The sequence below is a fragment of the Pseudomonas sp. MWU13-2517 genome (genome assembly GCF_023242545.1).
Classification (GTDB): domain Bacteria; phylum Pseudomonadota; class Gammaproteobacteria; order Pseudomonadales; family Pseudomonadaceae; genus Aquipseudomonas.
This window is the reverse complement of sequence record NZ_JALMFA010000014.1, coordinates 57,672-115,342: the sequence shown is the minus strand read 5'-3', so window position 1 is coordinate 115,342 and position 57,671 is coordinate 57,672. Positions and strand designations below refer to the sequence as shown.

The 57,671-nt window shown below is 60.3% G+C and carries 35 protein-coding genes and 2 pseudogenes (2 of these 37 cut by a window edge); 24 read left to right on the top strand and 13 right to left on the bottom strand.

Going from position 1 to position 57,671, the window contains the following annotated elements:
• Positions 1-993 carry the 3' portion of a hypothetical protein gene (locus M5B97_RS20530; RefSeq protein WP_248732506.1) on the top strand. 345 nt of this gene lie to the left of the window's left edge, so only the last 993 of its 1,338 coding nucleotides appear in the window; its start codon lies beyond the left edge, outside the window; the stop codon is at positions 991-993.
• 39 nt (positions 994-1,032) lie between these two features.
• Positions 1,033-2,136 (top strand): polyamine ABC transporter substrate-binding protein, encoded by a 1,104-nt coding sequence (locus M5B97_RS20525; RefSeq protein ID WP_248732505.1) that lies wholly within the window; start codon positions 1,033-1,035, stop codon positions 2,134-2,136.
• Between the two features lie 838 nt (positions 2,137-2,974).
• On the opposite strand, the gene M5B97_RS20520 is transcribed toward M5B97_RS20525, so the two are convergent.
• Together M5B97_RS20520 and M5B97_RS20515 are read right to left on the bottom strand one after the other, a co-directional pair.
• Positions 2,975-3,586, bottom strand: a complete 612-nt coding sequence (locus M5B97_RS20520) for a TetR/AcrR family transcriptional regulator (protein ID WP_248732504.1) — start codon at positions 3,584-3,586, stop codon at positions 2,975-2,977.
• A 109-nt stretch (positions 3,587-3,695) separates the two neighbouring features.
• Complete coding sequence (locus M5B97_RS20515; RefSeq protein WP_248732503.1) at positions 3,696-5,480, bottom strand: sigma-54-dependent Fis family transcriptional regulator; 1,785 nt, start codon at positions 5,478-5,480, stop codon at positions 3,696-3,698.
• Positions 5,481-5,749: 269 nt separating this feature from the next.
• On the opposite strand from M5B97_RS20515, the gene M5B97_RS20510 reads away from it, so the two are divergent.
• The 3 genes from M5B97_RS20510 to M5B97_RS20500 all read left to right on the top strand — a co-directional run bounded on the left by M5B97_RS20510 (position 5,750) and on the right by M5B97_RS20500 (position 9,066).
• The gene (locus M5B97_RS20510; protein ID WP_248732502.1) at positions 5,750-7,225 is read left to right on the top strand and encodes a benzaldehyde dehydrogenase; all 1,476 of its coding nucleotides are present in this window, start codon (positions 5,750-5,752) and stop codon (positions 7,223-7,225) included.
• A gap of 44 nt (positions 7,226-7,269) precedes the next feature.
• Positions 7,270-8,037 (top strand): coniferyl-alcohol dehydrogenase, encoded by a 768-nt coding sequence (locus M5B97_RS20505; RefSeq protein WP_123718194.1) that lies wholly within the window; start codon positions 7,270-7,272, stop codon positions 8,035-8,037.
• An 81-nt stretch (positions 8,038-8,118) separates the two neighbouring features.
• Positions 8,119-9,066, top strand: coding sequence for a transporter (locus M5B97_RS20500; protein ID WP_248732501.1), 948 nt, complete (start codon positions 8,119-8,121; stop codon positions 9,064-9,066).
• Here the strand turns inward: M5B97_RS20500 and mhpT are convergent.
• Positions 9,044-10,276: a 3-(3-hydroxy-phenyl)propionate transporter MhpT gene (gene mhpT / locus M5B97_RS20495; RefSeq protein WP_123718196.1), complete on the bottom strand. Its 1,233-nt coding sequence runs from the start codon at positions 10,274-10,276 to the stop codon at positions 9,044-9,046. The genes M5B97_RS20500 and mhpT overlap by 23 nt on opposite strands.
• 306 nt (positions 10,277-10,582) lie before the next feature.
• Between mhpT and M5B97_RS20490 the strand changes: the two genes are divergently transcribed.
• Entirely contained in the window at positions 10,583-11,899 is a 1,317-nt protein-coding gene (locus tag M5B97_RS20490) for an OprD family porin (protein ID WP_248732500.1), read from the top strand.
• 1 nt (position 11,900) lies between these two features.
• Here the strand turns inward: M5B97_RS20490 and M5B97_RS20485 are convergent, their stop codons facing one another.
• Entirely contained in the window at positions 11,901-12,392 is a 492-nt protein-coding gene (locus tag M5B97_RS20485) for a MarR family transcriptional regulator (RefSeq protein WP_134657139.1), read from the bottom strand.
• 214 nt (positions 12,393-12,606) lie between these two features.
• Between M5B97_RS20485 and M5B97_RS20480 the strand changes: the two genes are divergently transcribed.
• The 6 genes from M5B97_RS20480 (at position 12,607) to M5B97_RS20455 (ending at position 20,692) form a co-directional block, all read left to right on the top strand.
• Positions 12,607-13,437 (top strand): p-hydroxycinnamoyl CoA hydratase/lyase, encoded by an 831-nt coding sequence (locus tag M5B97_RS20480; protein ID WP_248732499.1) that lies wholly within the window; start codon positions 12,607-12,609, stop codon positions 13,435-13,437.
• Positions 13,438-13,514: 77 nt separating this feature from the next.
• Positions 13,515-14,963, top strand: coding sequence for an aldehyde dehydrogenase (locus M5B97_RS20475; RefSeq protein ID WP_123718200.1), 1,449 nt, complete (start codon positions 13,515-13,517; stop codon positions 14,961-14,963).
• A gap of 62 nt (positions 14,964-15,025) precedes the next feature.
• On the top strand, positions 15,026-16,909 hold the full coding sequence (locus tag M5B97_RS20470; protein ID WP_248732498.1) for a feruloyl-CoA synthase: 1,884 nt from the start codon (positions 15,026-15,028) through the stop codon (positions 16,907-16,909).
• The gene (locus M5B97_RS20465) at positions 16,906-18,147 is read left to right on the top strand and encodes a thiolase family protein (protein ID WP_248732497.1); all 1,242 of its coding nucleotides are present in this window, start codon (positions 16,906-16,908) and stop codon (positions 18,145-18,147) included. The genes M5B97_RS20470 and M5B97_RS20465 overlap by 4 nt, the downstream gene beginning before the upstream one ends.
• Before the next feature lie 34 nt (positions 18,148-18,181).
• Positions 18,182-19,924, top strand: a complete 1,743-nt coding sequence (locus M5B97_RS20460) for an acyl-CoA dehydrogenase (protein ID WP_248732496.1) — start codon at positions 18,182-18,184, stop codon at positions 19,922-19,924.
• Positions 19,925-19,978: 54 nt separating this feature from the next.
• On the top strand, positions 19,979-20,692 hold the full coding sequence (locus tag M5B97_RS20455) for a GntR family transcriptional regulator (protein WP_123718204.1): 714 nt from the start codon (positions 19,979-19,981) through the stop codon (positions 20,690-20,692).
• 6 nt (positions 20,693-20,698) lie between these two features.
• Here M5B97_RS20455 and M5B97_RS20450 read toward each other — a convergent pair whose 3' ends face one another.
• Both M5B97_RS20450 and M5B97_RS20445 read right to left on the bottom strand, forming a co-directional pair.
• Entirely contained in the window at positions 20,699-21,649 is a 951-nt protein-coding gene (locus M5B97_RS20450; protein WP_248732495.1) for a PDR/VanB family oxidoreductase, read from the bottom strand.
• A gap of 27 nt (positions 21,650-21,676) precedes the next feature.
• Positions 21,677-22,738 (bottom strand): aromatic ring-hydroxylating dioxygenase subunit alpha, encoded by a 1,062-nt coding sequence (locus M5B97_RS20445; RefSeq protein ID WP_248732494.1) that lies wholly within the window; start codon positions 22,736-22,738, stop codon positions 21,677-21,679.
• Positions 22,739-23,042: 304 nt separating this feature from the next.
• Between M5B97_RS20445 and M5B97_RS20440 the strand changes: the two genes are divergently transcribed.
• The 5 genes and pseudogenes from M5B97_RS20440 to M5B97_RS20415 all read left to right on the top strand — a co-directional run bounded on the left by M5B97_RS20440 (position 23,043) and on the right by M5B97_RS20415 (position 44,699).
• Positions 23,043-24,764: a ShlB/FhaC/HecB family hemolysin secretion/activation protein gene (locus tag M5B97_RS20440; RefSeq protein ID WP_248732493.1), complete on the top strand. Its 1,722-nt coding sequence runs from the start codon at positions 23,043-23,045 to the stop codon at positions 24,762-24,764.
• Between the two features lie 33 nt (positions 24,765-24,797).
• Positions 24,798-43,607 carry a hemagglutinin repeat-containing protein gene (locus M5B97_RS27655; protein WP_283101070.1) on the top strand — a complete coding sequence of 6,270 codons (18,810 nt, stop codon included), beginning with the start codon at positions 24,798-24,800 and terminating at the stop codon, positions 43,605-43,607.
• Positions 43,607-44,119 (top strand): hypothetical protein, encoded by a 513-nt coding sequence (locus tag M5B97_RS20420; RefSeq protein WP_248732492.1) that lies wholly within the window; start codon positions 43,607-43,609, stop codon positions 44,117-44,119. Before M5B97_RS27655 ends, M5B97_RS20420 begins: the two co-directional genes overlap by 1 nt.
• A 320-nt stretch (positions 44,120-44,439) precedes the next feature.
• Positions 44,440-44,500 (top strand): annotated as a pseudogene (locus M5B97_RS27730) (hypothetical protein); the annotation flags it as partial.
• Positions 44,493-44,699 carry a hypothetical protein gene (locus M5B97_RS20415; RefSeq protein WP_248732491.1) on the top strand — a complete coding sequence of 69 codons (207 nt, stop codon included), beginning with the start codon at positions 44,493-44,495 and terminating at the stop codon, positions 44,697-44,699. The pseudogene M5B97_RS27730 and the gene M5B97_RS20415, both read left to right, overlap by 8 nt.
• Positions 44,700-45,083: 384 nt before the next feature.
• On the opposite strand, the gene M5B97_RS20410 is transcribed toward M5B97_RS20415, so the two are convergent.
• On the bottom strand, positions 45,084-45,416 hold the full coding sequence (locus M5B97_RS20410; RefSeq protein WP_244383549.1) for a DUF6124 family protein: 333 nt from the start codon (positions 45,414-45,416) through the stop codon (positions 45,084-45,086).
• A gap of 378 nt (positions 45,417-45,794) precedes the next feature.
• Positions 45,795-45,932 (bottom strand): hypothetical protein, encoded by a 138-nt coding sequence (locus M5B97_RS20405; RefSeq protein ID WP_248732490.1) that lies wholly within the window; start codon positions 45,930-45,932, stop codon positions 45,795-45,797.
• A gap of 34 nt (positions 45,933-45,966) precedes the next feature.
• Between M5B97_RS20405 and M5B97_RS20400 the strand changes: the two genes are divergently transcribed.
• Together M5B97_RS20400 and M5B97_RS20395 are read left to right on the top strand one after the other, a co-directional pair.
• A complete protein-coding gene (locus M5B97_RS20400; protein WP_248732489.1) occupies positions 45,967-46,320 on the top strand; it encodes a hypothetical protein in 354 nt (117 codons plus the stop codon).
• Positions 46,321-46,845: 525 nt separating this feature from the next.
• On the top strand, positions 46,846-47,253 hold the full coding sequence (locus M5B97_RS20395) for a HEAT repeat domain-containing protein (protein WP_248732488.1): 408 nt from the start codon (positions 46,846-46,848) through the stop codon (positions 47,251-47,253).
• A gap of 97 nt (positions 47,254-47,350) precedes the next feature.
• On the opposite strand, the gene M5B97_RS20390 is transcribed toward M5B97_RS20395, so the two are convergent.
• Positions 47,351-47,740 (bottom strand): RidA family protein, encoded by a 390-nt coding sequence (locus M5B97_RS20390; RefSeq protein WP_248732487.1) that lies wholly within the window; start codon positions 47,738-47,740, stop codon positions 47,351-47,353.
• Positions 47,730-48,866: a DSD1 family PLP-dependent enzyme gene (locus M5B97_RS20385; RefSeq protein WP_248732486.1), complete on the bottom strand. Its 1,137-nt coding sequence runs from the start codon at positions 48,864-48,866 to the stop codon at positions 47,730-47,732. Before M5B97_RS20385 ends, M5B97_RS20390 begins: the two co-directional genes overlap by 11 nt.
• Before the next feature lie 94 nt (positions 48,867-48,960).
• Between M5B97_RS20385 and M5B97_RS20380 the strand changes: the two genes are divergently transcribed.
• A complete protein-coding gene (locus tag M5B97_RS20380; RefSeq protein ID WP_248732485.1) occupies positions 48,961-49,845 on the top strand; it encodes a LysR family transcriptional regulator in 885 nt (294 codons plus the stop codon).
• Between the two features lie 121 nt (positions 49,846-49,966).
• Here M5B97_RS20380 and M5B97_RS20375 read toward each other — a convergent pair whose 3' ends face one another.
• Complete coding sequence (locus M5B97_RS20375; RefSeq protein WP_248732484.1) at positions 49,967-50,908, bottom strand: cupin; 942 nt, start codon at positions 50,906-50,908, stop codon at positions 49,967-49,969.
• Between the two features lie 512 nt (positions 50,909-51,420).
• Between M5B97_RS20375 and M5B97_RS20370 the strand changes: the two genes are divergently transcribed.
• A complete protein-coding gene (locus tag M5B97_RS20370) occupies positions 51,421-52,986 on the top strand; it encodes a PAS domain-containing methyl-accepting chemotaxis protein (protein ID WP_248732483.1) in 1,566 nt (521 codons plus the stop codon).
• A gap of 243 nt (positions 52,987-53,229) precedes the next feature.
• Here M5B97_RS20370 and M5B97_RS20365 read toward each other — a convergent pair whose 3' ends face one another.
• Positions 53,230-54,168, bottom strand: a complete 939-nt coding sequence (locus M5B97_RS20365; RefSeq protein ID WP_248732482.1) for a DMT family transporter — start codon at positions 54,166-54,168, stop codon at positions 53,230-53,232.
• A 261-nt stretch (positions 54,169-54,429) separates the two neighbouring features.
• Here M5B97_RS20365 and M5B97_RS20360 point away from each other — a divergent pair, with 261 nt between their 5' ends.
• The 3 genes and pseudogenes from M5B97_RS20360 to M5B97_RS20350 all read left to right on the top strand — a co-directional run bounded on the left by M5B97_RS20360 (position 54,430) and on the right by M5B97_RS20350 (position 57,136).
• Positions 54,430-56,373, top strand: coding sequence for a methyl-accepting chemotaxis protein (locus M5B97_RS20360; RefSeq protein WP_248732481.1), 1,944 nt, complete (start codon positions 54,430-54,432; stop codon positions 56,371-56,373).
• Positions 56,367-56,468 (top strand): annotated as a pseudogene (locus M5B97_RS20355) (manganese catalase family protein); the annotation flags it as partial. The gene M5B97_RS20360 and the pseudogene M5B97_RS20355, both read left to right, overlap by 7 nt.
• 104 nt (positions 56,469-56,572) lie before the next feature.
• The gene (locus M5B97_RS20350) at positions 56,573-57,136 is read left to right on the top strand and encodes a carboxymuconolactone decarboxylase family protein (RefSeq protein WP_248732480.1); all 564 of its coding nucleotides are present in this window, start codon (positions 56,573-56,575) and stop codon (positions 57,134-57,136) included.
• A 200-nt stretch (positions 57,137-57,336) separates the two neighbouring features.
• Here the strand turns inward: M5B97_RS20350 and M5B97_RS20345 are convergent, their stop codons facing one another.
• Positions 57,337-57,671: the end of a zinc-dependent alcohol dehydrogenase gene (locus M5B97_RS20345; protein WP_248732479.1), read on the bottom strand. Its footprint extends 889 nt past the window's final position; 335 of the gene's 1,224 nt are visible here — the last part of the coding sequence; its start codon lies beyond the right edge, outside the window — the gene reads right to left on this strand; its stop codon occupies positions 57,337-57,339.

Genomic DNA, 57,671 nt, shown 5'->3' with positions numbered 1-57,671 from the left:
CGCAGCTCTGACGGCAAGGCTGCCGTCGAAGAACTCTACGCAGGTTTCCGCGCCGGCGAGTGGACGCTTACTGCGGGTCGCCAGAACTACATGATCGGTACGGGCTTTATCGTGATGGACGGCAATCTCGATCAGCACAAGGACGGCGCCTACTGGCTCGGCCCGCGCACGGCCTTCAAGGACTCGGCGATCCTGGCCTGGGATCACGGCGCGCTGAAATCTCAGGCATTCACCTTGCGCACTGACGATGATCTGGGTGATTGGCGCATGACCGGGGTCAACCTCGATTACAACGTCGATAACCAGGTGACACTGGGGGCCATGGCCATGAAGGTCAATGCCCTCGGCCCCAGAGGGAGCACGCTGCCACGGCGTCGGGATGGGATGCTGGTGTACAACCTTAGGGCGCTCAAGGCCAGTGTGCCCGGCGTGCCGGCGCTCACCCTGAATGCCGAGTATGCGCTGGAGCGAGGCAGCGGCGAGGGTGTCGATTACGACGCCAGCGCCTGGTATGGCCAGGCCGACTATGCCTTCAATACCTTGCCGCTGACACCCGTGGTCGGCTACCGCTACGCAAGCTTTTCCGGTGATGACAACCTCGCCGATAACCGCCAGAAAGCCTGGGACCCGCTGAGCAAGGGGTTCGTTGACTGGAGCACCTGGCTTGTGGGGGATGTGGTCGGCAACTACCTGCTGTTCAACAGCAACGAAAATGTCCAGCAGTTCTCCCTCAAGACCCACCTCAACGAAACCCTGACCCTCGGCGCGATTCACTACCAGTTCTGGCTGGATCAGAAAAACTACATGGGCGCGACGGTCAGTGACCGGCGTTTTGCCGATGAGAGCGTGGTGTTCCTCGACTGGACGCCAACACCATCGTTCTATACGTCGCTGTCCTACAACTGGGTCAAGCCACTGGCAGCCGCCAAGCAGGTTTTCGGCAACGACCAGCGCTTCAGCGCGCTGGAATTGTATTTCACCTATCGCTATTAAGTGCTGCGAGCCATCGTGGCCGCGCTGGAGTGTTTTTATATGAACAGGTTTTTGCGTAATACCTTGCTGGGCACTGTCGCTTCGCTGTTGATCAGTGGTTTTTGCCTGGCGCAAGAGCGGACCGTGCGGATCTACAACTGGATCGAATACCTGCCGCCGCAAGTGCTCAAGAGTTTCCAGGACGAAACCGGTATTCGTCCGATCTACGATGTGTTCGACAGTGCCGAAACCATGGAGTCCAAGCTGCTGACCGGCAACTCCGGCTATGACGTGGTATTCCCCGGCACCGCCAACCTGGGGCATCTGATCACGGCCGGCGCCGTCCAGCCCCTGGATCGCAAGCAGTTACCCAACTGGCAGCACCTGGACGCGCAATTCATGCACTCCCTGGAGGCTGTGGGGGACACCGGCAATCGCTATGCCGCACCTTACCTGTGGGGCACCACGCTGATCGGCTACAACGTCGACAAGGTCCGCAAAGCCCTCGGCCCCGATGTGCAGATAAATAGCTGGGACATCATCTTCAAGGAAGAAAACCTCGCCAAGCTCGCCAGTTGTGGCGTGGGCTTTCTCGATGCCGGCAATGAAATCCTGCCGATTGCCCTGCACTACAAGGGCCTGGACCCCAACAGCCAGAAACGCGAGGACTACCCGCAGGCCCAGGCCTTGATGATGAAAATCCGCCCCTACGTCACGTACTTCAACTCGTCGCGCTACGGCATGGACCTGGCCAATGGTGATATTTGCATCGGTGTGGGCTGGTCCGGCGGTGTGGCGTTGGCCAAGCGATTGGCGGATGCCGCCGGCAAGGGCGTCAAGGTCGAGATGGCATTGCCCAAGGAGGGCGCGCCGATGTGGTCGGACGTGATGATGATCCCGGCCAATGCGCCTGATCCGGAGGAGGCTCATGTGTTCATCAATTACATTCTGCGTCCGGACGTGATTGCTCGTATCAGCAATCAGATCGGTTATCCCAACCCGAACAAGGACGCCACTGCGTTGGTGGATGCCGGTATCCGCAATAACCCGAACATGTACGTGCCGGACGAGGCACGCAAGACTTTGTTCGCCCTGGAGCCGGTGCCGGCCGCGGTGGAGCGGATCCGTAACCGTACCTGGACGGCCATCAAGACCAACCGTTGATCTGCTGGCACGCTCCAAAGCCTGGGTTCGGCCAGCATGTTTGACGGCGCTTGAGCTTAAAAGGAAAGCAAAGGCAGAACTGCTTTTGCTTGCCTGTGGAGCGGGCTCGCCTGCGCTACACAACTTTGAAGTGGCCGTGACCCTGTGGCGAGGGAGCTTGCTCCCGTGACGGCTCGAAAGCCGCCGACTATCCAACTGCCCCTCCGCGAGGGAGGTCGCCCCGGTTGGCGGCCTTTGGGCCGACCAGGATGTTGGAATGGAACGAGTACATATCCATTGCTGCGGTAACGACGGCTTAGGGTTCCGCCCTTACGGCGGGTCACTTTGGAAAAGCCCCAAAGTAACCAAAGGGCTCTTGCCCCACCACTCGGCACCTCGCCCAGGCTCGGTGTGCCCGCAATCCGACATTGATTTGGGGGGCCGCCGCCACGCGCCATCCATGGCGCGGGGCGGCTAAACCGGCATCCCTGCCGGTTTACCCCCCAAATCAATATCGAATTCCGGCCAGCGTGGTTTGACGGGGCGCCTGAGATCAAGATCAAAAGCGGCTCGCTTCGCATCGTGATGCGTGTAGATACCATGCTGCATTGCAGCTTTTGCTTGCCTGTGGAGCCGGCTCGCCTGCGCTACACAACTTTGATGTGGCCATGAACCTGTGGCGAGGGAGCTTGCTCCCGTGACGGCTCGGAAGCCGACGACTATCCAACGGGCCCTCCGCGAGGGGGTTCGCCCCCGTAATCCGATATTGATTTTTGGGGGCCTGAGATAAGGATCAAAAGCGGCTAGCTTCGCATCGCGATTTGTGTAGACAACCATGCTGCGCTGCAGGCACGTCCTATCAGGCCTGCATGCCATAAAACAGCAGCTCGGTGATACGCCTGACCTGCAAGGAGTGCGCCTCGATATCCGGCTGTTCCTGGTTCACCAGCCTGAACAGCTGCAGGTGCGAATAGTCGTTCAACAGGAACGCGGCCAATTCGACATCGAGCTGGGGGCGCAATTTGCCGGCCAGTTGCAGTTCCCGCAGCAGTTGGCTGATTTCGGCCCTGAGCGCGTCGTTCATGGCGCGGTAGCCGGCAGGCAGTTCGTTGTTGCCGCCGAACAGGATCAACGGCAACAGCTCGCGCCAAAGGCTCGGGTGCATGACTTCCAGGGCGTAGCCCGTCAGTAGCCGCTCCAGATGACACAGCGCTTCAACCGGGTCTTCGATTTCCTGGATCCGGCTGCGGGTGTCGGTAATGGCGCGTTGATCGGCCTGGTGCAGAATTTCCAGGATGATTTCCTGCTTGTTGCCGAAATACTTGAACACCGTGGGTGCCGAGACGCCTGCCTGGCCGGCGATCTGTTCGATGGTGGTGTTCTGGAAACCCTGGCGCTCAAACAGTTCGATGGCCGCCTTGCTGATGGCTTGCCGTCGTTCGGCTTTCTGGCGTTCACGCAGTCCGCTCACTGAAGGTCCTTGTCATGAAAATAAAAAACATGCGTAAGAAAGAGGGCGTTAGTCAGCCCGGTGTTCCTGCAAAATACTTAATTGGATAAAACTTTTAAAGCACTCATTCTCAGGTCAGGCCATTGCTCTCCCGTGCTTGAGGGGTTTGCCGCTGATATTTCTTCAAGCGGTACGCAAATTGCGCACGGCTGAGCCCAACGCGTCTGGCTGCGGCGGCCAGGTTGCCGGCGTGCTGTTGCAGCGCCTCCTGGATCAGGCGCGACTCAAGCCCTTCAATGGAAAAGCCCTGGTCGAGCTGGCCCAGAGTGTCCAGCAGGGCAGGGAGGCTTGCCGGCGCAGTGTTGGACAGGCTGCCGTGGTCGTCCAGGCCATAGGGATCCGCCGGCAGGGGCTCGTTGCGAAACAGATGCACCAGGTCAATGGCTTGGCCTTCGTCACTGGCGATCAGGCCGCGCTCGATCAGGTTTTGCAGCTCACGCACGTTGCCCGCGAAATCGTAGCGCAGCAGTACCTTGAGCGCGCGCATGGTCAAGCCGGCGGGTGTCCGGGCGTATTCCTGGCAGAAGCGCGTCAGGAACGCGTTGATCAATAGCGGGATGTCATCCCGGCGTTCCCGCAGCGGCGGCAGCGCGATGGGGTAGACATTCAGCCGGTAGAACAGGTCTTCGCGAAACGTGCCGTCAGCCACCGCTTTGCGCAGATCGATATTCGTCGCGGCCACCACCCGCACGTCCACCATGATGCCGCGCACGCCGCCGACCCGTTCGATCTCGCGTTCCTGCAAGGCCCGCAGCAGTTTGCTTTGCCCCGCCAGGCTGAGGCTGGTGATTTCATCCAGAAACAGCGTGCCGCCCTGGGCCCGTTCGAAACGCCCGGGACGCGAATGGGTGGCGCCGGTGTACGCGCCACGCTCGACACCGAAGAGTTCGGCCTCGATCAGGTTGTCTGGGATGGCTGCGCAATTGAGGGCCACAAACGGGCTCTCGCGGCGAGAGCTGAGTTGGTGCAGCTGGCGCGCAAACATCTCTTTGCCCACGCCGGACTCACCGCTGATCAGCACGGTGGCAGGGGTCAGCGCGACGCGTTGCAGGGCTTGCATCGCGGCGTTGAACGCCGCACTGGCGCCTACCAAGGCTTGTGCCTGGCTGACGCCGGCAGGGTTGCCTGCCGGGCTCTGGCGCGCAGGGGCGGTGGTAGGGCTGGCGACGGGTTGGGACACATTCAGGTAGCGCAGGTCCTGCTCGACATCACCCCATTGTTCGGCCGTCTTGCCCACCACCCGGCAACTGCTGTGGCCCATGCCTCGGCATTGCACCTCGCGGAAAATCACCATTTGCCCGAAGAGGCCGCTGACGAAACCGATGGCATAGCCCGTCTCAGTCCAGCACACCGGGTCCTGGCCAATCCCGTAGGCGCTCACATGTTCATCGGCCTCGCACGAGTGGTGCCAGAGAAACTCGCCTTCATAGAACCCCGAGTCGGCGTCGAACTTAAAGTGCAACGGTTCGACCTTGGTCATGCCTTCCAGGGTGTGCAGGTGGGTGCCGGCGCGAAATACCGCCGCGGCATCGGCCTGGGGCCAGCGTTCACGGATCAAGCGAGCGTCCCGCAAGCCCGAGGCATAACCGGTACGTGTGAACAGACCGCGCGCCTGTTCCAGCCCCAGGCGCTCGATGACCTCTGCGCGCAGGGCGCCGAAGGCGGAACTGTGCAGCAGCAACATGCGTTGGTCGTTGAGCCAGATGCGGCCGTCTTCCGGAGAAAAAAACAGGCAGTCGGTCAGTTCCGCAGGCGTGGGTGAGCTGCTGTCGCTGAGATGACGGCTGTCGCCTCGCGGATGATAGTGCGCGGTGGTTGCTCGGTTGTCGGGCTGCGCGCTATGGGGATTAGTCATTGTTATGCCCCTGCAAAGCGAGTGATCGATATGAGTCACTGCCGAGATAGTTATTAAACATAACCTTATCAATTGAACAAGTGGTGGTGGGGCGGTTTTTGCAATCGATCGGTGGGTGGACGCTGTACGGCACGTGGCAGGTCGCGATCCAGAGCCCTCGGCGGTTTATGTCAGCGTCGTCCCGCGCAAGCGGCACAGCCTTTGCTCAAGGCTTGATGCGGCGTCTGCATGCGTGCAGGCGATGACAATTACAAGAACCGGGAGTTGCCATGTCAGTGTCTGAAACCACCCACCTGCTACAGCGGGCCATCGAGTCCGAATGTGTGTTCGATGGCGATTGGGTTCCCGCCTCGGGAGCCGTGATCCCCGTGATCGAACCTGCCACCGGCGAGCCCCTGATGCACTGCGCCATGGCCAGCCCGGCCGACATCGCCGTGGCCAGCCGCCGTGCGGCCCTGGCCCAGCCGGCATGGGCCGCACTCGGCCCACGGGAGCGTGCCGAAGTATTTCGCAAGGCTGCCGAGGTGGCCCAACGGTCATTCGCCGAACTGGCGTTGTATGTCGCCCGGGAAACCGGGGCTGCGCTGTTCAAGGGCGAGCACGAAGTACGCGAGGCGATCGTATTGCTGCACCAGGCGGCGGGCTTGCTGTCCCAACCCCACGGGGTGGTGTTGCCCAGCGCGGCGGGGCGCCTGTCCTATGCCCGGCGTCAGCCCCATGGCGTGGTCGGGGTGATTTCCCCCTTCAATTTCCCCCTGGTGCTGTCGCTGCGCTCGGTGGCACCGGCCCTGGCCGCGGGCAATGCGGTGGTGCTCAAGCCCGATCCGCAGACCCCGGTCAGCGGCGGTTTTCTCATCGCCCGGCTATTCGAAGAAGCGGGCCTGCCCAAGGGCCTGCTGCACGTGCTGCCCGGCGGCGCACCGGCCGGCGAGGCGCTGTGTCGCGACCCGAATGTCAGGATGATCGCGTTTACCGGCTCCACGGCGGCGGGGCGCAAAGTCGCCGAGGTGGCTGGTCGTCACCTTAAAAAAGTGGCGCTGGAGTTGGGTGGCAAGAACCCGTTGATCATTCTCGAAGACGCCGACCTCGACCTGGCCGCGAGCAATGCCGCCTGGGGGGCCTGGCTGCACCAAGGGCAAATCTGTATGGCGACCGGGTTGGTGCTGGTGCATGAATCTATTGCCGCCAGCCTGACGCGCAAGTTAGTCGACAAGGCCCGGGCACTTACCGTGGGCAACGCTGCCCGTGGTGAAGCCGCGCTCGGCCCATTGATCAACCAGCGCCAATTGCAGCGCGTGCACGAGATCGTCGGCGACAGCCTGCAGGCGGGGGCAAAGCTGGAGGCGGGCGGTGACTATGACCGGCTGTTCTACCAGCCCACGGTGCTCAGTGGCGTGCGGCCGGGCATGCGTGCCTTTGAAGATGAAATTTTCGGCCCAGTGGCGACGGTGGTCAGCTTTGCCTCCGATGAAGAGGCTATCGAATTGGCCAACCGCACCGAGTACGGCCTTTCGGCCGCCATCATCTCGCCGTCGGTGGGGCGTGCCATGGCCATTGGCGAGCGGCTGGACTGCGGCCTGCTGCACATCAACGACCAGACCGTGGCTGACGAATGCATCAACCCCTTCGGCGGTCGCGGTGCATCGGGCAATGGCGGCAGTGTTGGCGGGCCGGCCGACTGGGACGAATACAGTCAGTGGCAATGGGTCACCGTGAAAAACACGCCACCGGCTTATCCGTTCTGAGCCTTGGCTCACGCACGCCTGCATAACAATAAGAGGGCTTGAACATGAATCTGTACAACAAAACCTTGATCGTCACCGGCGTCGCGTCGGGCATTGGTGCGGAAGTGGCGCGACTGGCGCGTTTCCAGGGCGCCACGGTGCTGGGGGTCGATCGCCATGAGCCGCAGTTGACGCTGGATGGATTTTTCCATGCCGACCTGAGCGATCCCACGAGCATCGACGCGCTGGTGGCGCGCCTGCCGGCGCGGGTCGACGCGCTATGCAACATCGCCGGGGTGCCCGGTACGGCACCGGTGCAAACGGTGGCAGAGGTCAATTACCTGGGCTTGCGCCACCTCACCCAAGCGTTGCTGCCGCGCCTGTCGGCGGGCGGCAGCATCGTCAATGTCGCCTCGGTGCTCGGCGCGCAGTGGCCACAACGCCTGGCGTTGCACAAAGCGTTGGCGGCCACCGAGAGCTTCCGGGCCGGGCAGCAGTGGCTGGCGGCCAATCCGGTGGAGCAGGGCACCTGTTATCAGTACTTCAAGGAGGCGCTGATTGTCTGGAGTTCGCTGCAATCCCAAGCCTGGTTTCGCGATCATTCGGTGCGTATCAACTGCGTCGCGCCGGGGCCGGTGTTCACGCCGATCCTTGGCGATTTCGTCAGCATGTTGGGGCCTGAGCGGGTGGCCCAGGACAGCCAGCGCATGACCCGCCCAGCCTTGGCCGATGAGGTGGCTTCGGTGATCGCGTTCCTCTGCTCGGACGCGGCGCGTTGGGTCAATGGGGTCAATCTGCCGGTGGATGGAGGGTTGGCCGCCACCTACCTGTAAGGGTTGCAACAACGCTTAACCCCGGTGCGGAGCCACCGTGCCGGGGGTCTTGAACAACAACAAAAATACAGGACATACAAGATGCCCAAGCCTATCTTGCGGACGGTTGCGGCCATGACTTTTGTCGCACTGTCATCGACTGCACACGCTTATGACTTGCCCGGACTCAACCTGGGCACCACCAGCTTCTATGACGGCTCACCTGCGCCGGCCGGGCCTGGTTGGTACCTGGAGGAATACCTCACGTACTCCCGCGCCAGCCGTTTCAATGATGCCAACGGCAACAAGCTCGCCTTGCCCAGGCAGGATGTGGAAGTGGTGGCGCCGACCACGCAGATCATCTACGTCGGCCAGCCCCTGGCCAATGGTGCGATGCCTGGTTTTACCCTGATCAACACCTCCCTGGCCCATGTGGCGGTTGACGATGGTTTGAATAACGCCGCACTGAGTTCCCGTGCAGGGTTTGGCGATGTGACGTTGGGCGCCTTCCTGCAACTGCCGACCCTGAGCCGTGCTGACGGCAGCCCTTGGCTGGCCCAGCGGGTCGAGGCTGATGTAGCGGTGCCGGTGGGGGCCTATGACCGCGGGCGCTCGATCAACCCCGGCAGCAACTTCTGGTCATTCAACCCGTACTACGCAGCGACGTACTGGTTCAGCCCGAAGTGGTCGACAAGTGGACGCTTCATGTACCTGTGGAATGGCAAGAATAACGACCCGCAGGCGAGCTTTGCGGATGCTTCCAGCACTCAGGCCGGGCAGGCATTGCATGCCAACCTGACACTCCAGTACGCCATCGACCAGCAATTGAGCCTGGGCTTGAATGGCTACTGGTTGAAGCAGATCACCGACACCGAGGTGGATGGGCACGCGGTGAGCGGGCGTCGCGAAAAGGTCTGGGCCATCGGCCCAGGCCTGGTCTACGCATTCAACAAGGAAAATATCCTGTCGGTTAACGCGTACTTCGAGCAGCAGGCGCAAAACCGCACCCAGGGCAACAAGTTGGTGCTTAATTGGCTGCACCAGTTTTAGGCGCGGGTGTAGCGGGTAGGTTCAGTGGCGCCGTACGCACCATGACGCTGATGATGGTGAGTGCGGCGATCACGACGCCGGGGGAGGTCGCCAGCAGTACGCCGCTGGTGCCGGCGCCTGCCGCAAGAAGTTGCCCGGCTGCCAGCGGCCCGGCCACCGAGCCCAGTCGGCCGATGGCCACGGCCGCCCCCACACCGGTGGCACGCACCGCGGTGGGGTAGGAAGGTGGGGCGCTGGCATACAGCACCAATTGTGCGGCCATCACGAACAAGCCAGCGGCGAAGCCCGCCATGGCCATGGGCACAATCCCCACCGACAGGCCGACACCGGCGAGTGCGGCGAGCAATCCGGCGTACACGAACAGCACCACTTTGAGTGCGTTGCAGCGGTCCAGCAGCACGCCGCCAAGCAGCGAACCGAGAGCGCCGCCGATATTGAAGAGCATCTGCACCATGCCCGCCTGGGGCTTGCTGAAGCCTTGTTCGAGCAGCAACGAAGGCAGCCAGTTAAGCAGCATGTACATCACGGTCAGGGTGAAGAAGTAACTGAGCCACAACGCCAGAGTGATGAGCGCGCGACCCTCGCCGAACAGCGCCGTGCCGGTGGAGGGGCGCAGGCTGCGGGTGTGTTCGGATTGCTGGCGAAAGGCGCTGGATTCGGGCAGCAGCAGGACCATCAACGGCACGACCAGCAACGGGACCAGGCCGCCGATGATAAAGGTGGTTTGCCAATGTTCACTGGAGAACATTGCCACCACCGCGGCCAATGCGCCGCCCAGTGGCACGCCGCAATACATGACGCTGATCGCGGTGCCACGGTTGCGTTCGCTGACCGCCTCGGCGCACAGCGCGATCAGGTTGGGCAGCGCGGCGCCCAGGCCCAGGCCGGTGAGAAAACGCACCAGCAGCAGGCTTGAGTAGCTTTCGACAAATGCCGTGCAGAGGGAAAACAACCCGAACAGCAGTACGGCGCTTACCAGGATTTTCTTGCGCCCAATGCGGTCGGCCACCCAGCCACCGAAGAACGCCCCCGGCAGCAGGCCAATGATCCCGACACTGAATACCCAGCCGAGCATTTTCGGGTCCAGGGCAAAACTCTGACGCAACCCTGCAGCAGCGGTGCCGGCGGCTTGCAGATCGAAACCCTCGATCAGCGCAACGATAAAGCACAACGCGATAGTCAACGTCGAACGACGCGATGGACTGTCCATGGGCAAACCTCATTGTTGTTTTTGTTGTGGTGCGAGCCGCTTGGGCTGCTGGCAATCAAGATAACAAATATAACTATAAAAAGAAGGGCGCAGACTCTGCCTCGGAAATCGTAAAGCAGGCCGTCTAATCCAGGCGTTTGCGATGAGAGCCTGTAGGTGTGATGAAAATAGATAGTTTTATTAACGTTCGATTATCGGTCAGTGTCGGTTGACGATTGCCTCCAGCTGTTTCCATTCTCTGCTCACGAGGCCCACTGGCCACGTGCATATCACCCCAAAAACAACAACAAAAAATGGACATCGAACATGCAAAAACTCCCCACGGGCGCTGTTGCGGCGACCTGCCGTGTGTCGAATCGCACTCTACGCCTGGTCAGTGCGCTGCTGATGTTGAGTGTTCTGCCCACCCCGTCGTGGGCGGCGGGGTTTATCGACGACAGCCATGGCTCCCTGACGCTACGCAATTACTACCTGGACCGAGACTACAAGGACGACGGTGCCAAGACCGCCGCGCGGGAATGGGCCCAGGCGTTTATCGTCAACCTGGAGTCGGGGTACACTCCGGGCACCGTGGGCTTTGGTTTGGATATGCGCGGGCTGATGGGGGTCAAGCTGGACTCTTCGCCAGACCGTAGCGGCACCGAGTTATTGCCGGTATCGGCCGGCGACAAGCGTGCCGCCGATGAATATTCACGGTTGGCGCCGACTGCCAAGCTGCGGCTTGCCCAAACCACGGTAAAGACCGGCGACGTGTCGATCTTTCTGCCGTTCGCCTTTGCCAGCCCGTCGCGCCTGCTGCCGCAGACCTTTCGCGGCACCACGTTGAGCTCCAGGGACATCGACGGGATGACGCTGAATACCGGTTATATCGACCGTATCAACAAGCGCGACTCCACCGACTACCAGGCCATGACTATCGCGTCGCCCAATCGCCGTTTCAACGCGACGGCGACCACCTCGCACCTGGCTTACCTGGGGGGCGATTACCAGGTGAATAAAGACCTCAGCCTGCGTGTCTATCACTCGGCGGTGGCCGACCTCTATCAACAGGACACCTTCGCGCTGCTGCACAACCTGCCACTGGGCGCCGGTGTGTTGACCAGCGATCTGCGCAGTTTTTTCAGCCGCGAGGACGGCAGTGCCAAGGCCGGGAAGGTAGACAACCGCAACCTCTCGGCGCTGTTCGGCTACCGCCTCGGCGGGCACCGTTTCAGCCTTGGCTACATGCATGCCAGTGGGGACACGGCCACGCCGTATATCTCGGGCACCGAGCTGATGGGCATGAGCGAACTGACCATGAGTTCGGACTTTCTCAACGCCAAGGAGCACACCTGGCAGGCCATCTACGACTATGACTTTGCGGCCTCGGGGTTGCCGGGCTTGAAGAGCCGATTGCGTTATGTGCGTGGCGACAATATCGAGTTGGCGGCTTTCAATGCGCAGGACCGCAAGGAGCGCGAGTTCCAGATGGAACTGGGCTACGTGATCCAGAGTGGCCCGCTGAAGAACGTTGGGCTGATGGCGCGCAAGTCGATCTACCGCAACGACTTCCCCGGTGGCGCGGCTTTTCGTGATGAAAACCAGACCCGCTTCCTGGTGCTCTACACCGTGGCGCTCTGGTAGGTCATTGGTCCTGATACACCTTCTTGAGCAAGCGCAACAGCTCTGCACGCTCTTCGACGTCCAGGTTGCTGGTGGCGTCGAGGTCGCTCTGTGCGGCGATTGCCTTGAGTTCCTTGAGCAGGGTTTCGCCAGGCTTGCTCAGGAAGATTCCGTAGGAGCGCTTGTCCGGTTTGCAGCGCACGCGCACGGCGAGGGCGCGGCTTTCCAGCTTGTTCAGCAAGGGCACCACCTGGGGCGGCTCGATGGCCAGGGCGCGCGCCAGGTCGGCCTGCATCAGCCCGGGGTTCTGTTCGATGACCGCCAGGGCCGAGAACTGTGCGGGGCGCAGGTCATGCTCGGAAAGCCGGCCGATCAGGTTCTGGAACAGCTTGAGCTGGGCGCGGCGCATGGCATAACCGATCAGATCGTCCAGCGCAGAGTCCAGCGGTGGCGGTGCCTCGTCGTTGTCGGGCAGGGCCTGGCGAGCGGCGGCGATATTGGAGGGTTTGGCCATTAGCAGTGCAATCCTCAGGAAATGGAGGTTAAGAAACCTATCTAGTTTGCCGGGGTTGGCTTGCCGTGGCTATGAAAGCTTTTCAACCCGTCCGAAAAAAGTACCGGCTACAGGCTGAAAAATATTGGTTATCCAGATTAATAGTTAATTGACATAACTATGTATGCGGTTTAATTTCGAATCATCTTCACACCCAGAACAAGAGCGTACCGCCATGAGCAATTACGAAGGCCGTTGGACCACTGTCAAGGTTGAGATCGAGCAAGGCATCGCCTGGGTCATTCTCAACCGTCCGGAAAAACGCAACGCCATGAGCCCGACCCTCAACCGGGAAATGATCGACGTGCTGGAAATCCTGGAACAGGACCCGGCCGCCGGTGTGCTGGTGCTGACTGGCGCCGGTGAAGCCTGGACCGCGGGCATGGACCTCAAGGAGTACTTTCGCGAAGTGGACGCCGGCCCGGAAATCCTCCAGGAAAAAATCCGCCGTGAAGCCTCGCAATGGCAATGGAAGTTGCTGCGCATGTACGCCAAACCGACCATCGCCATGGTCAATGGCTGGTGTTTCGGCGGCGGCTTCAGCCCGCTGGTGGCCTGCGACCTGGCGATCTGCGCCGACGAAGCGACCTTCGGCCTCTCGGAAATCAACTGGGGCATTCCGCCGGGCAACCTGGTCAGCAAGGCCATGGCCGACACCGTCGGCCACCGTCAATCGCTGTACTACATCATGACCGGCAAGACGTTCGGCGGGCAGAAAGCCGCTGAAATGGGCTTGGTCAACGAGAGTGTGCCGCTGGCCCAACTGCGCGAAGTCACGATTGAGCTGGCGCGCAACCTGCTGGAGAAAAACCCGGTAGTGCTGCGTGCCGCCAAGCACGGTTTCAAGCGTTGCCGCGAGCTGACCTGGGAGCAGAACGAAGACTACCTGTACGCCAAGCTCGATCAGTCTCGCTTGCTCGACACCGAAGGCGGTCGCGAGCAGGGCATGAAGCAATTCCTCGACGACAAGAGCATCAAGCCTGGCCTGCAGGCGTATAAACGTTGAAGTGGGCGGCCTGCGGGCCGCACCGCTGTCACCCTGCTTGAACGTGTTCCCGATAAAGATAATAAAGAGGAATCACCATGCTGGACGTGCCCCTGTTGATTGGTGGCCAGTCGTGCCCCGCCCGCGACGGTCGAACTTTCGAGCGTCGCAACCCGGTAACCGGCGCAGTGGTCTCGCGGGTAGCCGCCGCCACCCTGGAAGATGCCGACGCCGCCGTGGCCGCGGCCCAGGCCGCGTTCCCTGCCTGGGCCGCGCTGGCGCCCAACGAACGCCGCACCCGGTTGCTCAAGGCCGCCGAGCAACTGCAGGCGCGTAGCGCCGAATTTATCGCCGCCGCCGGCGAGACCGGCGCCATGGCCAACTGGTATGGCTTTAACGTGCGCCTGGCGGCCAACATCCTGCGCGAAGCCGCGTCGATGACCACCCAGATCACCGGCGAGGTCATTCCCTCTGATGTGCCCGGCAGCTTTGCCATGGCCCTGCGCCAGCCGTGCGGCGTGGTGCTGGGCATCGCGCCCTGGAACGCCCCGGTTATCCTCGCCACCCGCGCCATTGCCATGCCGCTTGCCTGCGGCAACACCGTCGTGCTCAAGGCGTCCGAGTTAAGCCCGGCGGTACATCGGCTGATCGGCCAAGTGTTGCAGGATTCCGGTCTTGGCGATGGCGTGGTCAATGTCATCAGCAACGCGCCGGAGCAGGCTGCCGCGATTGTCGAAAGGCTGATCGCCAACCCGGCGGTGCGGCGCGTCAATTTCACCGGCTCGACCCATGTAGGGCGGATTGTCGGCGAACTGTCCGCACGCCATCTCAAGCCGGCGCTGCTGGAGCTGGGCGGCAAGGCGCCGCTGCTGGTGCTGGATGATGCCGACCTGGACGCGGCGGTAGCGGCGGCCGCCTTTGGCGCTTATTTCAATCAGGGGCAGATCTGCATGTCCACCGAGCGCCTGATTGTCGATGCCAAGGTCGCCGATGCCTTTATCGCCAAGCTGGCGGCCAAGCTTACGACCCTGCGTGCCGGTGACCCTGCTGCGCCGGACTCAGTGTTGGGCTCGCTGGTGGATGTCAGTGCCGGTACGCGCATCAAGGCCCTGATCGACGATGCGCTGAGCAAAGGCGCACGGCTGGTGGCGGGCGGGCAATTGGACGGCAGCATCCTGCAGCCGACCCTGATCGATGGCGTCACCGAACACATGCGCTTATACCGCGAAGAGTCCTTCGGCCCGGTGGCGGTGTTGCTGCGCGGTGACGGTGACGAAGCGCTGCTGCGCCTGGCCAACGATTCCGAGTTCGGTTTGTCGGCGGCTATCTTCAGCCGCGACACCGGGCGCGCCCTGGCCCTGGCGCAACGGGTGGAGACGGGCATTTGCCATATCAACGGCCCGACGGTGCATGACGAGGCGCAGATGCCTTTCGGTGGCGTCAAATCCAGCGGATATGGCAGCTTCGGTGCCAAGGCCTCCATTGAGCATTTCACGCAATTACGCTGGGTGACTTTGCAGAACGGGCCAAGGCACTACCCGATCTGAGTAAGCCGCGCGACATAACAATAAAGGCGGCGGCTTTGATCCGCCTTGATGGAGGCATCCTTGTGAGTTCCGAATTCAGACCGCAATCTCAGTCCGAGCAGCACCTGCCGCGATACCGCGCCGTGTCCATCGGCCATGCGCCGGTCGAGGTCACTGAAGAGCAGGGCGTGCTGCATATGCGTTCCCTGGAGCCATTGGCCGAGCTGCCGCCGCGCTTGCTTGATCGCCTGGTGCACTGGGCTCAGGTTCGCCCCGAGCAGACATTCATTGCCGCACGCCAGGCCGACGGTGAGTGGCGGCGTGTCAGCTATGGGCAGATGCTCGACAGTGTGCGGGCCATCGCCCAAAGCCTGTTGGCTTACGGGCTGTCGGCGCACAAACCGTTGGCGCTGCTGTCGGGAAACGATATCGAACATTTGCAACTGGCCCTTGGCGCGATGTACGCCGGCATTCCCTATTGCCCGGTATCGCCGGCGTACTCACTGTTATCCCAGGATTTCGCCAAGCTGCGGCATGTGTGCGACCTGCTGCAACCGGGGCTGGTGTTTGTCAGCGATGCGGCGGCCTATCAGCGCGCGATCGATGCCGTATTGCCGCCCGAAACGCCGCTGATCAGTGTGCGCGGCCAGGTGCCCGGGCGCACCCACGTCAGCTTTGCGAGCCTGCTGCAAACGCCGGGTGGCACCGAAGCCGAAGCGGCGTTCAATGCCACCGGCCCGGACAGCATCGCCAAGTTTCTCTTCACCTCGGGCTCGACCAAACTGCCCAAGGCGGTGATCACCACCCAACGCATGCTCTGCGCCAACCAGCAAATGCTGTTGCAGACGTTTCCGGTGTTCGGTGAGGAGCCCCCGGTGCTGGTGGACTGGCTGCCCTGGAACCACACTTTTGGCGGCAGCCACAACGTGGGCATCGTGCTCTATAACGGCGGCACCTTTTACCTCGACGACGGCAAACCCACGGTCCAGGGGTTTGCCCAGACCTTGCGCAACCTCAAGGAGATTTCGCCCACGGCCTACCTCACGGTACCCAAGGGCTGGGAGGAGCTGGTCAACGCGCTGGAACAGGATGCCGAGTTGCGCGAGTGCTTTTTTGCACGGATGAAGCTGTTCTTCTTCGCCGCCGCCGGGCTGTCGCAAAGCGTCTGGGATCGCCTCGACCGGGTGGCCGAACGGCACTGTGGCGAGCGCATCCGCATGATGGCTGGCCTGGGTATGACCGAAGCCGCGCCGTCCTGCACGTTCACCACCGGGCCGTTGTCGATGGCCGGTTACATCGGCTTGCCCGCGCCGGGTTGCGAGGTGCGGCTGGTGCCGGTGGACGGTAAGTTCGAAGGGCGCTTTCGCGGGCCGCACATCATGCCGGGGTACTGGCGGGCGCCCGAGCAAACCGCCGAGGTGTTCGATGAGCAGGGTTTTTACTGTTCTGGCGATGCGATCAAGCTTGCCGACCCCCAGCAGCCGCAGTGGGGGCTGATGTTCGATGGGAGGATCGCCGAAGACTTCAAGCTGTCTTCCGGGGTGTTTGTCAGCGTCGGCCCATTGCGCAATCGCGCCGTGCTCGAAGGCTCGCCCTATGTGCAGGATTTGGTGATTGCCGCGCCGGACCGCGAGTGCCTGGGCGCCCTGGTATTCCCCAGACTCTACGAATGCCGTCGGCTGGCCGGCTTGAGCGCCGACGCCAGCGACGCCGAGGTACTGGCCAGCGCGCCTGTGCGCGAGTGGTTCGGCGATTGGCTGCAGCGACTCAATCGCGAGGCCACCGGCAATGCCAGTCGCCTGGAGTGGATCGCCGTGCTCGACGAGCCGGCGTCCATCGACCGGGGCGAAATTACCGACAAGGGTTCGATCAACCAGCGCGCGGTATTGCAATGGCGCGCGGCCAGAGTCGAGGCGCTGTATCGCGGTGAAGACCCCACGATCCTGCGCGCCGGGCCCAAGCCTTGAGTCGCGTCGGGCAGTACGCGGTGTTTACCGATGTGGCGATTTTCGACGCTGTGCGCACGCCCTGGGTCGACCTGGGAGGCGCGTTGTCCCAGGTATCGCCTATCGACTTGGGGATCAAGGTCGGCCGTGAAGTGCTGGCCCGCGCCGGCATCGAACCGCAGGCGGTAGACAGCGTGCTGGCCGGCTCCATGGCCCAGGCCAGCTTCGATGCCTATTTGCTGCCGCGGCATATCGGCTTGTACAGCGGTGTGCCGCAAGCGGTCCCGGCGCTGGGGGTGCAGCGCATCTGCGCCACCGGTTTCGAACTGCTGCGCCAGGCCGCAGGGCAGCTGCGCGACGGTGTGCAACTGGCCTTGTGCGTGGCTGCCGAGTCGATGTCACGCAACCCGATTGCCGCTTACACCCATCGCGGCGGTTTTCGTCTCGGGGGCGAGGTGCAATTCAAGGACTTTCTCTGGGAGGCGCTGTATGACCCGGCCCCGGCGATAGACATGATCGCCACCGCCGATAACCTTGCGCGCCTTTATGGCCTGAGCCGGGAAGCCGTGGACCGGTATGCCTGTGATAGTCATCAGCGCGCGTTGCAGGCGCAGCGTGATGGAACCTGGGCAAAAGAGCTGGTGACGGTGGACAACCAGGTGTTCGAACTCGAAGGCTATCAACCGAGGCGTATCACCCTGGCGCGCCAGACCAGTGCCGTCCACGAGGACAGCCACCCACGGCCCACCGACCTTGATGCCCTGGCGCGTTTGCGCGCAGTGCATGCCGGTGGGGTGCAAACCGCCGGCAACAGTTGCGCGGTGGTCGACGGTGCCGCAGCGGCGTTGGTAGGGCGTGCCGGCGATTGCGCGCGGCCGGCATTGGCCCGGCTGCTGGCCAGTGCGGTGGTCGGTGTGGCCCCGGAGCACATGGGCATCGGGCCGGCGCCGGCGATCCGTCTGCTGTTGCAGCGCAGCGGGTTGAGCCTGGGCGATATCGGCCGCTTCGAGATCAATGAAGCGCAGGCCGCGCAGGTACTGGCGGTCGCCCAGGAGCTGGAGTTGGACAGCACTCGCCTCAACGTCCACGGCGGTTCTCTCGCGCTGGGCCATCCATTGGCTGCCAGCGGCCTGCGCCTGGTGATGACCCTGGCCCGGCAACTGCGTCAGCACAACCTGCGTTACGGCATTGCCGCAGCGTGCGTAGGCGGCGGGCAGGGCATGGCGTTGCTGATCGAAAACCCTGCCTACCGCGCTTGAGCGCCCGCTTGTTTTTATTCGATGAGGTGTCCCGATGTGGAGCTATGAGGCGCCCCTGCGCGATATGCAATTTGTGCTTGAACATTGGCTGCAGGCACCCGATGCGTGGCGCGGCAACCCGGCGTTCGAGACGTTGGACCTGCCGCTGGCGTTACAGGTGCTGGAGGAGGCGGCACGCTTCAGCCAGGGCGTACTGGCGCCGTTGAACAGCAGCGGTGATCGCCAAGGCTGCCGCTGGCAGGCGGGCCAGGTCAGCACACCGGACGGCTTTGCCGAGGCGTATCGAGCCTATGTCGACGGAGGTTGGCCGGCGCTGGCCTGCACTGAAGCACTGGGTGGGCAGGGCCTGCCGCAATTGCTCGACGCCGCCGTGCAAGAAATGCTCTACGCCGCCAACCATGCGTGGGCGATGTACACCGGCATCGCCCACGGCGCTTACCTGTGCCTCAAGACCCATGCCGCACCCTGGTTGCAGGCGCGTTATTTACCCGAGATCATCAGCGGCCAAGCCTTGCCCACCATGTGCCTGACCGAGCCCCAGGCCGGCAGCGATGTCGGTTTGCTGCGTTGTCGCGCCGAACCCCAGGCGGATGGCAGCTATCGACTGAGCGGCAGCAAGCTGTTTATTTCCGGCGGCGAGCACGACCTCACGGCCAATATCCTGCACCTGGTGCTGGCGCGGCTGCCCGATGCGCCGCCGGGCAGTCGTGGTATTTCTCTGTTCCTGGTGCCCAAGCGCTTGGACGATGGCCAGCCTAACGGCGTGCGCTGTGACGGCATTGAACACAAGATGGGCATCAAGGGCAGCGCCACCTGTTCCCTGGTGTTCGACGCCGCCCAAGGCTGGTTGATCGGCGACCCTCACCGTGGCCTGGCCGCGATGTTCGTGATGATGAATTCGGCGCGCCTGCATGTCGGCCTGCAAGGCCTGGGGCATGTCGATGCGGCCTGGCAGAACGCCCGGCAGTACGCTGCTGAACGTTTGCAAATGCGCGCACCTTCAAGGCCCGAGGCAGTGACGGCCGCGGCCGCCGATCCCATCCGTTATCACCCGGCCATGCGCCGCGTGTTGCTGGAGCTGCGCACCACCAGCGAGGGCATGCGCGCCATCGGTTATTGGGCCGCGCACCTGCTCGATCAGGCTGAGCATCAACAAGACCCGCAGGCCGCCCAGTTGGCCTCGCTGCTGACGCCCATCATCAAGGCGTTTTTCACCGAACAGGGGTTTCGCCAGGCCAGCAATGCATTGCAGGTCTTCGGCGGTTACGGTTATGTCGCCGAATTCGGCATCGAGCAAACCCTGCGTGACAGTCGCATCGCCATGATTTATGAGGGCAGCAATGAGATTCAGGCCAATGACCTGTTGCTGCGCAAGGTCCTGGGGGATGAAGGCCGGGCTTTTGCTGTATTGCTGGCCGAGTTGCGTGCTGAAGCCGGGCAGGGCAGCCAGTCGGTTGAATGCGCAGGGTTCGCTCGTGCGTTGGACTGTGTGTGCGACGCATTGGCCAGTGTGGTGAATGCCATACGCGAGAGGTCTGGCGAGGACAGCGAATATCCGTATCGGGCTGCGCCGGATTTCCTCCAATTGTGTGGCGTGGCGCTGTTGGCTTTTGCCTGGGCACGGGCCGCACGGGTATCCGGGGCATTACCCGAAGAACATCCGTTACGTGCCGCCAAGCTGCAAAGCGCCGGGTTCTTTTTCGATTACCTGCCGTCCCGGCTGGCACAGCACCTGGGCGCAATCGAGGGCGCGCGCGCGGCGCTGGCGTTCGTCTGATTGCACGACGACTTGCGGTACTATGGCAGCCCACGTGTTCTGGAAGTTGCCTGGATGAGTAAGCCCGGTCAATTGGTGCTGATTGCACTGCGCAAGATGATTGCCAGCGGAGAGTTGGCGGCGGGCGAGCGCCTGATGGAAATCCCCACGGCGCAGCGATTCGGCGTATCGCGCATGCCCGTGCGCATGGCGTTTCGTACCCTTGAACAGGAAGGACTGCTGGTGCCGTCCGGCGGGCGTGGCTATCAAGTACGTTCGGTCAGCCCCGGCGATATTGCCGACGGGGTTGAAGTGCGCGGCGTGCTTGAAGGCCTGGCGGCCCGTCAAGCCGCCGAGCGCGGTTTGTCCGATGAAGCGCGCAGGGCGCTTGAGCGCTGCCTGGTCGAGGGCGATCAACTGTTCGACAAGGGGTATGTGACCGAGGACGACCTCGAGGTCTATCACGATCTGAACATGCGCTTTCACCAGGTCATCGTTGAAAGCAGCCATAACCCGGCGATTGCCGATGCCCTGGCGCGCAACGATCACCTGCCATTCGCGTCGGTGACCGCGCTGGCGGTGGATCGCGAGGACATGGTCCGCGAATACCGGCGCTTCAACTATGCCCACATGCAACACCACTCGGTCTTCGACGCCCTGGTCAGTCGCCAGGGCGCGCGGGCCGAAGCGATCATGCGCGAACATGCCAATGCGACGTTGCGCTATGCCGAAATCTTCAGCTCAGCCACCGCCGACGCACGAATGAAGGTGATTTTGCCCGCGTCGTGACAGGGTTCAGAGATCGAGCACCAGCAAAGGGGTTTTCGAGCGTGAGCAGCAGGGCGTGAACTGGTCATTCAGCGCTTGCTCCTGCTCGGTGAGGAACAGATCGCGGTGCTCCGGCAGGCCTTCCAGCACACGGGTCAGGCAGGTGCCGCAAATCCCCTGTTCGCAGGACACCGGAATCTCGATGCCGTGGCTTTCCAGGACCTGCACCACGCTCTTGTCGGCGGGGATCTCGAAAACCTCGCCGCTGCTGCCCAGCTGTACCGAAAAACGCCCGTCGAGGCTGCCGTCCACCGGGGCCGCGCTGAAGTACTCGCGATGCAGGCAATCTTCCCGCCAACCCAGCGCACGTGCGCTGTCGAGCACATGTTGCATGAACCCGCCAGGGCCGCAGACATACAGGTGCACGTCATCTGCCGGCGCCGCCAGCACCTCGGCAGCATTCAAGGCCGTGTGGGGCTGTTCGTCGAAATGCAGGAACACGCGCTCGGCAAACGACGACGCCTTGAGACGCTGGACAAACGCCGCGCGTTCGCCGGCACGGGCGCAGTAATGCAGTTCGAAGTCGGCACCTGTATGGGCCAGGCGTTCGGCCATGCACAGGATCGGGGTGATACCGATACCACCGGCAAACAACACACTGCGCCGGGCGGCGTGTACCAGGGGGAACAGATTGCGCGGTTCGCTGATGGTCAGGCGCGAGCCTGGGTGCACCTGTTCGTGCAGGCTGCGGGACCCGCCCCGTGAGGCGGGGTCCTTGAGCACGCCGATCAGGTAACGATGACGCTCCTCCGGGTGATTGCACAGTGAGTACTGGCGGATCAGCCCGCCAGGCAAGTGCACGTCAATGTGCGCCCCGGCGCTGAAGGCCGGCAGCAGGTTGCCATCGACACGGGCCAGTTCATAGCTGCAAATGTCCTGGGCTTCGTTGTTACGGGATACCACCACCACATCGATCATGTTCAGTCCTTCCAGCGTTGGCGTTATTCACGCAGTGGTGGTGGTGATCAGGTCGGGCTCGACGGCGCGTTCCCTGGCGATCAGGCGTTCCAGGATTTTGCGTGACTGCACGCCGCCGGCATCGATATTCAGCTTGAGCAAATTGCGCGTCGGGTGAGCGAGCAGGTTCTGTTGCTGGCGTTCGAGCATCTCCAGGTCTTCGCTGAAAATCTTGCCCTGGCCTTCGCGGATGCTGGCAGTCAGTGCCTCGTCGCGGGGGTTGAAGTTGCGCGCCATGCCCCAGAAGTACCAGATCGAGGTGTCGGTCTGCGGGGTGATGAAGTCGACCACAATGCTCGCAGCCTTATGCTCGGCAGCCGCGTGATATCCGCCTTTGCCGGCGTGGGCCACACCGACCTCGATCAACACATGGCTGGGTGGGGTGAAGCGGCAGATCTGCCAGCGGTCCACGGGCACATCATCGGCAAGGTTGTTGCCGCGCAGGGCCATGCGCCAGAACGGCGGAGCCATGACGTTTTCCATATGCCGGGCGGTAACCACTTCGTCGCCTTCAACGGTGGTCACAGGCGGTGCTTCGTCGATTTCCTTCTGGCCGATGCTGGAGGCATGGACGTAGGTTTCATGGGTCAGGTCCATCAGGTTGTCGATCATCAGGCGGTAGTCACACTGGATATCAAACAACCCGCCGCCATAGGCCCACTCATCACTCACGGCCCATTCCAGATGATGGATCAGTGCGGGATCGGCCAGGGCCTGATCGCCCGGCCAAACCCAGATGAAGCCGTAGCGCTCGACGGCCGCAAACGTCTTGTTGCAGGGAAATCCGCGTACCCGCTGCCCCGGCATGTCCACCGTCTTGCCATCGCCGCCCATCACCAGGCCGTGATAGCCGCACACCAGGTTGCCATTCTCGACAAAACCCAGCGAGAGCGGCGCACCGCGATGCGGGCAGAAATCCTCGACCGCCACCACGGCGCCTTCCAGGCCACGATAAAACACCATTTTTTCGCCGCAGATCTGACGACCCAGAGGCTTTTGCGCAATTTCATCAGGGGTGCAGGCGACATACCACGTGTTTTTGGGGTACATGACGACTCTCCAGGCAGTGCATTATTTTTATTCAGTGGATCCATTAGGCGGGACGATTATGGGAGTGGTCAATATTTTGCGACTTATATATGGGCGATTATCGGTCGATTCGCTTTTAATGGATCCATTACTTGGTTTTCCAATGAATGCTTCAAGATTTGCCTGCCGCCTTGGGTGAAAGGGTAGTGGGATCTCAATGTGAAAAAAATGTGAAGAGAGGGTGAGCATTTAATTGACGCCACTATATTGCCACCTTATTATCGCCGCCGATTGATGGCACAGAGCCATGTAGAGGGATCTAGTAATGTGGCGTTTTACACGTCGGACCAGGCTTGCGCTGCTGTCCGCTTTTTTTTGCCTGGGATTTGCCGGCACCGCTCAAGGCGCTGACCCGCAGAGCACGCCGGGCGTTACCGACCTGATCCGCGATCGCCAGGATCGCCTGCTCGAAGAGCAACAACGTCGTCTCGAAGAGCTCAAGGACCTGCCCGGCAAACCCACGACTTCCAGCAAGCCGACAGCGCCCGTCGACGCGCGCTGCTTTGCGATCAAAACCATTGAGCTCGCCGGTGCCGACGCGCTGTCTGAGGGCGAACGCGCCCAACTGATCAAGCCGTACATCGGCCAATGCCTTGGCGTGCCCCAGCTCAATGAAGTGCTCAAGGTCATCACTGACCGCTACCTGGCCAAAGGTCTGGTCACCAGCCGTGCCTACTTGCCGCAGCAGGATCTCTCCAGCGGCCACCTCAAGATCCAGGTGGTCGAGGGCAAGCTGGAAAGCCTGAAGGGCGCCGAGGGCAGCGGCATCACCGACCGCCAGTTGGCGATGAGTTTCCCGGGCAAGACCGGTGAGCTGCTCAACCTGCGCGAAATTGAGCAGATGGTCGACCAGCTCAACCGCCTGCCGTCGAACCAGGCGCAGATGGAGTTGGCGCCAGGCAAGGCCGTGGGTGGCAGCGACGTACTGGTCAAAAACACCCCGCAGAAACCCTGGCGTGTCGGCTTGTCGCGCCACAACGGCGGCCAGCGCAGCACCGGCGAACAGCAGTGGGGCGCCAGCCTGGATTGGGATAATCCGCTGGGCCTCGCAGATCAACTGTCGCTGCGTGGTGGTCACGACGCGGTCAGCGACCACCAGAAAACCTCGCGCAATTCGATGCTCAACTACAGCCTGCCATTCGGCTGGTGGAACCTCAGTTACAGCTACACCGAGAGCGAATACCGCTCCCAGGCCGAGGCCAACAACTTCAAGTTCAAGCAGACCGGCGACAGCCAGAACCACCAGGTACGCCTGGAGCGCGTGATCCACCGCGATGCCGTCAGCAAAACCTCCCTGAGCACCGGCGTGGCCTACCTGCGCACCAACAACTTCATCGAAGACAGCAAGCTTGCCCTGAGCAGCAACCGCCTCAGCGAGGCCCAGTTCGGCATCAACCACGGACGGCGTATCGGTGGGTCTTTTCTCAACATCGATCTGGGGATGCAAGACGGCATCGGTGCCTTTGATGCCCAGGCCAATCACCATCCGAAACCCGGCCAGGCCGATGCGCGCTATCGCAAATACACGGCCACGTTGAGCTACCTGTACCCCTTTACGTTGTGGGGCGAGTCATTGAGCTTCAGCAGCCTGATGACCGGCCAGCACAGCGAAGACGTGCTGTTCAGCCCGCAGCGCATGAGCCTGGGCGGGCAGTCGTCGATCCGTGGCTACAAAGACCAGATGCTTGCCGGCGACAGCGGTGGCTACTGGCGCAACGACCTGCGCTGGAGTCGCCCGGTGACCTGGGCCTGGTTGCAGCCAGTGCTCAGTGAGTACGGCACCAGCGTCGGTTACGACCAGGGTGTGATCAGCCGCGACCGCTACAACGCCGAGCAGCATGGGCGCATGAGCAGCAACGCGGTGGAGCTGTTTGTCCGTGGCAAGAACGTCGCCGCTAGTGTGACCTTTGCCCACTCTTTGGAACGACCGGCCGCCATCACCGAGCGTGAAGCGCCGATCTATTTCCGTATGGATTTTTTCCTTTAAATTTTTGATCGCCTTCGGGCTCCGAGACACTACATGGACGTTCGTCAGCTCGCCTTCCTCGCGCGTCAGCCTTCTGCTGCCGTAGAAAACCGTTCCCACTTCCTGGGGCTGCCTAAGCGCGGTTTGGCATTGATCCTGGCCAACGCCATGTTCTGGCAACCGCTGCTGGCCCAGGCGGACGGTATCGTGGTCAGTGCACCCGGCACCACGCTCGGGCAAGCGGGCAATGGCGTGCCGATCGTCAATATCGCCGCACCCAACGCCAATGGGCTGTCGCACAACCAGTTCCATGATTACAACGTCGGTGCCAATGGGGTGATCCTCAACAACGCCACCGACCGCACCCAGTCCACCCAGCTCGGCGGCATCATCGTCGGCAACCCGAATTTTCACGGCAGTGCCGCCAACATCATCCTCAACGAGGTGAACGGTGGCAGCCCCAGCCAACTGCGCGGCTACACCGAAGTGGCGGGGCAGTCGGCCCATGTCATCGTCGCCAACCCGTATGGCATCAGCTGCAATGGCTGCGGTTTTATCAACACGCCGCAAGCCACCTTGACCACCGGCAAGGCCGTGATCGAAAACGGCCAGATCAACCGTTATCAGGTCGACCAAGGCAACGTCGCCATCGAAGGCGCCGGCCTGAATGCGAGTAACGTCGACCAGTTCGAAATCATCACCCGCGCCACCACCATCAACGCGCAGATCCAGGCGAAAAAACTCACCATCGTCGCCGGTCGCAACGATGTGGATGCACGCACCTTGAATGCCACCGCGCGCGCAGCGGATGGCAGCCAGGCACCGGACCTGGCTGTCGACTCGTCGGCGCTCGGCGGGATGTATGTAGGCGCGGTCAAGCTGATCGGCACCGAGGCCGGCGTGGGCGTGCGGTTGTCGGGTGACATGGTTGCCGGTGGTGATATTCAGATTGATGCGGCGGGCAATGTGGTGATGGGCACGACCACCGCAGGCACTGCTGTCGCTGTCAAAGCGGCCAGCCTGGAAGCCAAGGGGGCGGTCTACGCCGGTACTGATCTGTCGGTAAAAACCCAAGGCGCACTGACCAGCCAACAAACCCTGGCTGCCAAGGACAGCATCACGCTGGACGCTGCCGGGCGGTTGACGAACAACGGGATTATCGAAGCAGGCGTCAACGCCGACAACAGCCGCAACGCCCAGGGCGATGTGCGCTTGACCGCGCAAGCCATCGATAACCACGGCCAGACGGTGATCGCCAGCCGTGACCTGGCCATCAACGCGGGTGAGTTGGTCAACCAGGGTGGCACGCTGAGCGCTCAGCGCGATGCACAACTGACCGCTACGAACCTGGACAACCAGAATCAGGGGCGGATTCTGAGCGCCGGCAGTCTCGGCGTGAACGCGGGTCAGTTCCTCAACAGCCAGGGCGGCCTGCTGACCAGTAACGGGCAATTGACGGCAACCGTCGGCCAGTTGATCAACCGCAACGGCGAACTGTCGAGCCTTGGCCAGGCCAGCTTGCAGTTGGCGACGCTGGATAACGTGGCGGGCCTGGTGTCGGCGGGGCAGACCTTGAGCCTGAATGCGAGCGGAGCCATCAACAACCAGGCGGGGCGGATCGCCGCGCACCAAGCCGCGCAATTGAATACCGCTTCACTGGACAACAGTCAAAAGGGCGTGCTGACCAGCCAAGGTACGCTCGCGGTTGAACTGAGCGGCGCCCTGGCCAACCAGCAGCAGGGAAGAATCGAATCCACCGGCAACGCGAAGATCAAGGCCGGTGCGCTGGATAACCAGCAGGGTGGGGTGCTCACCAGCAGCCAGGCGTTGGACCTGACGGCGGGCGCGGTGAATAACAGCGTCGGTGGCCGGATCGCCAGCGCCCAGGGCTTGAGTGCGAACCTCGGCAGCCTCGATCAACATGACGGTGGCCGTTTCTACAGCAACACCGATCTGCGCCTGAACCTCAACCGGGGCCATCTGGATAACCGCAGCGGGCTGATCAATGCCGCTGGGCAATTGACCTTCGATAACCTCGACAGCGTGGATAACCGCCAAGGGGAAATTTCCAGTGCGCGGGCATTTAGCGTCGCAGCGCGCACTGTCGATAACGCTGCCGGCAAGCTGTTGAGCGACCAGGGACTGGCCCTGCAGATTGCCCAGGTGCTGAATAACAGCGCCGGGCTGATTACGGCCGCCGGCCTGCAGATCGACGCGGCTGGCCTGGTCAATGACCAGAACGGCAGCGTGAGCAGCCGTGATGCGCTGAACGCACGGGTAGCGGGGGTTCTGGATAACCGTGGCGGCAGCGTCAGCGGCGCCGGCGTGAGCCAACTCAGTGTGGGCAGCCTGAACAACGGCGGCGGTCGTATCTCCAGCCAGGCCGGGATGGGCCTTGACCTCAACCGTGGGCACCTGGACAACCACGATGGCGTGATCGGCACGCCTGGCCAGCTGTTGCTGAACAACGTCAGCACTGTCGATAACCGCAATGGGGAAATCTCCAGCACCACCGGCTTCACGCTGCAAGCCGACAGCCTGGATAACCGCGGCGGCAAGGTCTTGAGTGAGCAGTCGCTGACGCTGGCCGTCGCCCGTGCGTTGAATAATGCAGCAGGCCGGGTGAGTGCGGCATCGCTGCAGGTGCACGCGGGCAATCTCGACAACGGCGTTGGCCATTTAGTGGCCCAGAACGGCCTGACCCTCGGCGTCGACGCCACACTGGATAACCGCAGCGGTGAAATCCTGGGCCGTGATGTGCGGCTCACGGCAGGCTTGCTGGACAACAGCCAGGGTCGGGTGCAGGGCGACAATCTGCTGAAGATCAACAGCGGCGCCCTCGGTAACCGCAATGGCACTCTGGCAAGCACCCAGACGCTGGAACTCACCGCGACAAGTCTCGACAACACCTCGGGCAAACTGACCAGCAACGCTGCGCTGACCGCCGCCATTGCCGGTAACCTGCTCAACCAGAGCGGGCTGTTTACCGCAGGTGCCGACCTGCAACTGAACAGCGCCGACCTTAACAATCAGGGCGGCCAACTCAGCGCCGGCGGCACCCTGCAACTGCGCGCCGGGCTGCTGGATAACAGCACCGGCGGGCGCATCAATGGCAAGGCCCTCAGCGCGAATGTGACCGGCCTGGACCAGCACAACGATGGTCGTCTCTACAGCCAGGGCGACTTGAGCCTGGACCTCAATCGCGGCCATCTGAATAACCAGGGTGGGTTGATCAACGCACCGGGGTCGTTACTGCTGAGCAATCTCAACAGCATCGACAACCACGACGGCGAAATTTCCAGTGCCACGGGCTTCAGCCTGCAAGCGGACAGCCTGGATAACACCCGAGGCAAGGTCTTGAGCGAGCAGGCTTTGACCCTGCGTATCGCCCACGCGCTGGAGAACGCCAAGGGGCTGGTGTCGGCCACGAGCCTGGAGGCCCGAGCGGGCAGCTTGAGCAATCAGGGCGGTAAGTGGAGTGCCCGTGACGCCTTGAACCTGAGCGTCGATGGGGTGTTGGACAACCGCAGCGGCGAGTTGCTGGCGAATGATCTTGGGTTGGTCGCCGGCTCGCTCGACAACAGGGGGGGACGCGCCCAAGGCGACCGTACCCTTGCACTGCGCAGCACGGCAGTGACCAACCAGCAGGGTACTCTGGCGGCCGGTCAGGCCTTCACCCTTAATGCTGCCAGCCTGGATAACACCGAAGGCACGCTCACCAGCGACGGCGCACTGACCGCCGCGATCGCCGGGTATTTGCTCAACCAGGCAGGCTTGCTGGCCGCCACCGATAACCTCAGCCTGAACCTGGGCAGTCTTGATAATCAGCGCCAGGGACGAGTCAGCAGTAAAGCCGACCTGACCCTTGCCGGCACCACGCTGGATAACCGCAACGGGAATCTCGGGACGGTCGGTGTGTTGAAAGTCAACGCGGTGACCCTGGATAACCGCCAGGGCAACGTGTACGCAAACGGAAATCTCGACCTGGCGCTGGACGGTGCCCTGAACAACAGCCAGCAAGGTCGCTTGCGCGGTGACGTCCGACTGGACCTGAAGGCTGGCCAGGTGGACAACAGCGACGCTGGGCGTATCAGCAGTGGGCAGTCGCTGAACGCCAGCGTGACCGGGCTGGACCAGCACAACGACGGCCGCCTGTTCGGCCAGGGCGACGTCAGCCTGGATCTCAATCGCGGTCACCTGAACAACCAGGGCGGTGCAATCACCGCACCGGGGCAATTACTGCTGAGCAACCTCAACAGCGTCGCCAACCAGGGCGGGGAAATCTCCAGTAGCCGGGCGTTTACCCTGGCCGCCGATACGCTGGACAACAGCAACGCCAAGGTCCTCAGTGAACAGGCGCTGACCCTGCGTATTGCGCGTGCCCTGGAGAACACCCAGGGCCTGCTGTCCGCCAAGGCGCTGGACCTGCGCGCCGGCAGCCTGAACAACCTCGGGGGCACGCTCAGTGCGACTGAAGGCCTGGCGTTGCAGGTCGACGGTGCGCTGGACAACCGCAACGGTAAACTGCTTGCGCGCGTCGCCTCGGTCAATGTGGGCTCCCTAGACAATCGCCTGGGGTTGCTGCAAGGCGATGCCACGCTGAACCTGAACAGCCTGGGGGCCATGGATAACCGCCAGGGCACGCTGTTTGGCGCCCAGGCGTTCGATATCACGGCTGCCAGCCTGGATAACAGCGGCGGCAAGTTGACCAGCGATGCGCGGTTGACGGCGCGTATTGCCGGGCACTTGCTCAACCAGGCCGGGCTGTTCACGGCTGGCGCTAACCTGCAACTGAGCGCCGCCAGCGTCGACAACAGCGCCAAGGGCTGCCTCTATGCCAAGGACCAGCTGGGACTGGCGGTCAGCGGTGCATTGAACAACGCTCAGGGCACGCTCAACAGCGATGGCACCCTTGTGCTCACGGCGGGGCAGGTGGACAACAGCGCCGGTGGGCGTGTCACCAGCCAGCAGCAACTCACCGCCTCCGTGACAGGCCTCGACCAGCACAACGACGGCCGCCTCTACAGCCAGGCGGGTGTGAGCCTGGACCTCAACCATGGCCATCTGAACAATCAAGGCGGCTTGATCCACGCACCGGGTGCGCTGCTGCTCAACAACCTGGCCAGTGTCGATAACCAGGGCGGGGAAATCTCCAGCACCCAGGCGCTGACGTTCACCGCCGACAGCCTGGACAACCGCAACGGCAAGTTGCTCAGTGAGCAAGCGCTGGTCGTGCGTATTGCCAAGGCCCTGGACAACACCAAGGGGCTGGTATCCGCTACCGGGATGGACTTGCGCGCCAATAGCCTGGTGAATACCGATGGCTCGCTCAAGGTGCGCGACAGCCTGACGGCACAGGTCGAGGCGCTACTGGACAACCGCCAGGGTGAAATCCTTGGTGCAAGCACCACCCTGACGGGGGCGTCGCTGGACAATAGCCGCGGCCTGGTCCAGGGCGACACGCTGCTGACCCTTAACCACTCGGGCGCGGTATCCAACCGCAATGGCCGCCTTGTCACGGGCCAGGCCCTGGACCTGACCGCCGCCAGCCTTGACAACACCCAGGGCAAGCTCACCAGCGACGGTGCCCTCAAGGCCTTGATCAGCGGTCAGTTGCTCAACCAGGCCGGGCTGTTTGCCGCCAGCGCGCAACTGCAATTGACGGCTGCCAGCCTGGATAACCAGGCCAAAGGCCGCATTACCGGCAAGAGCGACCTTGCCCTGAGCATCGGCCAATTCGACAACCGTGGCGGCAGCGTCGCGGCGGTGGGGCAGTTGCAGGTCAATGGCACCGCGCTGGATAACCGCAACGGCGGCCTGCTCAATTCAGGCAAGGCCATGACCCTGGCGGTGGACAGCCTGGATAACCGCGCTGGGGAGGTCTCCAGCGTCACCGACCTGACGCTCACCGGCAACCAGTTCGACAACAGCGCTGGCGGGCGCCTGCTGGCCAATGGCGACATGCAGCTGACCTTGCAGCGCCTGGCCAACCAGCTCAAGGGCATCATCTCCGGGCAGCAATCGATCAACCTGAACACCGCGCAATTGGATAACAGCGGCCAGGGCAGCGTATACGCCAAGCGCGACCTCGCCCTGACCTTGAGCGACCACTTGAATAACCAGCAAGGCGCGCTGCTCAGCGCCGCCGCCTTGACCTTGACCAGCGCCAGCCTCGACAACCAGGGCGGGAAAATCATCGGTGACGGTGCCGTGCAGGTCACCACCGGTACCTTCAATAATCAGCAAGGCGGGCGGCTGACCAGTGCCGAGCGCCTCAACCTGACAGCGGGGCAGGTGGACAACCGTGGGGAGGGTCGCATCGCCAGCGCCAACGCCCTCACCGCCAGCATTACCGGCCTTGACCAGCGGGGCGGCGGCCAGCTTTACAGCACCGGCGCCCTGACCTTGGACATGAACAAGGGCCACCTGAACAACGCCACGGGTCTGATCAGCACGCCTGGGCTGCTGCTGCTCAAGAACCTGTCGAGTGTCGCCAACCAGGGCGGCGAGATTTCCAGCAAGCAAGCGTTCGCCCTGGCTGCGCAAAGCCTGGACAACACCGAGGGCAAACTGCTGAGTGACCAGGCGCTGAGCCTTGATATCGATCATGCGTTGATCAACCTCAAAGGCCAGGTTTCAGCGGCCGGGCTGACGGCTCAAGCGGCGAGCCTGGACAACAGCGAAGGGCTGTTCAGCAGCTCGAAAGATCTGAACCTGACGTTGGCCGGTGACCTGCTGAATGCCGACGGCGAAGTCTCCAGCGCCGGCGCCAGCGTGGTCAACGCCCTGACCTTGAACAACCACAAGGGTCAGGTGATGGGCGATGTCAGCCTCGATCTGGCGATCCAGGGCGCATTGAACAACCAGGAGGGCACTGTCGGTGGCGGCCGGCGTCTCCAGGTCACGTCGGCGAGCCTGGACAACAGCCAGGCCGGTAGCCTGGTCAGCGATGGCAGCCTGACCGTGAAGGTCGACGGTTTGCTCGACAACCAGGCCAAGGGCAGTGTGCTGGCCAAAGGCATCATGGCTATTGAGGCGGCGAGCCTGGACAACCGTGGCGGGCGTCTTTCCGGGCAAAACCTGCTGACTGTGCGAGGCAACAGCCTGGATAACCGCGCCGGCGTGATCCGCGCCAACCAGGACCTGAACCTGTACCTCAGCCAGGTGGACAACCGCGAGGGCGTACTCAACAGCAAGCAGGCCCTGGGCATCACCGGCCAGTCGCTGAGCAACCAGAGTGGCCTGGTCAGTGCCTCAGGACCGCTGCGTCTGGCACTGGAAAGCGCCGATAACGCCAAAGGGCGTATCGCCAGCCAGGCCGACCTGGACGCCAGCGTCGGTGTCTTGGCTCAACAAGGTGGCGAGTTGGTTGCCCAAGGCAATCTGACCCTCATCGGTAGCACCCTCGATAACCGCGACGGTGCCTTGGTAGGGGCCACAAAAGCGCTGAAACTCAAGGTCGGCAGCGTCGATAACCGGGCCGGTGAAATCTCCAGCCAGATAGATGCCGAGCTCAGCGGCCAGCGCCTCGACAACAGCGGCGGCAAGTTGCTGGCCGGAACTGCCCTGCAAGTGGCCGTGGCCCAGGTGATCAACCAGGCCAAGGGGCTGGTGTTCGCCCAGGACGCGCGCTTTACCGGCACGCGCCTGGACAACGCCCAAGGCACCTTTGCCGGCCAGCGCGCGCTGGCGATTCAGGCGGCGGCGGGGCTGGATAACAGCCACGGCAAGATCAGCAGCGAAGGTACCTTGCAACTGCTCGGCCAACGTATCGACAACACCGGCGGCAGTGTTTCCAGCGCCGGTACGCTGGACATCACCAGCGCCAGCGAGTTGCTCAACCAGGGCGGTACCATCGAGACCGCCCAGGCCCTCGGCCTGACCAGCGCCAGCCTCGACAACAGCCAGCAGGGCCTGCTCAAAAGCCAGGGCGCCGCGACGCTGAACACCGGCCTGTTCAACAACACCACGGGCGGGCGCTTGATCAGTGCCGACAGCCTCGACCTCAAGGCGGCGCAGGTCAGCAACGGTGGCCGCATTGCCAGCGCCGGCACCCTGAACGCCAACCTCACCGGCCTGACTCAGCAGGGCGGCGAGTTGTTCAGTAATACCCAACTGAACCTGGATCTGAATAACGGTGACTTGAGCAACGCCGGTTTGATCAACGCGCCGATCCTGGTGCTGAAAAACCTCGGTAACGTCAACAACCAGAGCGGTGAGATCTCCAGCCAGAATGCCTTCGCCCTGGCCGCCCGCAACCTGGACAACAGCAACGGCAAACTGATCAGCAACCAGGCGTTGACCCTGCGCATCGACCAGACCCTGGCCAACCTCAAAGGCCGTATCAGCAGTGCCGGCCTCAGCAGCCGCAGCCTCAGCCTGGACAATACCGACGGCCTGGTCAGCAGCCGTGGCGGCCTGGATATCAGCGCCAGCGACCTGATTGATAACCAGCGCGGCACGCTGACCGGTGACGGCACCTTGGTACTGGCCACCGCCAACCTGGACAACCGTGGCGGCGAGATCGCCGGCAAGGCCGAACTGACGGTCAACGCGAACCGCCTCGACAACCAGAAAGGCCAGTTGATCGGCACCGACACCTTGCACGTCAGCGGCGCCAGCCTCGATAACCGTGGCGGCCTGGTAGGTGCCACAAAAGCGCTGAAACTCGACGTGGCGACAACAGACAACCGCGCCGGCGAACTGACCAGCAACGCTGACGTCACCCTGACCGGCCAGCGTCTGGATAACAGCGACAACGGCCAGGTATTCGCGGCGCTTGGCCTGAACCTCACCGTCGACCAACTGCTCAACCGCCACGGTGGTCAACTCAACGGTCAGCGCCTGATGCTGGCGGGTACCGGCTTGGATAACAGCGGCGGCAAGATCCTCAGCCAACAACCGCTGCTGGTGGAATTGGTCGGTGACCTGGACAACAGCCAGGGTTTGCTGAGCAGTGAAGGCACCCTTGACGTCAAGGCTCGTAGCCTCACTAACAACCAGGGCAGTCTATCCAGCGCGCAAGGTTTGAGCGTCGGGGTCACGGGCCCACTGAACAACCAGAGCGGTGAGCTGGTCACCGACGGCGCCTTGGTGCTGCGCAGCGCCAGCCTGGGTAACCAGCAAGGCAGCATCAGCGGCAAGGGGGCAGTCGCGGTGACCACCGGCTTGCTGAATAACCAGGGCGGACGCCTCAACAGCGGCGATACCCTCAACCTGAGCGCCAGCCAGGTGAACAACGGTGGCAGCATCGGCAGCGCCAAGGCGCTCACAGCCAGCGTCACGGGCCTGGACCAGCAGGGCGGTAAACTCTTCAGTAACACCAGCCTGAGCCTCGACCTGAACAACGGCCAGTTGAACAACCAGGGCGGTTTGATCAACGCCGCCGGCCCGCTGTTGCTCAACAACCTCGCGGCTGTCAGCAACCAGAACGGCGAAATCTCCAGCGCCCAAGCCTTCACGCTGGCCGCGCAAAGCCTGGATAACAGTAACGGTAAGCTGCTGAGCAACCAGGGCCTGACGCTGCGCCTCAACCAGGCGCTGGCCAACCTCAAGGGCCTGATCGGCGCCGCCAGCCTCAACGCGCGGGCCGGCTCCGTGGACAACCGGGGCGGCACCCTGACCAGTCGCAGCGACCTGCAACTGACCAGCGACGGCCTGCTCAACAACCAGGACCAAGGCCTGATCAGCGCCGTCCAGGTGCTGACCCTGAACAGCGCCAATCTGAATAACCAGACCGGTACCTTGCTCGGTACGGCAGGCGTGAGCCTCAGCGCCATGGCGCTGGACAACAGCGCTGCCGGCCTGATCAACAGCCAGGGCAGCCTCAACCTGAGTGCCGCCAGTCTTAATACTGGCAACGGTGGTGAGGTCTCCGCCAAAGGTGCGATGGACTTGAACCTGAGCGCACTGACCCTCTCAGGTGGTCGCGTGATGGGTGAACAACGCGTCACCCTGGACCTGAACAACAACGACCTGGACAACCGTAACGGCTTGATCCTCGCCAAAGGCCCGCTGACCCTCAACCGTCTGCGCACCTTCAACAACCAGAACGGCGAACTGTCCAGCCAGCAAAACCTGGCCCTGAGCACCGGCACCCTGGACAACAGCGGCGGCAAACTGATCAGCAGCCAAGTGCTGACGGTCAACGCGGCCAACCTGCTCAATCAGAACGGCCTGGTTTCCGGTTGGCAGGGCCTGAACGTCAATGGCGGCCGCCTCGACAACCGCAGCAACGGCACCTTGTCCAGCCGCAGCGGGGCCGTCGATGTAGGGCTTACCGGCGAACTGCTCAATAGCGGTGCCGGCGCCTTGGTCAGCCAAGGGCAACTGAGCGTGCGTGCTGCCAGCCTCGACAACAGCGCCGGTATCCTTTCCAGCGGCGCCGGGCAAAGCCTCGTCATCAGCGGTGTACTGAACAACGCCAACGGCGGCCTGATCGACAGCGGCGCCGACCTCGACCTGCAAGCCACCACCCTGGACAACCAGGCCGGCACCGTCAATGCGCAGCAGGCGCTCGCCGTGACCGGCACTGACCTGCACAACCAGGGCGGCACGCTCGCCAGCAATGGCCGCCTGACCCTGAACCTGCTGAGCACCCTCGACAACACCAACGGCAAACTGGCCAGCGCCGGCCCGCTGTTGCTGCAGCGCGCTGCCCAGGTCAACAACCAGGGCGGCCAGATTGCCAGCCAGGGCCTGCTGACCTTACTCGCCGGCGGCATCGACAACCGCCAGCGCGGCACCATCGCCGGCAAGGACCGTGTGGCAATCACCAGCACCGGCGTCCTGCAAAACGACGCCGATGGGTTGATCTACAGCCAAGGTGCAGACCTGCAAGTGAAGGCCGTTAGCCTGAGTAACCGTGCAGGCGTGGTGCAGGGCCAAAGTGGTTTGAGTTTGGACGTCAGCGGCGAACTCGATAACGAGGACGGCAAGGTGTTGGCGCAAAGCGGTGACGTAAGTGCCAAGGCCAATACCCTGAATAACCAGGGCGGCACACTCGCCAGCCTCAAGGGCCTGCTGGACGTCAACGTCGGTGACAGGCTGCTGAACGGCTACAGCCAGGCCAACAAGGCTGGCGTGATTCAAGGCCAGCGTTTGAACCTGATCGCCGGCAGCGTTGATAACCAGCACGGCCGTATCGCTGCACAAAACGGCGACGCAGTGGTCAACGCCAATTATTTCGCCAACGCCTACGGCGGCCTGTACGCCAAGGACCTGCTGCGGATCGGCGGTACGGGGTTGGATAACAGTGCCGGGCAAGTGGCGGCGAACCGAGTTGAACTGGGCCTCAACGGCCAACTCAGCAACCACTCGGGGATTATCGAGAGCGACACCGTGCTGAACGTGCGAGCCGGCAGCCTCGACAACCAGGGCGGCCAATTGCGCGCCATGGGTAGCGGCGGCAAGACCGACTTCCAGGTCGGTGGCGTGTTCGACAACCGCAACGGTCGCCTGGAGACTCGCACCAGCGACCTGACCCTCAACGCCGCAGGTTTCCAGAACCAGGGCGGCAGCCTGTTACACAGCGGCACCGGGACGTTTGATATTGCTACCGCGAACCTCATCAATGCCGGTGGCAGTGTCGTCACCCAGGGTGGGTTGACCCTGGCAGCTGACACCTGGACCAACAGCAGTGTGATCCAGGCCGGGCGATTGACAGTCAACGTCAACAGCCTCATTCAGACCGGAACCGGGCAACTCCTGGCCTCTACTCATCTGGAAGGCAGCGGTGGCAACTGGGCGAACAATGGTTCGATTGCCAGTGATGGCAGCCTGGCGCTGCAATTGGCCGGGGGTTACAGCGGCAACGGCCGGCTCAGCAGCGTGGGCGGCATGACTCTGACCAGCGCCAGCCTGGACCTGAGCGATGGCGGCCGTATTGCCGGTGGTGCCACTACCGGGATCAACAGCGCCACAGTGAATAACCGAGGGCGCGTGAGTTCAATCGGTGACCTGACGATCAACGCCACCACCTTGAACAACTACGGCTCTTTGGGGGGCACGGAAAAAGTTCGCCTGAACGCCGCCCACTTGCTCAATGACAAGGGGCTGCTCTTCAGCGGCAGCGACATGACCTTGCGGGGCAATGACTTCAGCAACCGATTTGGCGACGTCTATAGCCTCGGTGGCCTGGACATCGCATGGGATGATGCGGGGAATCGCAGCAGCTTGATCGAGAACGTCTCCGGGACGATGGAAAGCGCTGGCAACATGCGTTTGCTCGCGGACAACGTGAATAACCGTCGGGATCAGTTCAGCACCGAGAAAAAAGTAGTCTCGAGCAACATCAGTATCTTTTCCAACGACTACTGCAAAGGCAAAGGCTGCGAGTTGTATTTCAACGCGGTCGAAAAATCCGAAGATGTCATCACCGGTAGTTCCGCCACGGCGTTTATCAATGCCGGCGCAGATCTGACAGTCGGCAGCAGCACGTTCGATAACCTGTACAGCTCGGTATCCGCTGCGGGCAATATCCTGGTCAACACCGATGTGCTGAACAACCAGGGTGCGGCCGGTGGCGAAGAGCGTCACATGACCTCGGGTTTCTACACCCGCAACCGTAGTTTCTATAGCACCTTCATCAATCGCATGGGCCAGCTTAACGATACGGGTAACCCCGCGTCGGCAAACTATCGCCCAGGTGAAATGACCCTCGACAAGGTCATGGCCGGTATCGGCAACTTCTTCAATACCACCTCTTATGTCGTACCGACTTCCGGCAGTGTCATTGCCCAGGCAGTCATCCAGGCCGCCGGCTCGGTAACGGTCAATGCGACCCGTAAGATCGACAACAGTGTCATTCGCGCAAATGCCACGGACATCAAAGCCCCTGCGCAAAACCGCAACACCAATTCGGATGTATTTGCCTCTACCGTCAAACCGGTGATTACCTCGCAACTGCCACCGGACCTGGCCCAGCGTCAGGTCAACCCGGTGACGTTGCCAGGCTTCAGCTTGCCCACTGGGCAAAACGGTTTGTTCCGCTTGAGCGGGCAGGGCGCCAGCGACGGCCAGGTCGCCCAGGGTAGTACCGGCCCTCAGAGCTGGATGCTCGGAGGGGCAAGTGTGGGGTTGGCGCAACGTCAACAACCGGTGCCCGACACCCAGGGACGCAAGATCCAGCTGGAAGACGTCGGGCAGATGTCCGCCAGTGCCCGCCAGGTTTCAGTGACGGCGCGTGAGGCCAGCGGAATCAATGCCAGCGCCAGCGTGATCAACGTCGTTGGCGCCGGTAATGCGGACACTGGCACCTGGCAGCCGGGGCACACCACCGTAGGTGAAATCACCCGTATCGAGGGTGTTGGCACCCAAAACCCGGCAAGCGGCAGCCAGCCCTCGGTTGATATTTCACGGCCGAACCTTGACCTGCCGGCACTGACTCCGACCGAGCGTGATGCGCGCATCGTGGTCACGGCACCCTCCGGCACAGGCACTGCTCAGCCTGATTTGAAGGTGCCGAGCCTGGCCGTTGTGGACCGTGACGTCAAAGTCACCGCCAATCAGGCCGAGGTTATTCGTCCTGACCTGACGGTGCCGAGCCTGGCCACAGCCGAGCGCGTCGTTGCCGCCACCAGCAGCCAGACCGCTACATCTCGTCCTGACATCAAACCGCCGGTGCTGACAGCGTTTGTTCCGACTACACCCGTTGCTGTCAATCCACTCCCTTTGGACGCGGGAACCCGCCCGGCGATGGTTGTCGCCCAACCGATTGACGCCGCCGAGCAGCCGACCCCGGTCGCGAGCCAAACCATCAATCGCGTACAAGGCGTACCGACCAGCAGCGCCGTTTCACAACCGCATAAATACCTGATCGAGACCAACCCGGTACTCACTGAAATCAAGCAGTTCATGAGTTCGGACTACCTGCTGGCGGGCCTCGGTTACAACCCCGACCAAAGCGCCAAGCGCCTGGGCGACGGCCTGTATGAACAGCGCCTGATCCAACAGGCCGTGGTCGAACGCACCGGCCAACGCTTTATCGACGGCCAGAACACCAACGAAAAGTTGTTCAAGTACCTGATGGACAACGCCCTGGCCAGCAGGCAACAGCTGAACCTGACGGTGGGCGTCACCCTGACCTCGCAACAGGTCGCCGCGCTGACCCACGACATCGTCTGGCTTGAAGAACATGAGGTCAATGGTGAAAAAGTCCTGGTGCCGGTGCTGTACCTGGCCCAGGCCGACAACCGCCTGGCACCGAATGGTGCATTGATCGCGGGTAACGACCTGAACCTGATCGCCGGGGAAGACCTGCTCAACGCCGGTACCCTTCGCGCCACCAACAACCTGTCGGCGAAGGCCGGCAACGACCTGACCAACAGCGGCCTGATCGAAGCGGGCAATCGCCTGGACCTGCTGGCCGGCAACAACATCATCAACAAATCCAGCGGCATCATCACCGGCCGCGACGTCAACCTGACGGCGATCAAGGGTGACGTGATCAACGAACGCACCGTGACCACGATTGACAACAGCACGGGTAAATCGGTGACCCGTGACTACGCCGACAGCGCTGCGCGCATCGAGGCGGCCAATGACCTGAGCTTCAAGGTCGGCCGCGACTTCAATAACGTTGGTGGTGTGCTGAAAAGTGGGCGAGACACCACCATCGCCGCAGGGCGTGACGTACACATCGATTCGGCAGAGCAGCGTGTCAACGTCGATGTAGGCAAGTTCTTGCGTTCGCAGACGACTACGCAAAATGGCTCCAGCGTAGAAGCCGGGCGTGACCTGAACGTTGCGGCCGGGCGTGACTTCACGGCCATCGCCAGCCTGATCGACGCCAAACGTGACCTCGCCATCTCGGCCACCGAGAACCTGAGCGTGTCGTCTGCAGCGGATGAGGAACACTCCACCAGCAAGAGCAGAAAGGTCACGAGTACCGAAGACCACATCAGCCAAGTCTCCAGCATCATCACAGCAGGCGGCGACGTTTCGCTGAATGCCGGCAAGGACCTGGAGTTGACCGCCAGCCGGGTCAAAGGCGGCGGTAACGTTGCCCTGGATGCACAGCGAGACCTGAGCATCCTGTCGGCCATGGACGAAGACGCATCGTTCTACTCGAAAAAGAGCAAAGGCTCGTTCGGTCGCAGCAAAAGCGAACAACGCGAAAGCTACGACAGCACCAACGTCGCCTCCGTGGTTGAAGCCGGCAAAGACCTCACCCTCAATGCCAGCAAAAAAGCTGATGGCGGCATGAACATCGAAGGCGGACGTGACGTCACCGTAATCGGCAGCCAGCTGAAGGCCGGCGGCGACATGTTGCTGGGCGCCACGGGCGATATCGCCGTGCTATCGGGTGTCGAGGAGCATGGCTCGTACAGCAAGAAGACCAAGTCCGGGTTCCTCGGGCTCTCCAAAAGCGGCAAGAGCCAGCTGAAAACCACCGCCAGCCAAGTCGGCAGCGAGTTGGAAGCGGGCCATGACGTGGTGGTGGCTGCGGGTAATGACGTGCGGTTGCGTGCGAGTGAGATCAGGGCTGAGAACGACACCGAGCTGCGCGCAGGTCTGGTGAACAGCACCGGCGACATCAACTTGGTTTCGGCAAATGACACCGCCTACAGCCGCAGCGAGGAATACAAAAAGAAATTTGGCTATGTGGAGAGGCCGACTTCGGTAGCGATCTCTTCGGCGAAAAAGGCTGGGCGTGAAGCGCAGAGCAGTACCAGCGTGGGCAGCCAGGTCAGTGCTGACCGTGACGCCACCTTGCAGGCCGAACGCGACATCAACCTGATAGGCAGCGGCATCAGTGCCGGGCGCAACGTCAGTCTGGATGCAGGTCGCGACGTCAACGTAGTCGCGGCTCAGAACACCAGCAGCGAACACAGCTGGGAGAAGAAAAAACAGACCGGCTCAAGTATTTCCAGTAACGGCAATGGCTTCAGCGTCTTTGCGGGCACCGAAGGCACCACGAAAAAAGACCGCCTGGAACACGAGACCGCCGCAGGCAGCCAGATCAGTGCCGGTCAGGACGTTGCGATCAACGCCAAACGCGATATTAACCAACGCGGCTCCGACCTCAATGCGATTAATGATATTGACCTGACGGCTGGGAGAAATATCAACATCGATGCAGCGCGTGAAAGCACGCTCACCGAGCAACTGCGACAAAAAGAGAGCGATGGCCTGGGTGCTTCGATCAACCACAACTACGCCAATACCAAGGACGCGGTGAGTGGAGCGGGGAAGGGCGAGGACAATGTCAGCAAGGGTTCCAGTACCCTTAAAGCGATTGATGGCGTCGCTCAGTTCGTCAATGGCCCGACAGCTGATGTGAAGTTTGGCAACAGCAAGCAGAGCTCCAGCGAGCAAGTAATTGAGCAGACCAACCGGTCCTCGACGCTCAATGCCGGCAAAGATCTCAACCTTAACGCTGGCAACGACGTGGTGGTGAAGGGTAGCCAATTGGGCGCCGGTCGCGACATCAACATTAAAGGTCGCGACGTGACCCTTGATATCGCCAAAGGCAGTGTCAGTGAGCAAACCACTAACACCCAGAGTTGGGGCGGTATTCATGGCGGCACCAGTGGCGGGATCAAGGTCGGTGTCGGCGGCAGTTATGGCACCGCCACGGGCGACAGTGCCCAGGGCACCTCTACGCCTACGCAACTTGATGCTGGTCGCGATATCAACCTCAAGGCAAGTAATGACCTCAACCTGATTGGTACACAGGCCAAGGCGCAACGAGATATTGAGCTGAATGCCGGCAAGGATTTGAATATCCGTTCGGCGCATAACGACAGCACCAGCGAGAACAATCGCCACAGTGGTGGCGGGGAGGCGGGTCTTACCTTTGGCTCCGATGGCATCGGCGTCTATGTCAGTGTGAGCTTGGGCAAAGGCAACCTGGAACGAGAAGGCCAACGTCAACAAGAGGCATACCTCTACGCAGGCGACCGCCTGGGGTTCAACAGCGGTAAGGACACCAACATCGGCGGTGCCAACCTACGGGGTGATGAAGTGCTAGGCCGTGTCGGTGGCAACCTCAACGTTTCCTCGGTGGCTGATACCGGCAAGGTCAAGGGCAAAGAGTTTGACATTAGCGTTACGGCTACCATCGGCCCGGGAGCGGGTGTCAGCGGTTCGGTCGGCTATGGCCAAACCACCGGCAAGACCGACTGGGTTGAAGAGCAAACCAGCATCACTGGCAAAAACAAAGTCGATATTCGTACCGAGAACCACACCCAGATCGACGGTGCCGTCATTGCCGCCGACAACGGCAACCTTAAACTGGACACCGGTACGCTGGGCTTCAGCGATATTGCGGGGCAGGACAAAGAGCACGGCTACTACCTGAACGTGGGCGGAACCTACAAAGCCGGGAGCAGTGACAGCAAAGGCAACACCGTACAAGACAGTAGCCAGACAGGTAAGGGCAAGGAAGGCAAGACGGGTTGGAGCGTTGAAGGATGGAACTACGAAAAAGACCGTGAGCAGATTGTCCGTGCAACCGTAGGGACCGGTGAGATCGTTGTACGCAAGGATGCCGAAACAGGTGCTGACTCCACGACCGGTTTGAACCGCGACGTGGGCAAGGCCTATGAAATCACTAAGGATGAAGAGAAACGCACCGATCTGTATGCAAGCAGTTCCTCGATTGATTCAGTGCTTAAACCGGGAGAAACGCTGAAGCAGTGGTCTGACGGACTATTGAACTACAACAAAACCGCCCTGGACAACTTCAACAAGGCGGCGGGGGCACTGAATGCGGTGGTCAATCGCGTGGATACCATGTTGGGCCGCCCCATGGATGCTCGCGCAGAAGCCATGGCCGGTAAAGACTTGGCGGAAAGCACGCTGGAAGCGCTGTTACTCTCTGGAATGAAGCCCAAAGCTGCTATGGCGAAGATGGGAGACCCTGAGTTTATTGATAGCGTTCTCGGGAGCGTGGCGTCGTTAAACGGGATCGAACCTCGCGTTCTTGAAGGTGCCAAGCAGTTGCTTGAGTCGAGCACTTATGTACCCGATCCCCAGGCAATCGTATTGAAAACGCAGGAGGTCAATCCGACCGGGATTGGTGAGCTTCACGATGTCATTCTTCAGCTGGGTGCGATACAGGCTTATAAAAACGCTCACCCTGAAAGTGCCGAAGCGATAGCCTATGTTATGGCTGCTGCTCAAGGGCCAAAAGGGGTTGCTCAATTTATTGTAATGAAGGCCGTAGAGGGGACTGAGGCGGGGCAGGTAATTTCAGACAATATGGACAGGGCAAGCGCTTTCGTAGGGCAAAAGGTCGCCCAAGTTATAGAAGGCACTGAATTAAATCCTGCGTTTGAAAACGACAAATATCTGATTGGCGGTGGCGAGCTGCTTGCCAGTGTTTTGTTTGGGGTGATGCCTGCACGCAAAGGCAAGGGCGGGAAGGGCTCGGATTCAGAGGCTCCTCGACCCCTTGCGGAACCTGTCGATAAGACAAATAAGGAGGCTAAGCAGGCTTCGGAAGCTTTAGGTCCAAAAGCGACAGGCGAAGCTGTAACTCAGATCCCAGGCCGAGTACAGTCTCGGATAAATATTGCCAATGGTCGCACGGAAACCACTCCGCTTCGTGATAATGGTAAGCCAGTATCTGCGGGCTTTGATCATGTTCTGGAAGGCCATTTCAACGTAGCAGTCGCCAATACACGTTCTGTGTTCACTATTACTCCAAATGAGCTGAAGGGGATCCTTCAGAGCGGCTCAGTCGTTAAATCGCCAGTTACTGCGTTGCCAGGTGGTCAGTTTGTAAGGACTGTTGACACGGGAAGGATTATTGGTACTACTACGCTGAAAGATGGAGGTCTTCCTACTTCAGTGATAAAGGTGTTCACTGATAAGGCCGGTAACTTGATAAGTACCTTCCCGGTTAAGGTGGTGAACTAATGAGGTCTCTCCCTGTGCATGTGTGGCGTGAGCTTCAGTTAGCTGTGATGCTGCTTAGTGAAGAGTCATCTTTAAGAGATGTTCTTGGGGTTATTCTTTTGTGGGTTAGAGGTAATTATAAATATTTTACTTTTGAGCCGTTTTTGAGTTATGGAATCGATGAGTTTTCAAATGTAAATGAAAGTTTGATGCCTGTTGATTATTCGTCATTTTTACCTAGTGATATAACACGCTTCAAAAAGGTCATTCTGGGATGTCAGTCTAAGGACGTTGAGTCTATAGCACGATTTCTACGCGATACAATCGAGGCATTGATAACTGTTGAAGTTGATAAGCAATGCCCTAGGTGTGAGTCTACTGGTATGCGCGTCTTTATAGGTAGGCATAACGGGCTATTGGCTTACCAATGTGACGTCTGTGGTCATTCCCATTACATAGACGGATCCAAGGTGGAAGTTGGTGGGCTAGAGTTTGTAAGTGAGGGGATGTTGCGAAATATTGGCCTGATTTAATGGTGCAAAAGCGACAGGCGGGGTCGTTTTTCAAAACTTTGCAGAGAGCGCGAATCCTAATATTTCTGTGATGAAAAATAAGGGTCAGACCACGTTTTTGAATTTTTTAGAGTTCAGCCGAGTTGCTCTTTAAAAATAGGAATAATGGTGGTCTGACCCCAGAAATAGGGGTCAGACCACGGTTTTGTAAAGGTAATCAAAATTGCTCTTCGAAACATGTGAATGGTGGTCTGACCCCTATTTCTTTCCTATTTCTTTCCTAGAGTTCTAGACGGCCATAACGGCGGGGCTTGGAAAGCAGCTAAGTCGGTTAAGGATCTTGGCTCTAGAGAAACAAGAACCGGAACGTTTGATGTGAATATGGAGCGCATAGGTGATTGATGTGAGTGAATCTAAAGTCCCAGATTGGGTGACGCGTGGGAAAACTATTTCTCAACTAATTAAGGAATTGAAGACCTTTGAAAATCAAAATTTCATGGTCGAAATTTCCGTTGATGGGGGGGCGACTAAGAAACCAATAAGTCTCGTCGGAAAAGAGGATGGTGTGTGTGTCTTATTAAATTGCGAGTCTGAAGAGTAATTAAAATTTAATGTTGCGGGGCGGCTAGAGGTAACATGAAAAACGAAGGGAAAATAGGGGTCAGACTACGTTTTTGCGTTTTTTAGAGTTCAGCAGAGTTTCTCTTTGAAAATATAAAGAATGGTGGTCTGCCCCTTATTTCCCTCTGGGCGGAGGTGGCTCCTCTAATGCTTGCTTGACCAAAACCCCTATTAAGCCAAAACAGTATTCCCCCACGCCGAATACAACAGTGCTTTCTTTGTTTTTTCCGTTGCCACGTCATCGTTTCTTTACGCAGGTCTAAAAGTTATTAGTACCAGGCTATATGTTGACACGGCACAGCCCAATAGCAAAAACAACGAGCCGCCGTTGGGCGTTACGACGGCTCGGTACTGCGTTAAAGGCTTAGCTGCCCGCTACTGCTGCCTCCCGCTCCATCAGCTTGTCCATCAGCAACACCCCCAACTCACTCAACTGGTGTATTGCCAGCGCTACATCGCGTGGTTTCCCGGTCAGGTCCTCGGACAGGTCAAGCAGCAAGGCGCTGACTGAGGAAAAGGTTTCGTAGCTGTTGGTGATCAGGGTTTCGGAGCTGGTGTCGGGGGCGACACTGAATAAACCCAGCGGCGGCTGAGGTGCAGCCGTTTCTGGATTGAGGTAGTGATCTATGGCGCGATGCGCCGCCTGATTGAGTTTCAGGTCGGGCTTACTTGGAGGATTAGGCGTGACTTTGAACATACTTGGAATTTCCCACTTTAGGGCCGCCACCTCTGAGCTACTAAACTAAGGGGTGGCAGCTGTGCGCAGGTTAGTAGACCGGGGAATTCCAAGAAAGCCGGCGCGCCCGAGGACGCCCTGCACACAGCCACCATAAAGCACGGACGTTGTCGCCCGACAGATGAAGCTTATGCACTGATTGGAATAACCCCAGGCTACTAAACCCGATCACTGAGTTTTCAGCGACCGAGCAACCTTAGAGACGCCCACTCAAGCGCACAAGCCGGCGGATTCTGACGCAAGCGTAGGCAAGGGAGCAAGGCGCTGTCGCCTCGGACTTTCCTGTTTCAGGGCTTGTTGTAGGAAATGTACTCATTCGGCAAAACAATTGGGCGATCATTACCCTTTGGAGACACTCACCCGCCACTGCGCCGGCTGCTCCAGCCGCTGCGCCGCGTGCTCCGTGGTGGCTTGCGCGGTATACGCTTGGCTGGCGACTTCACCGATCGCTCGCAGTAGTTGGAAAATAGGGGGCATACCACGCTTTTGTGTTCTTTAGAGTTCAACAGAGTTGCTATTTAAAGTTATAGAAAAAAATGGTGGGCTGACCCCGATTTTACTCGCCCCGGGAGTTTCGCATGTACATTACGGAGTTAAAGACCCTCTGAGTGGAAAATATATTTCTAACAATCATGTTCCCTATGCGGACTGGGATATAGATATGACTATCGTTCGGAAGGGTATTGTTGTCACTGGTGAATATTCGGGCTGGGAAATTGTTGTTGCGGGCGACCGTGATGGCGACAGTGGTGGGTATTATCTTTACTTGAAGAAAAGTGATGTTGAAGGGTTTGACTACTGGTTCGAGTATGAGGCAGGGCTTCAGGCTCAGCTAGTTGATTTTGAGGTGGATTGGATGGTTTAGTAAATTTAATCAGCATAGCTTTTAATTTGCCCTCGAAGGAAAATAGGGGGGAGACCACGATTTTGCGTTTTTAGAGTTTGATAGAGTTGCTCTTTAAAAATATTGGAAGAGTGATGGTCTGACGCCTATTTTCTCTTGTTTGTATCTCTGATGAGCTTTATTTTTCCGATGTTGTAGGGAGGAGGTTAGTGTCAGCATCGCTTGTGCAGTCCTTGGCGGAAGACGTAGTGATAGGCGTTGCTCTCTCGTTTGATAACGGTTTTTGTCTATGCATATTAAACTTAGGTGATGAACTTTTTGTCTGTGATAAAATTCCAGAGGAAATAATGATCAGTGAGGGGGGTAGCCTTACCTCTGTGAGTTAATGGTCCAAAAGAAAAACGGGGTGGAAGTCTCTGGAAAATAGAGAATATAGGGGGCAGACCCTGAGGGGCGCTTGCGTTTTTCAGAGTTCAGCAGCGTTGCTCTTTAAAAATATGGGATCCCTCAGGGTCCGACCTCTTTTTTACTTATAATAGGTGAAATATGTTTAAGGAATATGAGTTTTTGCTGGGTTCCATAGGGTCAGAAGATTACTGGTCGGATGTAGGGGTTGATATCGCGGCCTCCAAGATCTCTCAGTTTGATAATTCAAGCTGGAGCAAACTTGAATCGGCTCTTCTGACGAAGTCTGAAGCTTGGCGAGGTAGGTGCGCGGAGTCTCTCGGTGATTCGAATGATGAGCGGGCGCTGTACGTTTTGCTCATGCTTCTGAAAGCTGGAGAGGAGTCGGTTGTCATTCATGCAATTGAATCTATTGAATCAGTTTTTTTGGCTGGCTATATTTCTGACAGGGCGCAGGTAATACGCGCTCTAGATGACAGGTTTGAGGCAGAGAGCAGAACGTTGAAGCTAATGGCGGCTACGTTGGTCAGAAAGTTGAGTGGCGCGTAATTGAGAGATAGGAGTGAGACCAGAATAGCTTACTTAACAACCAACCAGTTGATATGACTAAAGATTTAACGAAACCATCCTTGACCCACGCTAACAGTCACAACCCACCAACCACCGCCTCAATTTCTATCAAATACCCATGATGCAACCCCGCCACCGGAACCACCGCCCGAGCCGGACGATGCACTCCCAGATAACACGCATAAACCCGATCAAACGCGGCCCAGTGTTCTACCCCCACGACATACACCGTCACCTTCAACAGGTCGCTCGCACTCCGGCCCGCTGCGCTGAGGATCGCCATCAGGTTATCGAGCGCAATTGAGGCTTGAACCTCAAACGGTTGGTCTGCATTGTGTTCGCCGTTGAAGCGCACCGGCAGTTGCCCGGACACATATAAAACGCCCTTGTGCAGCACCGCCTGGGCGTAATGCCCTCCCGGCGCTGCCGCGTTGGCCGTGTGGATCAACTCGATTTCACCAGCCATGCAGGCGACTCCAGGTGTGTACGGCGCCCTCGGCGTCGTAGGCGTGATAGTCCGGGAACTGCGCACCGGTGGCGCACGCATGGTTGGGCAGGATGCGCAGGCGGCTGCCGATGGGGAAGCGCGCCGCGATGTTGGTGCTGTCGGCCGATCCCAACGTGATGATGCCGTGCTCCTGATTGGCGGCAGAGACCCGCGCTCCCTCGATCCAGTCGCCCGCTTCGGTACACACCTGTCCGTAACCGAAATCCTTTCGCTGACGCTGAGTGCCGCGGTCACGGCTCATGGCCATCCAGCCGGCGTCGGTGATGATCCAGCCTTTATCTTGCTGATGGCCGATGACGGTGGTCAGCACGCTCAGGGCCAACTCGTCCGCCTGGCAAACGCCGATGTTGTGCATGACCAGGTCGAAGAAGACATAGACGCCTGCGCGTACTTCCGTCACGCCTTCCAGGCTCAGTGCCGACAGGGCGGTGGGTGTGGATCCGATGCTTACCTCGGGGCATGCGATACCGACTTCGCGGATTCTTTCAGCGGCGCTGACGCAAAGGCGGCGTTCCTGTTCGGCAAGGGTCTGCAGTGCTTGAAGAGTGTCGAGTTCATAGCTGGAGCCGGCGTGGGTCATCACGCCTCGCACGTGCATGCCTCCCTCGACCAGGACCCGTGCGACGTCTATGAGTGCACGGTCTTCAACGGCCAGGCCTGAGCGATGGCCGTCGCAATCTATCTCGATCCAGACCTCGAATCGTTCGTCGTGTTGCTGTGCGAAGGAAACAATGGCCTGAGCCCCAATGACGCTGTCGGTGAGCAGACTCAGGTTGCAGCCTCGGCGCCGGAGTGCCAGTGCCTGAGCCAATTTGCCAGGCGCTATTGCGACGGCATAAAACACATCGCTGATGCCTTCAGCAAAACAATATTCAGCTTCTTTCAGGGTGGAAACCGTCACCCCGCTCGCGCCGGCGGCTATCTGCGCTTTGACCACGGGCAGGCATTTACTGGTTTTGATGTGGGGGCGCAAACGCACGCCCAAGGTGTCCATGCGTTGCTGCATGCGTTGAATATTGCGCTGCATTCGCGAGACATCGACTAGCGCGACGGGGGTATCGAGGGAGGCAATCGGGTCTGACATGACGGAACTCGGGTGGCTGGATACGGGGCCACTCTACTCAGCTATCGTAAAGTTGTGGTTCAATCAGTGGTCATCAATCATTAAGTAAAACTGAATGATCTCCGTCGAAGATCTACGTCTGGCTGCAACACTGGCACGCTCCGAGTCTTTAAGCGCTGCCGCCAGGGTGCTCAATGTGTCGCCACCCGCATTGTCCATGCGTCTGCGTAAGCTGGAGACGTTGATGGGGCTGACCCTGGCCAATCGCGATGCCCGGCGCTTGAGCCTGACTGCCGATGGCGAGCGTTTCTCGCGTGAATGTGCGCTGTTGCTGGAACAGTTGGAAGCGCTCCCAGAGTCGTTCAAACGGCAGGACGAGCGACTGACTGGCACCCTCAGGCTGGCGGCGCCGTTCGGCTATGGACGCCAGCGCATTGCGCCGTTACTGGCGCGTTTCGCCAGGTTGCATCCACAGCTGTGCCTGCACCTGGATTTGCGCGAAACGCCGTGGCCTGATCGTCACGACAGCGACGCGGTGATTCACATCGGTCACCTCAATGACAGCCTGTGGGTTGCCAGGCCCCTCACGCAAAACCACCGATGGTTGTGCGCAAGCCCGGCCTATCTGGAACAGTACGGTGTGCCCTCGTCACCGGAGCAATTGGCCGAGCATCGCTGCATTTGCATCCGGGAAAATGACGAAGATGTCACGCTGTGGCATATGCGCAAGGAACAGAAACGCAAAACACTGCGCATCGACCCCGCGCTCTTGAGTAACGATGGCAGCGTCGCACGGCGTTGGGCTGAGCAAGGCTTGGGGTTGGTCCTGCGTTCGCAGTGGGATGTCAGTGATGCAATTGCCAACGGCAGCCTGGTCCGGGTGTTGGCGGACTGGCAATTCGACAGTGCCCCCATCAACCTGTTGGTGCCCTCCCGCAAACTGCGCAGCCCAAGGGTAGAGGCATTGGTGGCGTTTCTGGAAGATGCATTGAAAGCATGATCAGGCTGGGGCAGCGCAAACCCCTTCATATGAATGACGGTTCGCGCCGTTTTTCAACCTGATGCCCGACCGCTCGTGCAGGGCGAGCGGTCGGGGCGAGCGGGGCAGTGCACGACCGCTATCAACTGAAGCGGATATCCAGTGAGCGAAGATAGGTCTGCAGCCCCGCATCCTGGATCGGGATCAGGAACGCCTCCTGATCCGACTCGTTGAAGTGGGCATGCCAGTAGCCGGGCGGCGTGACAAAAGCCAGCCCCGGGGCCCAATCCACGCGGACCGGGTTACGAATCTGGCCATCGGCATCCAGTTCGGTGCCGACCAGCGTGTAGCATCCTGCGGGGCAATCGACGATGAAATCCAGCGCAATGGACTGATGCCGGTGAGGTTTCTGGATCGAGCCGGGCGGCAGAATTCCATACATTGCCCAGAGCACGTGAGTGACGGTGCGGGTCTGCGGGAAATTGCGATTGCCCAACAAGATGCTGATACGGCTGCGGTCTTGCGCGCGCGGGTCATCGGCCGCTTCACGCAGCTTCGCGTTGGCGGTCTGCGCCGGATACAACGTGGGGATGAACCGGTCAGTGCTGCGGGTCACGCCGAGATAACGCAGCAGGGGCTCGTCATGCACGTAGTAGAGGCGGGCATCCTTGGTCGCGCTGAAGCAGGCGCTCAGAAGACCTGGCAGCGCCATGAAGCAGCCTTTGGACCATTCAAGGGTGTGCTCGCCCTGGGTAACTTCGCCAGCGCCGGCAATCACATAAAAAACCTGCGAGGTGGCGTTGGGCTGTAGCGTCAGGCTGTCGCCCGCATTGAGGCGGATAAAGTTTGCACAAAGCCCGGGCCCGGTGGCCGGCCCTTCGCAGCCCAATGCTTCGCTCAGGTCCAGCGGCACGATTCGCGAGGGGCCTGATTCGCAGAGCGACGCTGGAAAGTTGTGGTAGGGAACGCCCGTAATGAGCTTGGCGCTGATCGGATTCGCCGCTTTGCTGTACTCGAAATATTCGGCTTCGCGCTCGTTTGGCGGCACGGCCTCTACTGCATCAATCCGGAATGTGCTGTTCACGGTTATCACCTCGATCTCTGATCCTTTGATGCTGCCTCTGCCGGAGTGCCGTCAGACGCTGCGAGGGTGGGACAACGGGAAGTGCTGACTGAACCAATGTAAACGATGTGCCCGGTTTGTGCCGACGGACCGTGCCCTGGGTTACCTGTTGATTAACCAGTCAGGTTACAAAAGACATGAGCGAAGATTGGACGGCAAGATATCGGTGGATAGCGACTTTTTTGCCTGCTCAAGATATCCATTGAAGTTCGCGTCCGTTGGCGTCCTGGCGTTATTCCCGCCTTTATTGGAATTGATGAATCAACTCAAAAAAGCGCCGGGGCTGCGACGAGGGTGGCAGATAAATTCTCTGTTTATTCACCTTAGTTGGTACTTTCGTTCAGCTTTCCTGATGTCCGTTTTATTGTTCAGTTTTTATGCGAAAAATGTACGTATAAGAAGTTTTTCAAAAAAAGTTATTAACTTTTCATAGCGCTTGCCGATGGCTTTACACGTCACAGAAGGTAGTAGTTATGAGAAATAATCAACCTGTCACTCAGCGTGAAGTTTCACTCGGGCCGCAGCAGAAACTTATCTCGACGACAGACGCGCGAGGCGTTATCACTTATTGCAATGATGCATTTGTCGAGATCAGCGGTTTTGATCGCGACGATCTGATCGGTGCTCCGCAAAACATCGTCCGTCATCCGGACGTGCCTCCGGCTGTGTTTGCCCACATGTGGAGTGCGCTCAAACAGGGTCGGCCATGGATGGGGATTGTCAAAAACCGCTCCAAAAATGGCGATCACTATTGGGTCAACGCGTACGTCACACCGATATTTGAAGGCAGCCAGGTAGTAGGTTTCGAATCGGTCAGGGTCAAGCCGACAGCGGATCAGGTCCGTCGGGCGCAAACGCTCTATAAGCGCATCAGCCAAGGAAAATCGGCCGTTCCTCAGTGGGAAAGCTTGACGTGCGCTGTGCAGGATTGTCTGCCGTATCTGGTCACCGGGCTGGCAGGTGCGGTAGGCGGCCTGTTCTTCAGCGCGCCTTTGGCAATCGGTGTGGCGGCAGCGGTGGCGTTGCCGTTCGGCTTGGTTTTTTCACGTTGGCAAAGGCGGGGCACGCTGCGCTTGTTGCAGATGGCTGAACCCTCAACCTCCGACTCATTGATTGCACAGATGTACAGCGATGCCCAGGGCCCGCAAGCCCGCCTGGAAACGGCCTTCGTCAGCCAGGCCGCGCGTCTGAAGACTTGCCTCACGCGCTTGCAAGACACCGCCGAGCAGCTCAGTCACCTCGCCGGGCAATCCGAGGTACTCGCCACTCAGGGCTCAAAAGGCCTGGATCGCCAGCGTGTCGAGACTGAACAAGTGTCTGCCGCGGTCAACCAGATGGCTGCGACCACCCAGGAAGTTGCCAGGCATGTCCAACGCACGGCGGATGCCACCCAGCAAGCCAACCAGCTCACGGGACGCGGTCGTGAGGTGGCGCGGGAGACTCGCGAAGCCATTGAGCGCCTGTCGGCCGTCGTGAGTGAAACCGGCCAGACCGTGGCGCAGTTGGCTCGGGACAGCGACGAAATCGGCACGGTCGTCGATGTGATCAAAGGCATCGCCGATCAGACCAACCTGCTGGCACTCAATGCCGCCATCGAAGCCGCCCGCGCCGGCGATATGGGGCGAGGCTTTGCCGTGGTGGCCGACGAGGTTCGCCAACTGGCACAGCGTACTTCGCAATCGACCATGCAGATCCACCAACTGATTACCACGCTCCAGGTGTCGTCCAGCAAAGCCGTGCAAACCATGGAGAGCGGCTGCCGTCAGGCCGAAGAGGGTGTGGTTCAGGTGCTCGAGGCAGACAAAGCGTTGTTGGGGATCAGTGAAGCCGTCGCTAACATCACCGACATGACCACTCAGATTGCGAGTGCAACGGAGGAGCAAAGTGCGGTAGCCGAGGAAATCAGCCAGAACATCGCCACCATCGCCCAACTGGCCGATCAAACCTCGGAGCAGGCGCGCCAATCGGCAGGGCTGAACACAGAGCTGACCAGGACAGCCGCCACGCAATACTCCCTGGTCGAGCGCTTTAACCGATAACCGTACACATCCGTCCAGGAGGCCTGCCAAGTGGGCCTTCTTTGCCTACCCGGCCGAGTTGAAGCGCCGGGTGGGTGTAGACAAACGCCGCTACAAGTTCCGAAGCCACAAGGGGCGGTGCTGATAAGCCCTTGCTCCAGCACGTTGGTGAGCAAGGGGAGGGGCGCTATCAGTCACGTTGGACAGGAATGCGATAGCGTCAGCATAAACATCCCCTTTTTAAGATCTGTGCATCTGAAGCCTTCAGCGAGCGGCGGTGGGCTTTTTCAGCAGGATGAAGCCTGAAATCAGGATAAGGGCCAGGCCGGCCGCGGTTCGGCCATTGAGTACCTCATTGAACAGCAGGGGTCCCCAGGCGATAGCGAAGATCAGGTAGGTGTAGTCGAATGCGCCAATGACAGAGGTCTCGCCGATTTGATAAGCCCGTGCGATGCCGGTGCTGACCAGTACCATCAAGACCGCCAGCAGCACCATCACGCCCCAGTCACTGATCGTCATGGGCGACCAGCCGCCTATCAGGAATCGCAGGCCCTCGTTGCCCGGTAGATGTGGGCCGGTCTGTGCGACGACAATGCTGCCCACCACCCCCATCAACAGCAGGACGATGTTCAGCGCCAAGGCCAGGTGCATCGGCGCCTCATTCGCGCATTTGCCTTTGGTCACGACCGCTGCGAGCGCATAGAAAATCGCAGCGAGAATGGGCAGCAGTGTCCATAGGTTGAAGTCACCCTGGCTTGGCCCGAGTGTGACTACCACCCCGACGAACCCCACCAGAATGGCCAGCCATTTGCGCGGTGTTACATGTTCGTTCAGGGTGATTGCCGAAAACACCGCGATAAACAGAGGTGTCGTATAGATTGCCAATGCGGCAATGGTCAGGCTGATGAAGGGCAATGCGCTGTAAAAAGCGACCCACATCAATGCGAGCAGCAGGCTCCGTGTGCCTACCCACAAGGGGGACAGGAGCCATTGTTGCGTTGTGTCGCGGCGGTACATCAGCAAGGCGGCGAACATACCAATGGCCAGGAGCGAGCGAATCACATAGAGCTGCCACATCGACGTCTCGGCACTGGTGGCCTTGATAAGCGCGTCTGACACTGACAACAGAAACACCGAAGCCACCACGATGAGAATGCTTTGTCGGTTTTCGGCGGCGGTAACTGTTGTAGTGGTTGCAGGCATGATGATTCCTTATTTGATCAATCTTGAATCGCCCCAAGGGGCGCTCTCCTAAAACCCAGTCGGCAAGATGTAACGCATTGGCCAACATTACTGCCTGCCTGGACGTTCGCCGTGCAAAAGCTCCCATGATCACCCTAAAGTGCGCACCATCGCGGTCGATAATTCAGAGTACGCATGGATTTTATCTCCCTTATAACAACACATGCGACGTTCAGCGCTAGCGTTTCCCCTTGCCAAAAACTATAACTCGCGGGTGAAGTCATGAATATCAAGCAGAAGCTGACCTGGGCGTTCGCGGCTATTGCGTGCGTCCCGGTCATCCTGGTCGCCGTTTTGGTAGCGTTGAATCTGCGAGAAGGGGCCCAGGCCAATTTCCTCGAGAGCAGCGGTCGCGAGATCCGCCAGATCGAAAATGGCATGAAGCAGTTTTTCGACGGCATCAGCCAAAACGTCGATTACGTAGCCAAGGATCCGCGCGTTGTCGCGGCCAAAGACCTCAAGAGCTACGCAGGCGCCGACGCCGCGCAAATTCCGCTCACGCAGACCAACAAAGAGCTGCTGGCGATATTCGACCAGTTCGCCAAAAGCCATCCGAGTACGGCTTACCTGTCCCTGGGGCTGAGCGATGGCGGCTACGCCAGCTGGCCGGACGACACCAAACTGAACAACTATGACCCACGCGTACGCCCCTGGTACAAAGCGGCCATCGCCGCGCCAGGCGTCACCGTGCGCACCGGTGCCTACTATTGGGCGCCGGACGATGCGACGCTGATCGGCACGGTGCACACTGTCGCCGACGCCGCCGGGAATATCCTGGGAGTGGTTGGGCTGGACGTGTCGCTCAAACAGCTCACTGAGCTGGTGCGCAACATCAAGCTGGGCGACAGCGGCTACCTGATGCTGGTGGAAGCCAACGGTAACGTGCTGGTAGACCCCAGCGACGCCAAGCACAACTTCAAACCCCTGGCCGACCTGGGCGCCAACTACGCCGAACTGGCCAAGCGAGGCGACGGCGTGACCCAGATCGAGATTGATGGCGTGTCCTACATGGCCAACGTGGTCAGTTCCAAAGACCTGGGCTGGCGCTTTATCGGCCTGATCAAGCGTGATGAAGTGATGGCCGCCGCCACCCGCCTGACCTGGTTGATCGCCGCCATTGCCGCGGCGTTGGCGTTGGTGTTCGCGATAGTCGGCGCCAGCTTTGCCAGCGTCATCGTGCGTCCGATTCGCGGCGTGGCCGACGGCCTGCAAGAAATCGCCGAAGGAGAGGGCGACCTGACGCGTCAACTCAAGGTGCAGGGCAAGGACGAAACCTCCAGCCTGGCGGGCTGGTTCAACCAGTTCCTGGGCATGATCGCACAATTGGTGCAGCGCATCGGCAACGCCTCCTCCGACCTGCAGGCTGCCGCCACCGACACCAGCGAAGTGGCCAACAACATGAACCAGGCCGCCGGTCGCCAGCGTGAAGCCGTGGAGCTGGTGAGCACTGCGTTCAACGAAATGGTCGCTACCGCCAATGAAGTCGCGCGTTCATGCAGCGCCGCCGCGTCGAGTGCCGACGAAGGCTATCGCGACGTGCATGACGGCCAACAGCACATCGGCGAAGCCACCGGCAGTGTGCTCAAGCTCAGCGAAGACCTGCAAAAGTCTACCCAGACCATGCAGTTGCTGGAGCAGGACAGCCAGAACATCAACACCATTCTCGACACCATCCGCTCGATTGCCGAGCAGACCAACCTGCTGGCGCTCAACGCAGCGATTGAAGCGGCCCGCGCCGGCGACCAAGGCCGGGGTTTCGCCGTGGTTGCCGACGAAGTCCGCGCCCTGGCTCGTCGCACAGCCGACTCCACCGGCGAGATCGACAGCTTGCTGGGCAATCTCGCCCGCCGCACCCAGGAGGTCACGCAACAGATGCAGGGCAGCCTGCAGGTGTCCCACGCCAGTGTGGAACGCATCCAGCAGGCACGTGACAGCTTCGACAAGATCCGTGGTTCGGTGGACTCGATCCGCGACCAGAATACCCAGATCGCCACGGCTGCCGAGGAGCAGCACCAGGTGGCCGAAGAGATCAATCGGCACATCGCGCAGATCCACGCCGATGCCCAACTGGTCGAAGGCTTTGCCCAGTCCTCACAGGCAGGCTCGGGTCGACTGATAGAGATTTCCGGTCAGCTCAAAGGCTTGGTGGGTCGTTTCAAATATTAGTGAATATGAAGGCGCGGACGATGTCCGACCCCGAGAGTAACCCCATCACCGGCGCCGATCTGGGCGCGGGCGTTCAGGGGCACCCAGACGCTTGATGATCAGTACCGCACGCCGCAACGGCGTGTGGTCTTTTTAGGTAGGAGAGGACATGGCATTCTCCCCATCGTCCGCGAGAACTCCGCCGTTGAGGGAATAGTGCATGACAATTCAATCGCGACTCAGCGAATTGACCGAAGCGAGCATGGACGACGCTCAGCGCGCAGTGCTCAAGGACATTGTTGCGGGACCACGCGGGAACCTGGATGGTCCATTCCTTGCCTGGATTCAAAGTCCGGAACTGGCCAATCATGCACAGCGCCTGGGGGCGTTCTGTCGGTATGGCACGCGGCTTGAACTACGCCTGACCGAACTTGCGATCCTGTTCACTGCCGCCTGGTGGCAGTCCCAGGCGGAGTGGCAGATTCATGAGCCTATTGCACGCTCTGCAGGCGTTAGTGACGCCGTGATCGAGGCCTTAAAGCGGCAGACGCCGCCGCCGTTTACACGAGCAGACGAGGAATTGGTCTACCGCCTCGGCAAGACGCTTTATGAGACTCGCCGTATCGATGACTCGCTCTACGCGCGGGCAATTTGGGCATTCGGAGAGCCGGCCGTAGTCGAGCTAGTCGGTGTTTTCGGATACTACGCGCTAGTGGCAATGACGCTTAATGTGTTTTCGGTGCGCCGTGATACCGATGCACCGCTGCCATTTGCTGAGCTATGAGTGGGTTGTTGAACTAACGAATGCTCGGGGTTGTGATCAAGCGCGGATAGAAAGTAGCAAGCGAGCGGCTAGGGCGTGCGACCGGCTCAAGCCAAACTTTACAGCCGGACGCTTAGCCCTATGCGTAAGTGATAGAACAATAAAATGGGCGAAATCACTGACCCTGCTGGCTCAGCGAACTTCTTCGCCCTTATTGTCCACTAGGGGTTTAACAACACGCCGCTTTGATCCAATTCGGCGAGAGGGAGGTTTGAATCACCTGGGGTGAGGATGACTTTCCTGCAGTCGTCTTGTTTCTTGTCGAATAACTTATAACCTTCAGCCGCCTGTTCCAATGACATCCGGTGACTGATGATCACCTCCGGGGCCAGGCGACCGGTCTCGATATGCTCAAGCAGTTCCGGCAGGTAACGCTGAACGTGAGTCTGGCCCATCTTGAATGTCAGGCCTTTGTCGAATGCATCGCCGAACAAGAAGCCATGGATGAATCCAGCGTACACGCCAGGCACACTCACCACGCCACCGCGTCTGACGG

Coding starts and splice junctions, on each gene's coding strand:
- M5B97_RS20525 (WP_248732505.1), top strand. CDS start 1,033: ATGAACAGGTTTTTGCGTAATACCTTGCTGGGCACTGTCGCTTCGCTG.
- M5B97_RS20515 (WP_248732503.1), bottom strand. CDS start 5,480: ATGACTAATCCCCATAGCGCGCAGCCCGACAACCGAGCAACCACCGCG.
- M5B97_RS20510 (WP_248732502.1), top strand. CDS start 5,750: ATGTCAGTGTCTGAAACCACCCACCTGCTACAGCGGGCCATCGAGTCC.
- M5B97_RS20505 (WP_123718194.1), top strand. CDS start 7,270: ATGAATCTGTACAACAAAACCTTGATCGTCACCGGCGTCGCGTCGGGC.
- M5B97_RS20500 (WP_248732501.1), top strand. CDS start 8,119: ATGCCCAAGCCTATCTTGCGGACGGTTGCGGCCATGACTTTTGTCGCA.
- mhpT (WP_123718196.1), bottom strand. CDS start 10,276: ATGGACAGTCCATCGCGTCGTTCGACGTTGACTATCGCGTTGTGCTTT.
- M5B97_RS20490 (WP_248732500.1), top strand. CDS start 10,583: ATGCAAAAACTCCCCACGGGCGCTGTTGCGGCGACCTGCCGTGTGTCG.
- M5B97_RS20485 (WP_134657139.1), bottom strand. CDS start 12,392: ATGGCCAAACCCTCCAATATCGCCGCCGCTCGCCAGGCCCTGCCCGAC.
- M5B97_RS20480 (WP_248732499.1), top strand. CDS start 12,607: ATGAGCAATTACGAAGGCCGTTGGACCACTGTCAAGGTTGAGATCGAG.
- M5B97_RS20475 (WP_123718200.1), top strand. CDS start 13,515: ATGCTGGACGTGCCCCTGTTGATTGGTGGCCAGTCGTGCCCCGCCCGC.
- M5B97_RS20460 (WP_248732496.1), top strand. CDS start 18,182: ATGTGGAGCTATGAGGCGCCCCTGCGCGATATGCAATTTGTGCTTGAA.
- M5B97_RS20455 (WP_123718204.1), top strand. CDS start 19,979: ATGAGTAAGCCCGGTCAATTGGTGCTGATTGCACTGCGCAAGATGATT.
- M5B97_RS20450 (WP_248732495.1), bottom strand. CDS start 21,649: ATGATCGATGTGGTGGTGGTATCCCGTAACAACGAAGCCCAGGACATT.
- M5B97_RS20445 (WP_248732494.1), bottom strand. CDS start 22,738: ATGTACCCCAAAAACACGTGGTATGTCGCCTGCACCCCTGATGAAATT.
- M5B97_RS20440 (WP_248732493.1), top strand. CDS start 23,043: ATGTGGCGTTTTACACGTCGGACCAGGCTTGCGCTGCTGTCCGCTTTT.
- M5B97_RS27655 (WP_283101070.1), top strand. CDS start 24,798: ATGGACGTTCGTCAGCTCGCCTTCCTCGCGCGTCAGCCTTCTGCTGCC.
- M5B97_RS20420 (WP_248732492.1), top strand. CDS start 43,607: ATGAGGTCTCTCCCTGTGCATGTGTGGCGTGAGCTTCAGTTAGCTGTG.
- M5B97_RS20410 (WP_244383549.1), bottom strand. CDS start 45,416: ATGTTCAAAGTCACGCCTAATCCTCCAAGTAAGCCCGACCTGAAACTC.
- M5B97_RS20405 (WP_248732490.1), bottom strand. CDS start 45,932: ATGCCCCCTATTTTCCAACTACTGCGAGCGATCGGTGAAGTCGCCAGC.
- M5B97_RS20395 (WP_248732488.1), top strand. CDS start 46,846: ATGTTTAAGGAATATGAGTTTTTGCTGGGTTCCATAGGGTCAGAAGAT.
- M5B97_RS20390 (WP_248732487.1), bottom strand. CDS start 47,740: ATGGCTGGTGAAATCGAGTTGATCCACACGGCCAACGCGGCAGCGCCG.
- M5B97_RS20385 (WP_248732486.1), bottom strand. CDS start 48,866: ATGTCAGACCCGATTGCCTCCCTCGATACCCCCGTCGCGCTAGTCGAT.
- M5B97_RS20380 (WP_248732485.1), top strand. CDS start 48,961: ATGATCTCCGTCGAAGATCTACGTCTGGCTGCAACACTGGCACGCTCC.
- M5B97_RS20370 (WP_248732483.1), top strand. CDS start 51,421: ATGAGAAATAATCAACCTGTCACTCAGCGTGAAGTTTCACTCGGGCCG.
- M5B97_RS20365 (WP_248732482.1), bottom strand. CDS start 54,168: ATGCCTGCAACCACTACAACAGTTACCGCCGCCGAAAACCGACAAAGC.
- M5B97_RS20360 (WP_248732481.1), top strand. CDS start 54,430: ATGAATATCAAGCAGAAGCTGACCTGGGCGTTCGCGGCTATTGCGTGC.
- M5B97_RS20350 (WP_248732480.1), top strand. CDS start 56,573: ATGACAATTCAATCGCGACTCAGCGAATTGACCGAAGCGAGCATGGAC.